General features: G+C 39.6%; 54 protein-coding genes and 2 pseudogenes (2 of these 56 running past the window's edge). 21 read left to right on the top strand and 35 right to left on the bottom strand.

The genetic code is table 11. The features are described from left to right. The 8 genes from kam1_RS02985 to kam1_RS02950 all read right to left on the bottom strand — a co-directional run. Positions 1-692: the 5' portion of an efflux RND transporter periplasmic adaptor subunit gene (locus kam1_RS02985; RefSeq protein WP_143958235.1), read on the bottom strand. The gene continues 214 nt to the left of window position 1, outside the view; the window shows 692 of its 906 coding nt (coding positions 1-692); its start codon is at positions 690-692; its stop codon lies beyond the left edge, outside the window. A 92-nt stretch (positions 693-784) separates the two neighbouring features. After that, a complete protein-coding gene (locus kam1_RS02980) occupies positions 785-2,914 on the bottom strand; it encodes an efflux RND transporter periplasmic adaptor subunit (protein ID WP_143958234.1) in 2,130 nt (709 codons plus the stop codon). Positions 2,915-2,953: 39 nt separating this feature from the next. After that, the gene (locus kam1_RS02975; RefSeq protein WP_039721363.1) at positions 2,954-3,265 is read right to left on the bottom strand and encodes a PqqD family protein; all 312 of its coding nucleotides are present in this window, start codon (positions 3,263-3,265) and stop codon (positions 2,954-2,956) included. Positions 3,266-3,310: 45 nt separating this feature from the next. After that, positions 3,311-4,297, bottom strand: coding sequence for a radical SAM/SPASM domain-containing protein (locus kam1_RS02970; protein ID WP_052250455.1), 987 nt, complete (start codon positions 4,295-4,297; stop codon positions 3,311-3,313). Continuing rightward, on the bottom strand, positions 4,297-5,163 hold the full coding sequence (locus tag kam1_RS02965) for a hypothetical protein (RefSeq protein WP_039721181.1): 867 nt from the start codon (positions 5,161-5,163) through the stop codon (positions 4,297-4,299). Before kam1_RS02965 ends, kam1_RS02970 begins: the two co-directional genes overlap by 1 nt. Before the next feature lie 51 nt (positions 5,164-5,214). Further along, positions 5,215-5,406 (bottom strand): hypothetical protein, encoded by a 192-nt coding sequence (locus tag kam1_RS02960; protein WP_039721182.1) that lies wholly within the window; start codon positions 5,404-5,406, stop codon positions 5,215-5,217. A 56-nt stretch (positions 5,407-5,462) separates the two neighbouring features. Further along, positions 5,463-5,858: a hypothetical protein gene (locus kam1_RS02955; RefSeq protein WP_039721183.1), complete on the bottom strand. Its 396-nt coding sequence runs from the start codon at positions 5,856-5,858 to the stop codon at positions 5,463-5,465. Between the two features lie 117 nt (positions 5,859-5,975). Continuing rightward, complete coding sequence (locus kam1_RS02950; protein ID WP_039721184.1) at positions 5,976-6,308, bottom strand: hypothetical protein; 333 nt, start codon at positions 6,306-6,308, stop codon at positions 5,976-5,978. 162 nt (positions 6,309-6,470) lie between these two features. On the opposite strand from kam1_RS02950, the gene kam1_RS02945 reads away from it, so the two are divergent. Then, complete coding sequence (locus kam1_RS02945; protein ID WP_143958233.1) at positions 6,471-7,703, top strand: nucleotidyltransferase family protein; 1,233 nt, start codon at positions 6,471-6,473, stop codon at positions 7,701-7,703. A gap of 279 nt (positions 7,704-7,982) precedes the next feature. Here the strand turns inward: kam1_RS02945 and kam1_RS10990 are convergent, their stop codons facing one another. From kam1_RS10990 to hyfB, 7 genes are read right to left on the bottom strand one after another with little or no spacing between them, the layout of a single operon-like run. Continuing rightward, positions 7,983-8,105, bottom strand: a complete 123-nt coding sequence (locus kam1_RS10990; RefSeq protein ID WP_268747063.1) for a hypothetical protein — start codon at positions 8,103-8,105, stop codon at positions 7,983-7,985. 54 nt (positions 8,106-8,159) lie between these two features. Next, positions 8,160-8,636 carry an NADH-quinone oxidoreductase subunit B family protein gene (locus tag kam1_RS02940; RefSeq protein ID WP_370657537.1) on the bottom strand — a complete coding sequence of 159 codons (477 nt, stop codon included), beginning with the start codon at positions 8,634-8,636 and terminating at the stop codon, positions 8,160-8,162. Between the two features lie 49 nt (positions 8,637-8,685). Then, the gene (locus kam1_RS02935; RefSeq protein ID WP_039721187.1) at positions 8,686-10,212 is read right to left on the bottom strand and encodes a hydrogenase large subunit; all 1,527 of its coding nucleotides are present in this window, start codon (positions 10,210-10,212) and stop codon (positions 8,686-8,688) included. Between the two features lie 4 nt (positions 10,213-10,216). Beyond that, a complete protein-coding gene (locus kam1_RS02930; RefSeq protein WP_143958232.1) occupies positions 10,217-11,647 on the bottom strand; it encodes a hydrogenase 4 subunit F in 1,431 nt (476 codons plus the stop codon). Between the two features lies 1 nt (position 11,648). After that, positions 11,649-12,311: a hydrogenase-4 component E gene (locus tag kam1_RS02925; RefSeq protein WP_039721188.1), complete on the bottom strand. Its 663-nt coding sequence runs from the start codon at positions 12,309-12,311 to the stop codon at positions 11,649-11,651. Continuing rightward, a complete protein-coding gene (locus kam1_RS02920) occupies positions 12,308-13,258 on the bottom strand; it encodes a respiratory chain complex I subunit 1 family protein (RefSeq protein WP_039721189.1) in 951 nt (316 codons plus the stop codon). The genes kam1_RS02925 and kam1_RS02920 overlap by 4 nt, the downstream gene beginning before the upstream one ends. Then, positions 13,255-15,255, bottom strand: coding sequence for a hydrogenase 4 subunit B (gene hyfB, locus kam1_RS02915; RefSeq protein WP_039721190.1), 2,001 nt, complete (start codon positions 15,253-15,255; stop codon positions 13,255-13,257). The genes kam1_RS02920 and hyfB overlap by 4 nt, the downstream gene beginning before the upstream one ends. A 360-nt stretch (positions 15,256-15,615) precedes the next feature. Between hyfB and kam1_RS02910 the strand changes: the two genes are divergently transcribed. Beyond that, a complete protein-coding gene (locus kam1_RS02910; RefSeq protein WP_039721191.1) occupies positions 15,616-16,287 on the top strand; it encodes a gamma-glutamyl-gamma-aminobutyrate hydrolase family protein in 672 nt (223 codons plus the stop codon). A gap of 14 nt (positions 16,288-16,301) precedes the next feature. Here kam1_RS02910 and kam1_RS02905 read toward each other — a convergent pair whose 3' ends face one another. Further along, positions 16,302-17,438, bottom strand: a complete 1,137-nt coding sequence (locus tag kam1_RS02905; protein WP_039721192.1) for an alkene reductase — start codon at positions 17,436-17,438, stop codon at positions 16,302-16,304. A gap of 454 nt (positions 17,439-17,892) precedes the next feature. Between kam1_RS02905 and kam1_RS02900 the strand changes: the two are divergent. Further along, a pseudogene (locus tag kam1_RS02900) lies at positions 17,893-19,091 on the top strand (cation:proton antiporter). Between the two features lie 420 nt (positions 19,092-19,511). On the opposite strand, the gene lhgO reads toward kam1_RS02900, so the two are convergent. From lhgO to kam1_RS02870, 6 genes and pseudogenes are all read right to left on the bottom strand, one after another. Next, positions 19,512-20,708, bottom strand: a complete 1,197-nt coding sequence (lhgO, locus tag kam1_RS02895) for an L-2-hydroxyglutarate oxidase (RefSeq protein ID WP_039721194.1) — start codon at positions 20,706-20,708, stop codon at positions 19,512-19,514. A 214-nt stretch (positions 20,709-20,922) separates the two neighbouring features. Then, a complete protein-coding gene (locus kam1_RS02890; protein ID WP_039721195.1) occupies positions 20,923-21,855 on the bottom strand; it encodes an NAD-dependent epimerase/dehydratase family protein in 933 nt (310 codons plus the stop codon). Further along, positions 21,852-22,397 carry a dTDP-4-dehydrorhamnose 3,5-epimerase gene (rfbC, locus tag kam1_RS02885; RefSeq protein ID WP_039721196.1) on the bottom strand — a complete coding sequence of 182 codons (546 nt, stop codon included), beginning with the start codon at positions 22,395-22,397 and terminating at the stop codon, positions 21,852-21,854. Before rfbC ends, kam1_RS02890 begins: the two co-directional genes overlap by 4 nt. A 10-nt stretch (positions 22,398-22,407) precedes the next feature. After that, positions 22,408-23,403 carry an NAD-dependent epimerase/dehydratase family protein gene (locus kam1_RS02880; RefSeq protein WP_039721197.1) on the bottom strand — a complete coding sequence of 332 codons (996 nt, stop codon included), beginning with the start codon at positions 23,401-23,403 and terminating at the stop codon, positions 22,408-22,410. Between the two features lie 6 nt (positions 23,404-23,409). Continuing rightward, a pseudogene (locus kam1_RS02875) lies at positions 23,410-24,206 on the bottom strand (sugar phosphate nucleotidyltransferase). Positions 24,207-24,649: 443 nt separating this feature from the next. Beyond that, the gene (locus kam1_RS02870; protein WP_039721199.1) at positions 24,650-27,121 is read right to left on the bottom strand and encodes a glycosyltransferase; all 2,472 of its coding nucleotides are present in this window, start codon (positions 27,119-27,121) and stop codon (positions 24,650-24,652) included. A gap of 338 nt (positions 27,122-27,459) precedes the next feature. Here kam1_RS02870 and kam1_RS02865 point away from each other — a divergent pair, with 338 nt between their 5' ends. Together kam1_RS02865 and rpsU are read left to right on the top strand one after the other, a co-directional pair. After that, a complete protein-coding gene (locus tag kam1_RS02865) occupies positions 27,460-28,455 on the top strand; it encodes a zinc-dependent alcohol dehydrogenase family protein (RefSeq protein ID WP_039721200.1) in 996 nt (331 codons plus the stop codon). A 438-nt stretch (positions 28,456-28,893) separates the two neighbouring features. Further along, positions 28,894-29,079, top strand: coding sequence for a 30S ribosomal protein S21 (rpsU, locus tag kam1_RS02860; RefSeq protein WP_009060067.1), 186 nt, complete (start codon positions 28,894-28,896; stop codon positions 29,077-29,079). A gap of 79 nt (positions 29,080-29,158) precedes the next feature. Here rpsU and kam1_RS02855 read toward each other — a convergent pair whose 3' ends face one another. Genes kam1_RS02855 through kam1_RS02840 form a run of 4 tightly spaced genes read right to left on the bottom strand, consistent with a single transcriptional unit; the run spans position 29,159 to position 32,423 of the window. Next, positions 29,159-30,085, bottom strand: coding sequence for an OmpA family protein (locus kam1_RS02855; protein WP_143958231.1), 927 nt, complete (start codon positions 30,083-30,085; stop codon positions 29,159-29,161). Between the two features lie 54 nt (positions 30,086-30,139). Then, the gene (locus tag kam1_RS02850) at positions 30,140-31,174 is read right to left on the bottom strand and encodes a S1C family serine protease (RefSeq protein ID WP_235277033.1); all 1,035 of its coding nucleotides are present in this window, start codon (positions 31,172-31,174) and stop codon (positions 30,140-30,142) included. Positions 31,175-31,234: 60 nt separating this feature from the next. After that, positions 31,235-31,789 carry a hypothetical protein gene (locus kam1_RS02845; RefSeq protein ID WP_039721202.1) on the bottom strand — a complete coding sequence of 185 codons (555 nt, stop codon included), beginning with the start codon at positions 31,787-31,789 and terminating at the stop codon, positions 31,235-31,237. A 19-nt stretch (positions 31,790-31,808) separates the two neighbouring features. After that, a complete protein-coding gene (locus tag kam1_RS02840; RefSeq protein WP_009060063.1) occupies positions 31,809-32,423 on the bottom strand; it encodes an RNA polymerase sigma factor in 615 nt (204 codons plus the stop codon). A 172-nt stretch (positions 32,424-32,595) separates the two neighbouring features. Here kam1_RS02840 and kam1_RS02835 point away from each other — a divergent pair, with 172 nt between their 5' ends. Beyond that, positions 32,596-33,654 carry a tetratricopeptide repeat protein gene (locus tag kam1_RS02835; RefSeq protein WP_039721203.1) on the top strand — a complete coding sequence of 353 codons (1,059 nt, stop codon included), beginning with the start codon at positions 32,596-32,598 and terminating at the stop codon, positions 33,652-33,654. Here kam1_RS02835 and lpxB read toward each other — a convergent pair. The 3 genes from lpxB to kam1_RS02820 are packed head-to-tail and all read right to left on the bottom strand — an operon-like array spanning position 33,637 to position 36,607. After that, a complete protein-coding gene (gene lpxB, locus kam1_RS02830) occupies positions 33,637-34,821 on the bottom strand; it encodes a lipid-A-disaccharide synthase (RefSeq protein ID WP_039721204.1) in 1,185 nt (394 codons plus the stop codon). The two genes, kam1_RS02835 and lpxB, sit on opposite strands and share 18 nt — an antisense overlap. A 7-nt stretch (positions 34,822-34,828) precedes the next feature. Beyond that, positions 34,829-35,755 (bottom strand): Gfo/Idh/MocA family protein, encoded by a 927-nt coding sequence (locus kam1_RS02825; protein WP_039721205.1) that lies wholly within the window; start codon positions 35,753-35,755, stop codon positions 34,829-34,831. 9 nt (positions 35,756-35,764) lie between these two features. After that, entirely contained in the window at positions 35,765-36,607 is an 843-nt protein-coding gene (locus kam1_RS02820; RefSeq protein WP_052250470.1) for an LpxI family protein, read from the bottom strand. Between the two features lie 176 nt (positions 36,608-36,783). On the opposite strand from kam1_RS02820, the gene nusA reads away from it, so the two are divergent. From nusA to kam1_RS02795, 5 genes are all read left to right on the top strand, one after another. Continuing rightward, on the top strand, positions 36,784-38,040 hold the full coding sequence (nusA, locus tag kam1_RS02815; protein WP_143958230.1) for a transcription termination factor NusA: 1,257 nt from the start codon (positions 36,784-36,786) through the stop codon (positions 38,038-38,040). Between the two features lie 148 nt (positions 38,041-38,188). After that, positions 38,189-40,162 (top strand): translation initiation factor IF-2, encoded by a 1,974-nt coding sequence (gene infB / locus kam1_RS02810; protein ID WP_244946140.1) that lies wholly within the window; start codon positions 38,189-38,191, stop codon positions 40,160-40,162. A gap of 30 nt (positions 40,163-40,192) precedes the next feature. After that, positions 40,193-40,546, top strand: a complete 354-nt coding sequence (gene rbfA / locus kam1_RS02805; RefSeq protein WP_039721208.1) for a 30S ribosome-binding factor RbfA — start codon at positions 40,193-40,195, stop codon at positions 40,544-40,546. A gap of 56 nt (positions 40,547-40,602) precedes the next feature. Then, a complete protein-coding gene (locus kam1_RS02800; protein WP_039721209.1) occupies positions 40,603-41,520 on the top strand; it encodes an ABC transporter permease in 918 nt (305 codons plus the stop codon). Next, positions 41,484-42,389, top strand: a complete 906-nt coding sequence (locus kam1_RS02795) for an ABC transporter permease (protein WP_143958229.1) — start codon at positions 41,484-41,486, stop codon at positions 42,387-42,389. Before kam1_RS02800 ends, kam1_RS02795 begins: the two co-directional genes overlap by 37 nt. 3 nt (positions 42,390-42,392) lie before the next feature. Here the strand turns inward: kam1_RS02795 and galE are convergent, their stop codons facing one another. The 3 genes from galE to coaE all read right to left on the bottom strand — a co-directional run bounded on the left by galE (position 42,393) and on the right by coaE (position 46,042). Continuing rightward, positions 42,393-43,358 carry a UDP-glucose 4-epimerase GalE gene (gene galE, locus kam1_RS02790; protein WP_039721211.1) on the bottom strand — a complete coding sequence of 322 codons (966 nt, stop codon included), beginning with the start codon at positions 43,356-43,358 and terminating at the stop codon, positions 42,393-42,395. Between the two features lie 472 nt (positions 43,359-43,830). After that, positions 43,831-45,231: a transcription termination factor Rho gene (gene rho, locus kam1_RS02785; protein WP_052250472.1), complete on the bottom strand. Its 1,401-nt coding sequence runs from the start codon at positions 45,229-45,231 to the stop codon at positions 43,831-43,833. 199 nt (positions 45,232-45,430) lie between these two features. Continuing rightward, the gene (gene coaE, locus kam1_RS02780; RefSeq protein ID WP_039721212.1) at positions 45,431-46,042 is read right to left on the bottom strand and encodes a dephospho-CoA kinase; all 612 of its coding nucleotides are present in this window, start codon (positions 46,040-46,042) and stop codon (positions 45,431-45,433) included. Between the two features lie 155 nt (positions 46,043-46,197). Between coaE and hpnC the strand changes: the two genes are divergently transcribed. Beyond that, positions 46,198-47,085, top strand: coding sequence for a squalene synthase HpnC (hpnC, locus tag kam1_RS02775; RefSeq protein WP_143958227.1), 888 nt, complete (start codon positions 46,198-46,200; stop codon positions 47,083-47,085). A gap of 92 nt (positions 47,086-47,177) precedes the next feature. Here the strand turns inward: hpnC and kam1_RS02770 are convergent, their stop codons facing one another. Then, positions 47,178-47,954: a histidinol-phosphatase HisJ family protein gene (locus tag kam1_RS02770; RefSeq protein WP_039721214.1), complete on the bottom strand. Its 777-nt coding sequence runs from the start codon at positions 47,952-47,954 to the stop codon at positions 47,178-47,180. Between the two features lie 10 nt (positions 47,955-47,964). Beyond that, the gene (locus tag kam1_RS02765; protein ID WP_039721371.1) at positions 47,965-48,444 is read right to left on the bottom strand and encodes a DUF192 domain-containing protein; all 480 of its coding nucleotides are present in this window, start codon (positions 48,442-48,444) and stop codon (positions 47,965-47,967) included. A gap of 132 nt (positions 48,445-48,576) precedes the next feature. Between kam1_RS02765 and kam1_RS02760 the strand changes: the two genes are divergently transcribed. Next, positions 48,577-48,915, top strand: a complete 339-nt coding sequence (locus kam1_RS02760; RefSeq protein ID WP_235277045.1) for a hypothetical protein — start codon at positions 48,577-48,579, stop codon at positions 48,913-48,915. A 2-nt stretch (positions 48,916-48,917) separates the two neighbouring features. On the opposite strand, the gene kam1_RS02755 is transcribed toward kam1_RS02760, so the two are convergent. After that, the gene (locus kam1_RS02755) at positions 48,918-49,553 is read right to left on the bottom strand and encodes a superoxide dismutase (RefSeq protein WP_039721215.1); all 636 of its coding nucleotides are present in this window, start codon (positions 49,551-49,553) and stop codon (positions 48,918-48,920) included. 213 nt (positions 49,554-49,766) lie between these two features. Here kam1_RS02755 and kam1_RS02750 point away from each other — a divergent pair, with 213 nt between their 5' ends. The 8 genes from kam1_RS02750 to fabF form a co-directional block, all read left to right on the top strand. After that, complete coding sequence (locus kam1_RS02750; protein WP_143958226.1) at positions 49,767-52,226, top strand: FtsK/SpoIIIE family DNA translocase; 2,460 nt, start codon at positions 49,767-49,769, stop codon at positions 52,224-52,226. A gap of 19 nt (positions 52,227-52,245) precedes the next feature. Then, positions 52,246-53,334, top strand: a complete 1,089-nt coding sequence (locus kam1_RS02745; protein WP_244946139.1) for a helix-turn-helix domain-containing protein — start codon at positions 52,246-52,248, stop codon at positions 53,332-53,334. Between the two features lie 45 nt (positions 53,335-53,379). Continuing rightward, positions 53,380-54,717, top strand: a complete 1,338-nt coding sequence (rimO, locus tag kam1_RS02740; RefSeq protein ID WP_143958224.1) for a 30S ribosomal protein S12 methylthiotransferase RimO — start codon at positions 53,380-53,382, stop codon at positions 54,715-54,717. Between the two features lie 34 nt (positions 54,718-54,751). Then, complete coding sequence (nth, locus tag kam1_RS02735) at positions 54,752-55,429, top strand: endonuclease III (protein ID WP_039721217.1); 678 nt, start codon at positions 54,752-54,754, stop codon at positions 55,427-55,429. Positions 55,430-55,493: 64 nt separating this feature from the next. Further along, a complete protein-coding gene (locus tag kam1_RS02730) occupies positions 55,494-56,414 on the top strand; it encodes an ACP S-malonyltransferase (protein WP_039721218.1) in 921 nt (306 codons plus the stop codon). Then, positions 56,404-57,144 (top strand): 3-oxoacyl-ACP reductase family protein, encoded by a 741-nt coding sequence (locus kam1_RS02725; RefSeq protein ID WP_143958223.1) that lies wholly within the window; start codon positions 56,404-56,406, stop codon positions 57,142-57,144. Before kam1_RS02730 ends, kam1_RS02725 begins: the two co-directional genes overlap by 11 nt. 51 nt (positions 57,145-57,195) lie before the next feature. Continuing rightward, entirely contained in the window at positions 57,196-57,465 is a 270-nt protein-coding gene (locus tag kam1_RS02720; RefSeq protein WP_009060986.1) for an acyl carrier protein, read from the top strand. A gap of 31 nt (positions 57,466-57,496) precedes the next feature. Next, positions 57,497-57,671 carry the 5' end (the start) of a beta-ketoacyl-ACP synthase II gene (gene fabF, locus kam1_RS02715; RefSeq protein WP_143958222.1) on the top strand. Its footprint extends 1,070 nt past the window's final position, so 175 of the gene's 1,245 nt are visible here — the first part of the coding sequence; the start codon lies at positions 57,497-57,499; its stop codon lies off the right edge, out of view.

Genomic DNA, 57,671 nt, shown 5'->3' with positions numbered 1-57,671 from the left:
CCATCAACCAATTCAACGGAAAGTTTGTCTTTGGGATGCAATTTTCCAAAGTGTTTTGAATCGCAATAAATTACCATTTGAAGTTCCGAAACATCAATCACTCGAGCCACCGGTTCCAATCTTTCCACAGACTCTCCCTCATTCCTTAATTTTTTAAAAAATACACCCTCTATAGGAGAGCGGACCATTTTGGATTCTAGCCGATTCTGAGCAGTTATTAATAAAGCCTTGGCTTCTTTTAATTTATTTTGAGCCATTTGATATTGATATTTAGCCTCCTCATATTGTTTAGGACTAACGATTTCTTCTTTGTACAACCCTTCAATTCTTTTAAATTCCACTTCTGCCTTTTCAACTTCAGCTTCATGCACTCCTATTTCTGCCTCAGCTCTTGCAATCTCTGCTTTTTCATCCTCACTGTTTAACTGGGCTATGATGTCTCCTTTTTTGACACATGCTCCTTCTTCAAAAAAAAACTTTTCGAGGATCCCAGAAGCCTTAGCACTCAGTCTTAGATCTGCAATGGGAAGTAGTACGGCTCGGTAGGAACCTTTTTCTTCCAGTAGAGGCTCTAGGGAGGATTCAGATTGAGTAGCATCAAGATTGTCTTTAATAAACAATTCTTCTCCTTTTAAGGCCATTTTCCACCAAAGCAAAAAACGAACCCAAAAGACAGAGAAAATACACTCCATTTTCTCATTATGTTTTTCATTAAATCTTTCTTTTCTATAAAGAAACAATTTTATATCGATCTATTTTTTCTCCCCAGATACAATCTGAGATTCTACCAAAAAAACACATGAAGCCTGAGAAACCCAATGACATCACGAAAAGCTATATAGGCCAATGGCCTAAGCCCCACATAAACCTTCGCCTGACCACGTAATCCTTTCTTCAAAAGTAGCGGATCGATGTTTTTCTCTTCCCATGGAATGATCAAAGAAAATTCATATTTTTTTCCTTCGGTCTCTACTCCACTAATAAACTGGGAAAGAGATCTTAAAAGAAGTCTATAACTTTTAGATGGATCAGCAGCAAGTCGAAAAGACACCACAAGCGGCTCTTTTTGTCTTTCAATCACCCGGCCTAGATATATAAAATCTTGTTCTCTTAAAGCAATCTTAACTTTCCAATACCTCGGATCAGCAAGTTGGACTAGAACTTCTCCGACTTGCGGGATATCCCCTCTCCGAGACATTAAATTACTGGGCCCCATGACAACTCCGTCGATTGGAGCTCGAATAGAACTATTATGAAAGTCATTATACAAACTCTTTAGGACCGCTTGGGATTTTAAGGCATTCAGTCTGGATAGCTGCATTGCTGTTTCCTGTTTCAAATTTTGAGCAAGGTCAGCTTCAGCCATATTTTTTTTATAATCCTGTTCTACTTCTTTTATCTTAAGAAGAATATTTGTCGGATCCAGCTGAATAAGCAGTGTCCCTTTCTTCACATAGTCTCCAATTTGAACGTGGATCGATTCGATTTTTGCTGAGACCAGGGCAGGAACTGACATTTCAAAAGAAGGAATTAACACCGCATTCCCCTTTATTTTCATTGGTAGAGGGAAAAAAGCTACAATGAGGATCAATACAAGCAAAGATGAATAAAAGACCAAAGGATTTAAAAGAGGATGAGTCCTTGTCGTTTTGGAGAAAATCCAAAATTTTTTCTGGTTGAAATAGGCTCTGGCAACGCTTTTGCCTCCAACAATCGCAATCTTTTGTAAGAGATTAAATAGATCTAGACTTGGAATGATCTTTTCCTTCCCTTCCCAGGAAATAAACCCATAAACTCTTTGTTGCTGATCCATCAAAGGAAAAGCAGCTAGCCAATTCATAGGAATATTCTGAAAATAACGCATTATAGCCAAAGGCCTCTCCTTTGTTGCAGATTCCCGCATAGCAAAACCGATCCGTAGCGGGCTACTTTCTTTTTTTTCGACCGTATTAATCTTCTGATCTTCTATTGCTTGTTCTTCATCAAAAAACATAGCAAAAACCGATTTTTTCGGTTTCGGCGGTAGGTCTTGGAAATGATGAGGATTGGCAGCTCTGAAAAGGGCTATTCCAGCCTCTTTTAATAGAAGTGCTTGATCTGACTGCTTATGGATTTTCGAAAGAGAACTGACCGCTTTGAGTTCAAACACATTGGCCTTTGCAAAATCCTGAGTGGTTAAAAAAGAAAAACCTTTGTTTGTTAAAGGAACAGTAAAGAGACAGGTTCGATCGCAACCAGCAATTTCCCGCACATAATTAACAACTAAAAACTCTATTCTTTCTGTATCGTTTTCCACTGCCAAGTCTTCTAGACACTTCAGATAGAGTCCATCGGAAGTATTGGAAAAAGAAGCCTGGGAATTTTGAAAAAGAAGTTTTCCAGCAAAAGCAAGCGCCTTTAAGCAATTTCCAAGGGTGCTACTAAGCGAAGAAAGCCATCTATATTTTTGGTCAAGTGTTTCTGTCTCTTCTAACCAGTAATGGACGACTCCCCAAGAAGTATCTCCAAAAAACAGTGGGAAAAAAAGATGATGTAGACCAGTCGTATTGTAACCTTGAAGTGTTTCATGCTGTGGATGATTGGAGTCTATGGCCGATGGAGTCTTTGCTAAATAACAGGAATGCTTTTCTAAAAAGGTTTTGTTGAACCACTGGATAAAAAAAACTCTCATTTCGTAATCAGTTTCCCATTGATTTGGCTCTTGAGAAGAAGACCAGACTATTTCCCAACGACCTCCAATAAACCGACCGATTCGCATCCCCTTTATGCCGATATTTAAAATAGAATATTGACTAACAATTACAAACAGGTCTTCTGGTTTTGAAAAAGAGCCAGAGAACAATAGAAGTCTTTCAAAAAAGGTATCTGGAGGGAGTGAAAAAAAAGAAAGCAATATATTTTTTTCACTTTCCATTATTTCACGCAGTAAAATAATCTCTATGCTAAGAAATGATTAAGCCAAAGGATCCTTTTGTTGGCCTTGGTCTATGACCAAAAGGTTCTTTTCTATAAGCGCTTTGATTAAACAATCTATGTCGTTTTGAATTTGAAAAGGATTCCCTTCGAAATGCTCAAGCACCCATTTTTTTAAGGCATTGACATCTCCACCATAGTCGATCAGTTTTTTCCATACAACTGTGCCATAGACATCTAGCCTATAATAATTCCAATCTACTGTATTGAGAAGAATCAATTCATTTTCTATTTGTTCATAACTAATCCACTCTGGGATCTTCACTTTTTTACATGAGCTAGCAACATCCATAAGCAACCTCGTTTTTAAGACCCGCAAGAGGGGCATTCTTTTTTGTTAGCTTGGTTGAATTTTTTCCATCATTCTTGAAGCCACTAAAAAGCTTTTGCCATCCTTTCCCACAAAATATTCCCGCAGCTTTTCCACTAATTGTGGCTCATTTAAAATATCCATACACAGATCGCAAATGCTTGAATAACGTGCTCTTTCAGGAACATTGATCAAAGGAAACCTATCTTTTAGAATCCTGAATAGTCCGTAAGGCCCAAGCAGAGCAATGATTTCTAAGATTGGATCCTCTTTTGCTTTCGACAAAATTTCTCTTAAAGATGTTTTTCTAGCATCTCCCAGTACCAAAGGCGAATAATGGCTAGCATAATGGGAAGGACCACAACAAGCAAACACCCTACCATCATATTCAACCACAGGTGATAAGATCACCACGCATACGCCTGTCGGAGGCGAATATTCCCAGAAAAAGTCTTCTTCTGGAAGGGCATTGGCCCTTCCCAGCTTTATAAGAGGAACCTTTTCTAGGTGATATTGGACTTCCCCTAAGTCCGGTAGAAATGGATCCTTTTCATTGTAGGAAAGAGGGGTAATGACGCTTCGAATGACTAATGGAATCTGCCACTGCCAAGCAGCTTTCGCGACTGCTTGTAATTTCCATCCGTTTTTAAAAGCTAAATGATATTGATCCCAACTGATACAAAGCCTGTCTAAGCCTGCTTTTTTAACCGCTTCGATGACCGAGAAAGCATGTTTTTCGGTTCGAACCCATCCACATCCTGTTACTGCGGTCACTTTAAAACCAAATTCTTTGGCTTTAAGGATACATCGGATTAATATTTCGCTATTCAAAAAAGCTTCACCACCCGTAAAACTCACCACTGGAGTTAGTCCAACTGCCTCTTCCAGAACAGAAAAAACAAAGGACTCCTCAAGCATCCCCTCTGCTTGGGGTGATGAATCGGTAATACAATGCGCACAAGCCAGTGGGCATTTTTTCCTAAGCATTATTCCTAAGACCGAATAAGTTATCATTATCGTCTTTTGCCATTAAAGGTTAAGGACAAGATCATATTACAAACCTGGGGTAATTTTTCTATTCTTCCTTTTGGCAGAAAAACACGAAAGGTATGCATTTGTGGTAGCCATTGCAATATTTTCCTAGCATGAATCTTTACATCTGGAAAATAAACACTGTTAGAAAAAAGATTTTGGAAAGCTTTGCCTGGTTCAACTTTTTCAATAAAAGGTTCTTCTTTTTCTGTCCACCTCAGAAAAAAAATGGTGCGCAGAGGGAGTATCTTCTCTGATAGCTTTCTTACTGGCTTTCCAATATCTTCTTCTTTTCGATAGTTCCTCAAATAGGGATGAGAAGGTACCACTAATGGTTCTTCTGCTTCCAAAACAAAACCAACTCGATCATCTGCAATTAGGTTATATCCCAAGTCTAAAAAGGAGGAAAGTAAGGTGGACTTCCCTCCTCCAGAACCGGCAACCAAACCCACGGCTTGTGAATCCACCTCAAACGCTCCACCATGAAGAAAAAGAAGACGGCCTATCAGCTGAGCAAAATGGGGTAAAACTAGTTGATAAAGGTAATATCGGAATTTATCTTCTATAAAATGGATACACTCTAAAGTGATTTGAGTTGATTGAAGAGTAAATAAAAAATGTTCCCCAATGACAAACCTCTCTGGGTTTTTTAAAAGCTTGACTGGCCCTATGGAAACAGATAGGTCTTTAGGATCAAATTCAGGAAACGCCTTTACTAAAGAAACGGTTAATGGAAAGATTCCCCAAAGTAATGGACCGGCGGAAGGAAACTCTAGAAAAGCACTGGACAATCCAATGCCATAGCCTACTGCTTTTCCCAACAATCTAGTATTTCCACCAGTCTCCATCACGAATTTCTCATTTGGCAATCGCCTCAAAGACTTGAAAACATGCTGCCCTTATAAGCCAACTGTCGCCAATGCAGTTGCTGATAAAAGTTGAGCTCTTGGATCTGGAAATTGATTCAAAAAATGGCTTAAATTTCCCAATGGAGAGAATTGGGGATTCTTCCACATAAATTTGATCTTTTCTTTGAGCTTTGCCTCAAAGATCTCCAGATTGATTAATGCTATATTATGGGCTTCTTCCATATCCTTTTCCTCTTATTCAATTTTCTGTTTTTATAAACGGCAACCTAACAGAACATTTAAATAATCGATAGCACGGTTATTAAAAGCGGACTGAGCAAATCGTTCGTCAGTCCAGTCACCACATTCAAAACCCCGTTAACGGTACCAAGCAAAGGTTGGAGATCCTTAGCTAAATTCAGCTCTCCAATTTGAAGAGCAGCTTGTGGTCCTCCAACAGTTAGATGCAGATATATCGGCAACTGACTTGTGCCTGGATCGCTAAAGGGAGTAGCAACCTGGCTATGATTTACTGGGGCAAGATTAAAATTGTTAGGTTGCGTCGAAAATTCTCCAGACATATTTAAATTCATCAAGTGGTGAGGAAGCGCAACTGCTGCAAAAAGCTCTCGCGCTTCCAGTACTTCTACTTCAAAAAGTTTTGCCTCCTCACAGTGAGTTATATTCTCTTTCATTTTTTCTTGTTTCCTCCTCTATATCTTTCTCCGACTCCCTCTTTAAGCACTTCATCCAACTATCGCATACTGGGCTTCCCTTATCCGAAATAGAGAAGCCCAGTACTTTGTTGTTTTTTAAACAATTGCTAAAACTGAACCAAGCAATCCAGTAACTGTTCCCAATAATGGACTAACAACTTCACCTACCAATCCCACCACAGGAGTTGTTACTGTCGAAACCGTTGTCAGTAATCCTGATAAATTGGGCTGATTGACGTGTAGGGATAGATCGGCTGGAAGATTGAGATTGATAATATGTTGTCCATTGGTTGGATTATTCACCTGTAAAGAAAGGTCCAAGGGCAAATTCAAGTTGATTAAATGATGAGGCACAGCAGCCGCTGCAAAAAGCTCTCGCGACTCCAAAGTTTCCATCTCAAATTGACTAAAATCTAACTCTGTATTCATTTAATTACCTCCTGTGTTAAGTTTGCAATTCCTTTAAAAAAGATTAAGAGAGATTAAGAAAGATTTAATTTCTAAGACAAGCAAATTTAATATGCCAAAGTTCCGAAAGAAAATACAGTATATATATTAATAATCGTATAGTAGATATGCCTATCTTATATAATGAAAACTAAAAAAAAGAAAGAAAACAATTTTATCTTATTAACTCCTGAACAAAAAGCACTGCTTCTTTTAAGCAATAAAATACTTGATGATTTACAGAAAACAGAACTTTTAGAAATTTTTTCAAGACAAAACTTTGACTGGCATCAATTTTTCGAACTTTCCTTCCAGCATTCTTTATGGCCTATTGTTTATAATAAGCTTAAAAATAACTTTCCTTTTCTTCTTCCCCAAGATATCGACTTAAAATTCCATCTACTGAATAAACACACTGCAAAAAGGAATATCTTTCTTTTGGATGAGTTTCAAAAAATACTGTCTATGTTCCATGATCATGGGATCCAAGTAATACCCTTGAAAGGATTGGAACTTTCTCAAAGACTCTACGAAGATTTTTTTTCAAAGACCATTACCGATATCGACCTGTTAGTCCCAATCCCAGCTATCCAAAAAGCTATCTTTCTACTTCATTCCAAACTAGGATACCATTCATACAACCATTCTCCCTATAAGCTTTCTTCGCTCTTTTTTTGGGAGAAAGATCTAACTTTATTAAAAAAAAAATTTGAAGAGGATCAGGCCCCATCAATTTGTGAGCTCCATTGGGCTCCCTGTTTTAATAGGGTATTGGACAAAAAATTTTTGGAATCAACATGGAAAGAATCTTCCATGTCTGCTTTTGAGGATATTCCCCTTCAAAGGATGCCTAAAGAAAATGAACTTCTTTTTTTATTGACTCATGGAAGCAAGCATCGATGGGAAAAAATGAGTTATCTTTTAGATCTGCATCAATTCATTTTGTGGGCAAACTTTTCACAACAAGATTGGGAAAGAATGATTGAAAAAGCCTTTTGTTTTGGTTGGAACCGATTCTGCTTATTGGGTCTTGCATTATCAAAAAATTACTATAAAAGTCCTATCCCTGAACCCGTTTTTGATATTTTAGAAAAAAGTTGGATAACAAGAGAAGAAATTTTTTCTGTCTCAAAAAGATCCTCTTCTTTCCCCCTACCCCGTCATTTCACGCTTCTCGAGCTCTTTGATTCCAAAAAACATAAATTCTTCTTCATCCTCAAATCTCTTCGTTTTCCCTCCTCAGAGATTGTAAAAACTTATCGATTGCCTTTCTTTTTATCTTTCCTCTACATCCCCCTTTCAGCTTTTGTTGCGATTCGTGGATGGATCCAGAAAAATTGTAGTTCTTTGAGAGAATTCATAAGAAGGATCCAATGACCCAAAATAAATTTGACGCTTCCTATTAACATAAACTTTCGCTTTTTCCATTCCTCAGAATAGATATTTTACCAATCTTTAGCAGCCGAGTAGTTTTTCCTGCAACCGAGAATTTAGGGTTCGCCCCTAATAGCTATTAGAACAATAACTATTTTTTTAAATCGTAGTCAGCTTGACTTTTTTTTTCTGCCTTCCTGACGGCTAAGTAACGGTTTTACGCTTAGACAAGTTGCACTAGAGAACCATGCAAACACGTTCCATTAAGCTACAGCAGCCAATTTAGCATTTGCCTTCTGTGCGGATTGGCAGAGCCTTCGAATCAATGCAAAACCACAACAAATCAATCAGTTGCAATGCTCCAGCATCAGTATAACTAGCTTCCTCGCTTGCGATCGGATTCATCAGCTTTAAAAAGTGCTTGCGGTTGAAAGCAAGACTAATGCTAACCCTCAAAATTCATCTTTCCAATAATAAAATTAATCCACGAAGAAGATCAATCGGTGAGGGAGGACAACCATAAATCCAGAGATCCACCGGTACAATATCACTTACTCCACCGCTCATGACGGCATAGCTCTGCTTAAAGACTCCACAGCCTGCAGCACAATCTCCAACCGCTACTACCCATTTAGGAATTGGAGTACAATCGTATGTTCTTTTTAAGGCTTCACTCATGTTCTTGGTCACAGGACCAGTAACTAGTAGTAGATCGGCATGCCTAGGTGAAGCCACAAACCGGATTCCAAACCTTTCAATATCATAAAAAGGATTGTTTAAAGCATGGATTTCTAATTCACAGCCATTGCAAGAACCCGCATCCACTTCCCTTATAGCCAGGCTTCTTCCAAGTTTTTTTCTACAGGCTCCTTGCAAAGCTTCTGAAAGTTTAATTAGTTCGCTTTCTTTTTCAGACTCAATTTTTTCTGTTAACATTCTTGGCCAAATATTTTTAAAAAAGTAGCTTTTCATTGGGTCTTCTTCCTTATAGATCATGTCCTGAATAGGAACAGTTGAAGGATTTATTACAAAGCGGAAAATCCGCGACAATTGCTCCAACGATAACCTTTTCAAGTAGCGGCCATTGAAACCAAGACGGATCCCTTGGGTGACAACGGATGATCTTTCCTTTTTCAATCTCTATCCATAGCAATATATCCCCACGAAAACTTTCTACGACAGCAAGTCCCTGTCCGCTTACTTTTGGTTCTTTCATCACTGAGAGGGTGTTGCCAAAAGGCAAATTATTTAAAATCTGTTCGATCAAAAAGCTACTCTGTTCAATTTCCAAGATCCGAATCCACACCCTCGCATTGACATCCCCTGCCTCTAACAAAGGGGATTCAAAAGAAAGTTTATCATAGGGAGGATACGCAAAGCATTTTCGGGCGTCAAAGTTTCTTCCAGAAGCTCTCCCAATAAACCCACCAGCTCCAAAGAGCTTGGCAGATCGAGCATTCAATATGCCTGTGCCTACCGTTCTATCTTGTAAAGAGTTTTTTGAATCATAAAAATATTTTATAGAACAAAGTTCCTCTCTAATTTCTTTCAGAAGCAGATAGAGCTTTTCTTTTCCTTCCTTACTCAAATCTACGGTAAGCCCTCCCGGTACAATTCTTCCCATCATCAATCGGTGTCCAAAAAAGTCTTTTGAAAACCGCAAAATCTTTTCTCGCAAAACAGCGCACCTACTCAAAATCCTTGGGAAAGCCGCATCATTACAGATTGCTCCAATATCCCCGAAGTGATTGGCCATCCTTTCCATTTCAGCCATCAACGCTCTTAACCAAACAGCCCTTGGAGGAGGAGTAATTCCAATGGCTTCTTCAACAGCAAGAGCATAAGCATAGGAATAAGCAACGGTCGCATCACCAGAAATTCTAGCTGCAATTTCAGCCCCCCCTTCGATGGAAGCCTCAAAGAAAAGTTTTTCAATACCTTTATGGGTATAGCCTAATCGTTCTTCCATACGCACAACGATCTCCCCTCCCATGGTGAATCGAAAATGACCAGGTTCAATGATACCAGCATGGACAGGGCCTACAGGTATCTGGTGGAGATTTTCGCCTTCGGACAGAAAAAAAGGATAGGGTTTTTGTTCCTCGGGAGGAAGAATGTTCCCTAGAGGAAAACGCAGTTGCCATTTTCCATGATCAAGCCATGGGCGATTGTCGAAGGAGCCTTCAGGGATTAATCCAAAAAGATCATAAATTGTTCTTTCTAACCTGGCAGCCGAGGGCACTTCTATAGCTACCGAGGGGAATTTTCCAAGCGGCGTCTCCAGTTCTATCACTTGCAGCTTTGACTGAGACTCATCGAGAAGAACCATATTGACTTTTCGAGGCGAACCCCAAAGGCCAAATAGAGTCCATTTTCCACTAGCTACCTCTTTGGAAAGCTCAATCCAACGTTCTTTACTGACTTTTTCCAAAGACCAACATTTCTTTCTCTTTCCAGCCTCAATCTCTACAGCTTCTTCAGTGGAATGCGGAGAAAGTTCTAGTTTTTTCATAATCTCATTTTAAAAGTAAAGAAGTATGTTTAAACCATTCCACCACATGCGGAGGAATGTAGATTCCAGCAGCAAGGATAAGAAGGAAATGACTCAACATAGGCAGATATAAGGAAGGAACAACAGCAGAAGTCCCTTTTGGCTCTCCAAAAGCCACTTGAACAAGTTTGAGCAAGAGTGCTCCAAAGGCAATGATCAAACCGCAGGCAAGCAGGGCTGCGAGTAGTGGCGCTTTAGCAAAAGCTGAACTGAGGACTAAAAATTCACTCATAAACACCCCCATTGGTGGAAGACCGGCTATGGCAAGCACTCCAAATACAAGCCCCCAGCCCAGAACAGGATGGCTTGCTGTTAAGCCCGATAAATCAGCTATCTTCTGTGTTCTTTTAATCTGAGAGATATAACCAATTGCAAAGAAAATCGCTGACTTAGTCAAGCTATGCATGCTCATATGCAAAAGCCCAGCAAAGTTGGCAAGCGCTCCACCAATCCCAAAGGCAAAGGCAATAATTCCCATATGTTCAATCGACGAGTAAGCAAAAAGCCGTTTGATATCCCTTCGTTTGTAAAGCATAAGGGCAGCGAACAGTACGGAAGCAAGCCCCAAAGACATCAAAAGTGGACCTGCCTGCAAGGCATGTGGATTGGCAGCAAGAAGCATTTTAAACCGCAGGATCGCATATAGAGCCACATTAAGGAGCAACCCTGAAAGTACAGCAGAAATAGGGGTTGGACCCTCTGCATGCGCATCAGGCAACCAGGCGTGTAATGGAAACAGTCCAGCTTTTGTTCCATAACCCAGAAGAATGAAAACAAAGGCAATGTTCACAAGAGAAGTATCAAGGTTAGATGCATGGGAAAGGAGATTTGTCCATGCCATCGCCGACAATCCTTCTCCAATTGCTGGACGAGCAGAAATATAGAAAAGAAAAGTTCCAAAGAGAGCCAGAGCTATACCCACTCCACCAAGGATGAAATATTTCCATGAAGCTTCAAGTGCTTCAGCTGTTCGGTAAATACCAACCATAAGAACCGTCGAAAGTGTAGCGATTTCAATAGAAACCCACATCAGTCCTATGTTGTTGGAACAAAGCGCCAGATTCATCCCAAAAAGAAGTGACTGATACATCGCATGATAAAATCTCAAAGAAACTGCGGATATATGCCCTGTCTTTATTTCATGCGCAATGTATTTTTGACTAAACAAAGCGGTCGTGAAACCAACAAAGTTTGTCAGGAGGATAAAAACGATGTTGAGTTCATCTACAACAAAAAACAATCCAGCTGACTCTCTTTTGACAAGCAAAAGAAGGGAGCTAGCAAAAGAGAGAAAAGAAAAGAGAGTGTTTAAAAAGGATGAGATCCTATAGCTTCTGATCAGAGACAGCAGAAGTATTCCAATGAATGGAAAGATAAGAACAGCTTTCAGGTACATTTTACCGTTCACCTCCTGACTTTTCGAGTCCACGGATATCAACGACATCGAATCTTTCTCTAATTCGGAAGAGAAAGATACCGATTACGATCAAAGCGATTAGAACAGAAAAAGCCACACTGATTTCAACAACAAGTGGCATTCCTTTAGCTCCAACGGCCGCTAAAATCAAACCATTCTCCATGGACATAAACCCAACAACCTGGCTTATAGCATTACGTCTACCAACCATCATCAAAAGACCGATCAAAACCACCGCTAGCGCAAATGAAAGATCTTCTCGGGTCATTGGATCGGTACCCCCGCTGGCTTTCATCATGACAGTAATCGATAAGGCGGTAAGGAAAAACCCAGCAATCACAGAAATCCCCGAACCCACGACCTTTTCTATCTCCCTATGAATCGCTAGCTTGACAATCAACCATCTCAGAGTCAAAGGGATAGCTATCGCTTTGAACACCAAAGCTATAACCGCCGTAGCATAGAGATGTGGTGCATGCTGAACAAATCCTTGCCAGGCAGAAGCCGCTGCAAGAACTAAAGCATGCACGGTATAGACGTTCAGAAGACTAAACATTCTGTCTTGATAAAGAAGAACAAAGCTGACTAGGAGCATTGAGCCAGCTAACATATGGCTGATATCAAAATTAAGGTTATGATTCATAAGCTTCGTGATACAAAAAGGAGTACGGTAGCAAGAAGCGCCAACATAAAAGCAGCTCCAAGAAAGTTTGGGATTTTGAAAAGCCGCATCTTTGCCACCAAGATTTCAAAAAATCCTAGCATTAGGGCCCCTAAGCCAATTTTGGCAATATAGGTAAAAAGCCCAATAAAAAAGCTAGAAATCCCACCTACCATGGTTGCCATGCCAAAAGGGAAAAAAACTGCGGCAATTAGAGAAAGATAAAGAACGATTTTAAGTTGACTGGCAGCTTCTAACAAAGCTAGGTATTTGCCAGAATACTCGAGGATCATGGCTTCATGAATCATTGTCAGTTCCAGGTGAGTGGCAGGATTATCCACAGGAATCCTCCCATTTTCAGCAATAGCAACCAGGACTAAAGAAGCCAGAGCAAGCCACAAGGAGACTCTTAAACCTGCTTGTCCAGAAATCATAAAAGTAGAAATTGCAGAGAGATCCGTTGATTTCGCCACCAAAGCTATGGTGAAAATGATCATGATCATGGCAGGTTCAGCAAGTGAAGCAATCAAAGACTCTCTGCTAGATCCTAATCCTCCAAAACTTGTCCCCGTATCTAAGGCCGCAAGGGAAAGGAAAAACCTAGCTGTACCCAAGAGGGCTATAATCGCAATAAGATCGGCTGTTCTACTGAAAAGTAGATTGGTAGAAAAAGTAGGCACAAGGGAGGCTGCTAGCCAGCTGAATGTAAAGACCACATAGGGAGTAGCTTTAAATAACCATGAAGCAGAGTCAGGAAGGGTCACTTCCTTACGAAACAATTTCATGAGGTCGTAGTAGGGCTGCAAAAGCGAAGGACCTTTTTTCAGAAGGAACCGCGCTTTCGTCTTTCTTATTATGCCAATCACAAGCGGACTGACAGCAAGAAGAAAGAACGCATCAAAACATTGAAAAACCAAATTTTTAATCATAACAAAAATGCTAAACAACCTAAAAGACTCACCAGGGTTAAAAATACTAAAACCAGATACCTCCTAACGGTAAGAAACTGGAGAAAATTGATTTTTTCACTAATGCTATCAATAGCCATAGCTACGGGTTTGTAGAAATATTCCCATATCTGATCACGCAGTTTGACAATCATTTTAGCAGCCTTTGGATACCAAGGCTCGCTACAAATAACCTTTTCTTTGGTGGCAAACAGAAAAGGACCAAACACTTTTCGGATAGGTTGTGCAAAACTAGTCGCGGTATATTGACAATCAGGACTTTTCTCTGGATACCCACAGTCCCAAATTGATGTTCTTCGGAACTGATTAGAAGCCAGCCATTTGAGACTAGTCATGATGAAAAAGAAGAAAATCCCAAGCAGAAGCACTAGAACAAACCCATTATAAGCATTTTGGTCAACCGCAAGGGATAAAGGCATGAAGAAGGATTTAGCAGAAAAAGGAAAGTAATGGGTCCCTGCAATGGCTGTAATAACGGGCCCAAGCAAATGAATTACTATTCTAGGAAAGATACCAAAAATAATGCAGAGAAAAGCCAGAGAATACATTGCTAATACTGACCAACGGTCTGTTTCACAGGCTGCCCTTGATTGCATCGATCTCGGACGGCCTAAAAAGGTTATCCCATAAACTTTAACAAAACATGATGCTGCTAGCGCTGCTGACAGAGTAAGAAATGCTCCGACAGATGGAACAAGGAACTTCATTCCCCAGGAAGGAAGTTGGGGGCTCTGCAGAATCGATTGCATGAGAAGCCATTCAGAAACAAAACCATTTAGTGGAGGAAGCGCGCTGATGGCCACACTGCCAATTAAAAAAGTCAAGGCGGTATGAGGCATGTTCAAAATCAAGCCTCCCAATTTTTCCATGTCTCTTTGATCCGTAGCAGTCTGGATTGCTCCAGAGCCTAAAAAGAGCAGATTTTTGAAAATCGAATGGTTCAGTGCATGAAAAAGAGCCCCTGTCAGTGCCAAGGCCGAAGCAGCAGTCATACCATAAGTTTTAAAAGCCATGGATAGCCCAATTCCTATAAAGACAATGCCGATATTTTCGATCGTATGATAGGCAAGTAGTCTTTTTATATCGTGCTGCATCAGGGCATAAAGGACTCCTACCACTGTGGAAATTCCAGCAATGATCAGGATCAGGATGCTCCACCATTTTACTTGGAATGGAAGCAGATCAAATACAATTCGGATAAACCCATAAACGGCCACTTTCGTCATCACTCCGCTCATGAGAGCTGACACATGGCTTGGGGCTGCAGGATGAGCTTTCGGCAACCAAACATGAAGAGGTACAAGGCCCGCTTTCGATCCTGCTCCCAATAAAGCAAGTAAAAAGATAAGGGAAGCTAGTTTTCCATCCATACTTACCTTACCCATCTGATCAAAACAGTAGGATTTAGAAGGAGCAGCAATGAGACTCAAGGCAAAAAGCAAAGCAAATGTTCCAAGAGAAGCCATCAAAATATAAATAAAGCCTGCCTCAGCTGTTTCTTTATTCCGATGAGAAGACATGACCAACGCCCACGAAGATAAAGACATCAATTCCCAGAAAAAAAGGAAACTAAAGGCATCAGCTGCAAGGAGGACCATATTCATCGAACCCAAGAAAATAATGTAAAAAGGAAGGACTCTTGACTGTTCGGATGCATGAGAACCATACCCGATGCCATAGAGTGAAGAGATGAAGGATCCTAGATTAACAATCAAAAGGAAAAAGCTAGATAACGCATCGATTTTAAAGTGGGCACCCGATGTTGGTAAACCAAGAGGAAAACTTATGGATTGACTGGATTGACCAGAGAGAAGAAAAGAAAGAGAACATAGTAAGCCTAGCCCTGAATAACAAGCACTTAGTAAATAGATAAATCTATAATTGTTCTTTGCAAGAACGATAAAAGGAATGTAAAAAATAAAAATAAAAAGTAATCCCTTAAGGAGATATTCGTTCATTTTTGACTAGAGGCTCGATTTTAACTCAATGGACTGCTACAAAGAATCCTTTCGCCTTTGAACAGAGAGCATGCAGCTAGAATAAAAGGTAGAATAAAGAAAAGAAGCTAGTGTATACATTTTTAGGGAAATTAGATCAATTATGAAAACATTTCAATAAAAAATAAACTGATATTACAAACATTACTTAATACAGCTAACAATTATTAACAATGTTTATAATTTAATTATAGTAACATATCATTTTATATTATTAATTTTAAATTATTTATTATTTAAATTTTTCCCTCCAAATGATGATCTTCATTTGATATTCGAAAAAAATTTGCTGGCTTATAGTGGCTAGATTTTATTTTACGAGTGATTAAAAAAGTTTATTGTTGGATCCGAGATAAGGATAAACAATACTTTGAGAAGCTCAATCAACTAGCTAGCACATATTCTATCCGACTTCTCAATATTAGGGAACATAGACAAGAAGTTGCTTCAGAGCTTTATCCAATACCTTCTCCTAAAGAGTACGATGGACTGCTATTGACGGGAGGAGAGGATATCTCAAGAGAATATCAAGAACAGTATAGCAATATAGATGGGGAAGATCCTTCTCAAATAATATCTCCCAATTTCCAACGGGATGAATGGGAGTTTGCTTTACTCGAGCAAGCCTTGAACAAAGGCAAACCAATCCTTTGCATTTGCCGTGGAATCCAGCTGCTTAATATATTTCTAGGTGGAAGTCTTTCTCTGAACATTCCTGGCCATAATGACCCCATGTTTCATGACCAAAACCTGCAAGAGCTGACAGTCGAAAAAAATGCTACTTTCCAATTTCAAGCTGTCAATAGTTCACATCACCAGGCTATAAAGAGGATTGCTGAAGGACTCTCGATAGAAGCCCGAGCAAAATATGATGGAATTATCGAACAGGTAAGGCTTAAGTCTTATCCTTTTTGTATTGGTGTCCAATACCATCCGGAAAGAGATTTAGTCTACTACAGGCCAATTTTTCAAGCTTTCTTCAAAGCTCTCTAAAAAGCAAATGGTAACTAGAGAACAGTCCCGTTTCCCCTCTTGTTTTGTTCTTCGAGAGTCGGATAATCTGTGTACCCTTTTTCTCCTCCTCCATAAAATGTGGAAGGATCTGGTACATTCAATACAGCTCCACGCCGAAACCGTTCCGGCAAATCAGGATTAGCAATAAACAGTCGGCCAAAAGCAATAGCATCGGCAATTCCTGAAGCAATGGTCGATTCAGCTCGCTCAGCCGTATAACCACTACAAAAAACTAATACATTTGGGAAAAATTCACGAAAAGCCTTCCGTTCATCATCGGTTAGAGATTGGCCTCCAGCCCAATCTGGCTCAACAATATGAAGATAGGCAATAGAACGCTTCCCAAGTTCAGAGGCAACATACAAATTTGTCTCCATGCTCCCTTCTACTGTCATATCGCAAAAAACTCCTTTCGGGGAAAGACGCACCCCTACCCGTTTTTTTCCTATAGCCTCACAAACCGCATCGACCACTTCGAGCACGAAACGTGCCCTATTCTGAACAGATCCTCCATATTGATCTTTTCTTTGGTTTGCTCGAATATCGAGGAATTGATTGGGCAGGTACCCGTTAGCACAATGGATTTCGACTAAATCAAACCCAGCTCTCATGGCTCGTTTTGCAGCAGCTGCATACTCGCCAATGATCCGATGAATTTCTGGAATCGAAAGTTCTCTTGGAACATCCGGGTCTACCTGAGCCGGGGTACCATCGGGCAATAAAACAAAACATTTAGAATTTTTTGCCTGAATGGGCGAAGGAGCAACGGGAGGTTTTCCTCCTTCCTGAAGTAGATGATGAGAGATTCTCCCGACATGCCAAAGTTGTAAGGCGATTTTTCCTCCTGCCTTATGAACCGCTTCTACAACACGACGCCACCCCTCCTCCTGAGCATCCGTGTAGATACCAGGAGTCCATATGTATCCTTGCCCTTCTTTACTGATCTGCGTGGCTTCAGTAATAATGAGTCCCGCAGACGCCCGTTGAGCATAATATTTTGCCATTAATTCTGTAGGAACATCCCCAGGTTGCCCTGCCCGACATCGAGTCATTGGAGCCATCCAGATCCGATTTGCTACGATAATCTCTCCAACAACCAACGGTTTGAATAAGTGCTGTAATGTATTCATAAGAATATCTTTTCTTTTTGATAGACATGTTAAGAAATCTGGAAGCAGCAAAGGTCTCAGGAAAAAGTAACATCAACTATTACCTCAAAGTCTTTACTTATTCCTGTTCAAAAGAAATAAAGCTACTGTTCTGCTTCTTTGCAGATGATCTTGGAGAAGGATCTACCACCAAATCTCCAGAGTTTACACTAGTAAAAATTTCGCAGCTGACCGATTCTTCAGGTTAATCGCCCTTTTTCGTACCGATTCATGCTCAAATACATAGGTATTATGGATAAGTGAGTTTCACTCTTTTGTCAATAGTTCAAGCCCTTTTCCCACGTTTTAGACTTTCATAGGTTAGAAATAAAACATTTTCTCCTTCTTTGCCCTACTTTTGAGGGTCAATTCCAGAAAAGCCTATTGGTAAGAAGCAACTTCTCTGTAAAGAGTGCCTTTTCTTTTTTTAGCAGCTATGAATATTTTGGAAAACCCATGGTTTTTTATTTCCCTCTGGATGGGCGGGGCTTTTTCTGCCGCACTCTTTGCCATCCGATTGAAAATCCCTGTTGCTCTGGCTGAAATTCTTATGGGAGCTGTTCTAAGTCATTTTTTAGGTCTTTCGAATCCAACAGAATGGATGAATTTTTTGTCTAAGCTAGGAGCTACGATGCTCTGTTTTATTGCTGGTACAGAGATCGAACCAGAATATTTCAAAGAATCCTGGAAAAAAAGCATGTTTTCAGGATTAAGCTCCTTTTTGTTTCCCTTCTTCGCCATTGCTCTTTTTGCCCACTACTTATTGCATTGGAAAATAGCTCAATGTCTTATTGCTGGTATTGCTCTTGGGACCACTTCCATTGCCATCATATATACTTCTCTTGTTGAAAGAGGCATAGAAAACAGCTCATTAGGCAAGACTCTTTTATCCAGTTGTTTTATTACGGATTTCGGTTCAGTTTTAGCTCTCGGGATTTTTTTTACACATTGGGATCTTTCCTCAATTATTTTCGGAATAATTGCTCTCATAATCCTATGGCTTTTCCCAAAATTGCTTAGATTCCTTCTTGCTTTTCTTAAGAAAAGTCCGGTTAGTGAACCAGAAATAAAATTTGTCTTTTTCATGCTCAGTCTTCTAGGATTTTTGGCCACAATGGCTAAAACCGAACCGGTACTTCCGGCTTTTGTGTTGGGCATTCTTTCGGCTAATAGTTTCTCAACAGACAGGTTGTTACGCAGAAGACTCAGAGCAGTCGCTTACAGTATCCTAACTCCATTTTTTTTATGAAAAGCGGCTTTCACATTTCTCTTCATGCTTTGATTTTTGGTTTCTTCCCCATCCTCCTCCTCACCCTGATTAAAACATGTTTCAAGCTGTTCGGCCTATTCCCTTATCTAATACTTGAAAAGCATTCGATTAAAGAAAGTCTTTATGGGTCACTGCTTGCAACCGGTGGATTGACCTTTGGGCTGATTGCTGCGCACTATGGGATCCAGAATAAAATATTGGATAGAGAAGAATATTCCATTATTACCATTGCAACTCTTGTTAGCACCCTTATACCTATGTTATTAGCCGGCCTGATTGTTCCCAAAGCCATAGTTATCGCAGAAAAGAAAAAGGAAGAAGTTCTCCTTAAAAAAGAAATCGGCGAATACGAAGAAGAAGGCTAAAATTGTATTCATTTTCTCCTCAGAGGCCAGTCAACAGGGAGGTGCTTAGGATAGCAAGTGGTTCAGAACGTAAAGCGCTGGCATTCCTTTTTGAAAATCGTTGTTCAGCCTTAGCTTTCTCTTCCATAATGTATTGAAAACGTATCGAAAGATTCAGCGCTTAGTCTAGAAAATATCCGAAAGGTCTAAGCGATCCAGATTCCAGGCTACCAATAAATCTGGTCTCCAATCTCGTTCATTTTCCTAATAGGAACACCTATCACCGCTGAGTTGATGCATGCAAAGTTTTCCTTAAAAGCGAAGGCTTTCCCAATGAGTTAGGTGAACGGGGCTAATTGGTTAGTTTAAAAATTCAGACCAGAGGAAATGTGGATACCTCCTTTCTCATCTTATCTCCTAGGAATAGTTTCTGCTATTATCTTAGGCATCAATTCTATTTAGGATTTCATCAGCGATCGCCAATGAGGCTGTTGCTCCAGGACTAGGAGCATTAAGAAGATGAAGCACTCCTTCATCTTTAACAAACAAAAAATCATTGACAAGTTTCCCATCGGGGAAGAGGGCTTGAGCCCGAATTCCAACAGCTCCTGCAATCAAATCTTGTTCTTGAATTTCTGGTACCAACTTTTGGATTGCCTTGCAAAAAAGGCTTTTCCTTTTTGATCTTTTCCACTCTTCCCATGCTGCAAGAGGATATCTTTTTAAAAAATTCCATAATCCTCGATAAGACAATATCTCATAGGTATCCCTCCAATCGAAGCTGCCTTTAGAGTAACCCTCCCTTGAAAAAGCAAGAACGGCATTGGGCCCTGCTTCAACTTTTCCATTAATCATTCGGGTCAGATGAACCCCCAAAAAAGGAAAACGAGGATCAGGAACTGGATAGATCAAATTTTTAACAAGGTATTTCCTATGCTCTTTGATTTCGAAATATTCTCCTCTAAAAGGAACAATTCGAATGGGACAATGCCCCATTGCTAACCGGCATATTCTGTCGCAATAAAGCCCAGCACAATTGACTAGAAAAGAAGTCAAAAAATTTTCTCCCACAGTCCTGACATTCCACAGCGTACCTTTTTTCTTAATGTCAACCACCTTGGCTCTCCGAAAAATTTTCCCTCCCATGAGTTCTATTTTATTAGCAAGTACTTGACAAACTTGCCTATAATCCACAATTCCTTCTTCTGGAACGTAAATTGAAGCAATTCCGCTGACAAATGGTTCAATTTTTTTCATCTCTTTGGAATCTAGAATTTGTAATCCAACAAGACCATTCGCATCCCCTTGTTTTTTTAGTCGATGAAGTTCAGAGAGTTCCGCTTCTTCTTTAGCAACGACCAATTTTCCACAAATTTCATGAGCAATCCTATTTTCCCGACAAAAAGAGACCATCTGTCTGATGCCATCGACAGCGAGTTTGGCTTTCAGACTCCCAACCGCGTAATAAAGTCCAGCATGGAGCACCCCACTATTATGACTGCTTTGGTGTTGTCCTACTTCTTTTTCTTTTTCTAGAATTATCAGGGAAGAAACTTTTTTAGATCTCAGAAGCTTATAGCCTAAAGCCAAGCCAATGATACCCCCACCAATAATGATTATTGGGCTGTCATTTTTCATTCGATATATCTTTTATTGTGTAGCAAAAAGAAATCAAACCGTCGTCCATTCAAAAACCCCATCGTTTGTTGCTATTCAAAGAAAACAATAGTTCAGTTTTACTTCCTCAAAATTAATCTTCTAGCTTTTTCCACCACAAGAGCCATTAAGTCGCCACTAGAGTTTCCATTCGTGTCAAACCGCTCTTTTGACATGGATTTCTTTTAAGATTAACTCAGTAATTCTCAACAGCATAGGTAATATAATCATCCCAAAATCGTTTCTCAGACCACTCTGGAACGTCGAAAAGAGCTGGTTGAAAATTGACTCGCATGTAAGGTTCAGCATACGTCTTTTGTTCCTTAAGTTCTACTGGGCAATGCCAGCCAGTTCGGTTGCTGACTTCTCGAGAAACCCTAAGGGCAAAAGCTCCTTGGGATTCTATAAAATAACTGGGATTTGCCTTACAAAATTTTTGCTTTGCTGCATGCATCTTTTCGACAAACCGGCAATAACAATGGGCAAGAAGATCGCAAGGAATATTATCACGGATATAGTTAGGGGTTTGGACAACAGCCGTTTGTTTCCTTTTCCAGTTTTCGATCAGATAAAAAGTAAACCTTTTTTCTTCAAAGATCCCAAATGGGTTAGGAATAACGAATTTTCCTAAAGTAAGCCCATAAACCGTAGCATAATAATTAAAGACTTCTGCAGTTAAGCCCTTAGAAAGTCCGTAAGGCGAGAAAGCTCTTAAAGGGCTATCGCCTATGCCTTCATTTGGTTCAAAGACCGAGCCGGTAAGAATAATAGTACTTATGCCCTGCTCCCTACAAAGACTAAAGACTTCCTGGATGTGCTTCGTATTGTTTTCCAAGGCAAAAAGCCAATCAAAATTTTCACTTTTGTAGTCTTTAACATATGCTCCATGATGACAAAGAACATCGAATGTTTTGGTTTTTAAAAGGCTCCGTCCTTTTTCTGAACCAAAAGGGGCTTCCTCTACAAAATCCATGTGCAAAGAAAGAGAATCTATTCTTTTTTTCCTTATCCCCTCATAATCGTTTCGTTTTTTGGTGAGCACACCAACGACCTCATGTCCTCTTTCCAAAAGGATTTTGCAAAACCAAAATCCTGTGAAAGAACTTCCTCCCGTAAACAAAATTTTCATTGGAGGGCTCTATGCCTATCGAAGTCAGGATAACTTTTGTCTTTTTCTGAAATAACTAGAGGCTCAAAAGGCCATGGAATATTTAAAGCTGGATCATTATACCGAATTCCCCTTTCATATTCAGGAGCATAAAATTCTCCCACCAAATAAAAAGCTTCTGTATTATCCATTAATGTCAAAAATCCATGCGCAAAGCCTTTAGGAACAAACAGCATCCGTCTATTTTCCTCATTGAGCTCACAGGAATAATGACAGAGAAAAGTTTTAGACTCAGGACGCAAATCAACAATAACATCCCATAAAGCCCCACGAATACACCGGATGACTTTGGTTTCAGCCTTCGGAAAGATTTGATAATGCAGACCTCGCAGGGTCCCTCTTTTTAAACTGAAAGAGGTATTGATTTGCACAATCGTTGGATCTAGACCATGGCTTATATACTCGTTTTTGCAAAAAAACCGTGCAAAAAAACCTCTTGGATCTTCCTTTTTTTCAAGATCAATCAAATAAGCCCCATCTAAAGGAAGTGGAATAAATTTCATAGGAACGAACTTATTTCATCAACTTCTTTTTTAGCCTTCGTAACCGGACAAATCGATCAGACTCAAAATCCTCCCTGGAAAATTTCTTTTTCACCATCGATTCATAGAGTTCTTCTAAGCCCCTATCCAGAGAATAATCAAGCTTAAAATCAGGCAGTATTTTGGAGAGTTTATTAAAAGATACTCTATAATTTCTTGGGTCAGCTCCAACCTCACCCGTATACACCACTTCGGCTTGTGGCACTAACTGCTTTACCTTATCAACAATCTGTCTGACCTGATAATTCTCTTCGTTCCCTCCAATATTAATCGCTTGATTATGAATTTTCTCTCTTGGAGCCTGGATAAGAGCAATAAACGCACGCGCAATATCTTTACAATGAACGAGAGGTCTCCATGGGGTTCCATCGCTCAAAACCCTAATCTGCTTCAAGGCTAAAGCACAGGCAAGCAGATTATTGGCCACAAGATCGATCCTTAGCATCGGAGAATAACCAAAAGCCGTTGCGTTTCTTAAGAACACAGGGGAGAAAGAGGCGTCTGCCAGTTGTGATATCTCTTTTTCAGCTTCCACTTTCGATTGTGCATAAGCCGATACGGGGTTAAAAGGAGCTGTTTCATCCAAATCTAAAGAACCGGCTTTCCCATAAACTGAACAACTCCCTGCATATAGAAATAACGGGATACCAGCTTTTTTAGCTTTTTTAGCTAAAGCAACTGACCCATCCCGGTTTATCCGATAGGTAAGTTGCTCATCTAGTTCTCCCATGGGATCGTTGGATATAGCAGCCAGATGGCAGATGACATCAATGCCTTCAAGCTTTCTTTCGTCAATCGACAAAAAATCCATCTCCCATTGTTCATCAGCTGGCATGACAGCATCCCAATGGCAGCCTTCAAAAAATCCAACATCACACCCTATAACTTTAAAGCCATATTCTTTACATAGGGAAACCAGATGCGCCCCAATATAGCCTTTATTACCAGTGATTAGAACTTTTTTCATATGAGCTTATTTTTTAGTCAACCAGGGAGTATTGCCTTCCTCGACCATTTTAACAAGAATGTCTCTATCCCTCTGTGTATCCATGCACGCCCAAAACCCTTTGTGCTTATAGACTTTCAGTTCTCCATCTCTAGCTAAATTAAAAAGGGGAGCTCGCTCAAGGATACAGTTTTCATCCTCGGATAAATAAGAAAGAAATTCTCTTCTGAAAAAGAAATAACCTCCATTAATCCAATCATTTTCGAAATCAGGTTTTTCTCGAAAACAAACAACCTGATCACCCTCCACTTCCAGTTCTCCAAACCTGGACGGAGGATTGACTCCAAGAATGGTACCAATTTTTTGTGGTTAAGATGAAAGTAAAATTCATCAGCAAGATTCACATCCGTCAACCCATCTCCATAAGTCACACCAAAATGTTCAGATTCACCCACATACTTTTTTGCTGCTTGAGCAATCCGACTTCCTGTCATTGACTTTTCACCCGTGTAAGCCATGGTAACTTCCCAATCAATCTGCTCAATGCTTTCGTGGATTACTGTCTTATTGTTCTTTAAATTGATTGTGCAATCATTGTTGAAAGAAAAAAAGTTGTGGAAATAACTTTTGATCATTTCAGATTTATATCCCAAACAAAGGATAAACCTTCTAAAGCCAAACTTAGAATAACTTTGCAAAATATGCCAAAGGATAGGATGCTTGCCAATGGTTACCATGGGTTTTGGTTTAAACTCCGTTTCTTCCCTCAATCGTGTCCCCATTCCTCCACACAATACAAAAATAGGAATTTGGCTTAAGTTCATCGAAAAATTCTAAAGCGTGTATTATTTCTTAAAATGCTTTTTCTTTGCAACCATTTTTTTTCTTAGCTGCTTTTCCTTTCCATTGGCAGCATTCCTATATCAACGTTTTTTTCTGCTCCTGATCCCTCAGAGAACCACTCGATCTTGTTCAGGCGGAAAGAACACTAATTTCTTGCTTCCTAAAGGATAGTTTCCTCTCAAGCTTACATCTAGATCCATAGCCTTCTTCCTAATAGAGCTTTAAGCACAAAACTCGTAGCCAAATTCTTTAAATTAATTATCAGTGCACTGATGCTGTTCATGATGGCATGTTCCCCAAGTTAGATAGGACTAATGACTCGTCTTTTGAAAAAGTTCCTCTCAAGCTACTCCATATAGTCGGGGAAACTTCCTGCAGGCATTTTACCGATGTCACCATTCCTTGACAACATACCTCGCCTTCTTTATTGATTTCTAGGAAATGTCAATAAGGATAGAAGATTTTCTTCGAACCGCTTAGGATCACAATCGAGTTTGACCTTGTTGAGCGCGCTCTCTCTTATCTTTTTCCATAAGGAGGCATCTTGATAAAGTTTTTCACAACAAGCAGCAAAATCTTCTGGAGAATCAGCAGCAAGCAGTTCTTCTCCTGGGGTCCATGCGAGTTGCTTAGCTAAAAGCATGCTTGCCACAACCGGCAAGCCATAGGAAGCGGCTTCATGCACTTTCATTGGAATTCCAGCAGCATAACGGGTGGGAGCAATAAAAACTCGGCATTTTTCGAAAAAGGGTTGAATATCTTCCACAAGGCCCAAGAACTTTATTCCCAAAGGGCTAAGTTGTTCTACAAAGTCTTCTGAAACCTGGCCTATAGCTAGCACCTCAAAGTTAGAGTGGATTTTCTTTTTTAAATGCGGAAGCACATAGTGGGAAAACCATGATAATCCATCGGTATTAGGACCTTCCTCGCCCATATACCCAACAAAAAGAAAGCCCGATCTTTGTTCAAAGCTACTCTCAGTAGGTTTGCAATGAATCGAATGGCCAAGAACATGTACATCGAAACCCTTTTGGAGAAAATATTGGGCTTCTTCTTTCGATACTGCAACAACCCTATGGGCATATTGAGCTAATAGAAGCTCTTTATCGATTAATTCTTTTTTTTCTTTTTCCTTCAGTGTCAAACCTTCAAGGCTTTTCTTCAAAATTTCTCTTCTTGCAACAATCGCTTCGGCATCGTAGAGAACTTTGGTTTTGCTAAAAAAATCAGGTCTTTTTTTAATAAGCTTAGCCACATGCAGAAAGTTGTGGATACGACTCACAAAAATGAAATCATAATAATCCTTTCTTTCCTGCAAAAAATCTTCAAGTCGTTTTGGGCCCCATCCAATCATGAGCTCAATTTTTTCCATAAAAGCCATTTCCAAATGTTTCTTAGAATACTCTTGGGAGAGCATGGGATAAAAGGTTACAAAATATCCCAACTGCTCGAGAAGCTGCAATATTGTAATTGCCCTTGGAAAGCCTTTTCCCATCATGAAATGAGGAACACAATCATCCAGAACCAAAATCCTGCCTTTAAAACTGCTGCTTTTTTTCTCCTTCTCTGCTAAATAAACTGATTGATGTCGCTTGTCTCGGGCTTTCAAAACATCGCCATCATCTCTGTGCATCAATTGCAATTGTTGCTTCCATTTTTCTAAGAATTTCCACCGGTTTTTTTCTATCATCGCTTTGACAGTTTCAAGTGGGCGGCTTCCAAATTCATAATGAAAAACCAAGGCTGCCGGCTGGTACAGAACTTTATAACCCATAGCCCAAAGACTCAGACAAAGATCGCTATCTTCATAATAGGCGGGAGCATACTGTGGATCATAGCCGCCAAGTTTTTCCCATAATTCTCTACGCACTAGCAGGCAAGCCGCTGAACAATAATCTACCTCTCGTACAAAGTTATACTCAGACTTCATTGGATCTGGATCATTCCTTCCGTAGGCAAGAGCACTCCCATCAGCCCAAACAATAGACCCTGCTTCCTGTAGAGTACCATCTGGCCTAACAAGCTTACAGCCCACAGCAGCACAGCGCGGATAGGATTCCATAGTTCTAATCATTTGCTCTACGCTTTGTGGGCTAAGAATAATATCATTGTTCAATAGGAGGAGATATGGAGCTTTAGCCAATAACGCGGCTTTATTCACGCTGAGCAGATACTCCAGATCAGTATCATTCCTAAAAGTTTTGATGCCTTCGGTTTTGGCCAAAAGCAGGGGCGTCTCATCTGTTGAAGCATTATCAGCAACGATCAATTCGTAAGGTAATCCTACGTATGCTAGAATGGATTGAAAGCATTGATAGAGCAATTCGGCTCTATTCCTAGTAGAGATAACAATGCTCAAAAGAGGGCTTGAACAAACAGGGAATCTAAGAGTTGTCTTAGGGTTGTTCAAAAAAAGCAATAGGGAATGCTTGAGCCATTGAGAATTTTGAGTGATTGGACTTACAGAAGGAGTTTCAGGTTTAGGGAAAGAAGAAAAAACATCAATTTTTTTTTCGATTCTTTTCTTCCTCCAACGTTTAGATTTGAACACGACGACAAGGTGTCGACTTAACTCTATCCATAAGCCCGAAGAAAGGAGCGCGAATATTTGAACAAACTTAATACCTCTACTAAGATCACAAAACCGTTCAAATCCACACATCGGATCCACCGAAAGATCAGCCGAGGCATATTTTTTTTGGATATCGGTCCTTTCCATGGGGTGACAAAAAAACACGTCTTTTTTGCTTTGTACCTTAATTTGTTTGGCCGCTTTCCCCTCAGCATCAAAAAACCAACCACAGACATAAAACTTTGAGTTTTTTAAGTAAATAAAAGGCCGAGCGGGTTTTTCAATAAAATAGTGGACCCCTTGAGAACGTACGGGAAAAATCATTCAACTTGACCCTTATAAGCAAAATGAAGAGGAGGGTCAACCGCATTTTTAAATTCTTTTTTAACCAAGGAAGTCCCTCAAAATAAAGATATTTTCCTGCTGTTGGAGTCATGGAATCCACCCTCTTCAAGCAAGAAAAAATTTCAACAAACTCTATACTTCCACAAGTCCAAATAATATTGGTGGGGGCCTTTCTTTTTCTACCTCTTTTAATCACCCAAAAAATAGAAGAAAAAGAAGATAAAAAAGGCTGCAATGGGAAAAAGGTCAGCAATCAAAAGTAGTTGATAAGCTAAAGAAACTGATTAAAGAGTAGCCTATTGAGTTGATTACTAAAAATGAAAGCAATGGTCTTAGAAAAACCAAAAGCTCCTTTGATCTTAAAGGATATTCCAATACCCGATCCAGGTCCTGGAGAAATACTCTTGGAGGTCCTTATTTGTGGGATTTGTCGGACAGACCTACACGTAGTGGATGGAGAGTTGCCAAATCCAAAACCTAACCTAGTTCCAGGACATGAAGTTGTTGGCATCGTCAGGAAGTTGGGACCCGGTGCCAAAAGGTTTTCTTTAGGTCAAAGAGTTGGCGTTCCTTGGCTAGGGAAGACATGCGGGCAATGCAAGTTTTGCATCTCTGGAAAAGAAAATCTTTGTGATCATCCCGAATTTACTGGCTATACACTTGATGGTGGCTATGCAGAATGGATAAAAGCAGACGAGAGGTTCTGCTATCCAATCCCAACTCTTTATACTGACAAAGAAGCAGCTCCTTTGCTTTGCGCCGGTTTAATTGGTTTTCGTTCCTATAGACATTTAGAAAATTCAAAACGCATTGGTTTCTATGGATTTGGTGCTGCGGCCCATATCCTTATTCAGATCGCTAATTATCAAGGAAAAGCCGTTTACTCTTTTTCACGGCCTGGAGATAAAGACAGCCAACAATTCGCTCGTTCTCTGGGAGCCGTATGGTCAGGTGATTCCACTTCTTCTCCTCCCGTTCTGCTTGAAGGCGCCATTATCTTTGCTCCCGTTGGATCCCTAATTCCACAAGCCCTTCAAGCCGTAGAAAAAGGGGGGAAAGTAGTCTGCGCAGGGATCTATATGACTGATATCCCATCTTTTCCATACAAAATTTTATGGGGAGAACGCCAAATAGTTTCTGTGGCTAACCTCACAAGACAAGATGGTGAAGAATTTTTTAAAATCGCATCCAAATTTAAGATTCAAACCCATGTCGAAGTCTTTCCTTTAAATGAAGCCAATGAAGCTCTTGAACGACTTAGAAAGGGAAAAGTTCAAGGGGCCCTTGCCTTAATTCCTAACAAGGAATGCTAAAAAACGCGTTTAAAATTTTCTTGTTATATTCTCCCACTCTAAAAATCTCTAGATGAGAAAGGCTTGGGAGGCCTCATACTTGACGCCTCGGCATTTGTTTCTATCAAATTTTTGTGATCAAAAAGAAAAAAAGTTATATTCCTTTGGATACCCATCCCATAAACAGGCCAATGCTTTAAGGGCTACCTATCCATACGATCATGTCCTAATAGAATGAGATATGTTTTCGCTTCTGCCTTCCAGAGCCTAACCCCAATCACCAGTTCGAATAATAACTCATTGTTTAAGATCTAAATCCACAAAAATTATCATAAAAAAACTTGCTTTTTCTTTTTTATCTGTCATTTAGTAAATCCTATTTTTTGAGACTCTAATATCAAATCTGAATGTTGAATATGTTTTCATTTGCGTTAATGTGTTAATTACTGAAAGGAAAATATGACTGAAGTAAAAGTAAAAAAAGGAGAATCTATCGATAAGGCTTTACGACGACTAAAAAGAAAGCTTGATAGAGAAGGGACACTTCGAGAAGCAAGATTAAGAAAAGCCTTCGAAAAACCTTGCAATCGTAGAAGAAGGAAAGCAAAAGAAGCTCGATTAAAAATTTATTCTTCCTTTTATTAATTCCTAGCTTTCGTTCCTGATCATCAACCAATACCGTTAGTTTGCTTAAAGCCTTGCCTCTACTTATATGATTCCCAATCTAATGGTGAGGCTGCAACTGCTTAGTTTTTTCTAAATTAATCAAGGAAGGGTTTACAGTAGCGCGAAAATCTGCATTAGGAGATGCTGGATAGACAGTAATTTCAACCCTTCTATTTTTTTCCTTTCCCTCTAACATACTGTTATCAGCTATCGGATTGGTTTCTCCTCCAGCAGCAAGAGAAAATATACCTTCAGGCAGTTGTCCAATCTGGATTAATGCCCTGATAACGGCAGCCGAACGAATGGCAGAAATTTCCCAATTAGTAGGATATACATCTTGTACTTCCTGAGCAGGTGGATCATTATCCGTAAAAGAACAAACTTCTATTTTTGAATCCTGAGAGTTAACCAAAAAAGGCTTTGTTACAGAGAGAAATTTGGATAAAAGAACTTTTCCTTGTGTACTTAACTTTATGCCTCCATAGGCAAATAAGGCACTCTTAGCAAACCGGACAACCACTCCATTTTTTTGGAGCATCACTGTGGATTCCCCTTTTTGTATTTCTTCTGAAAAGGCTGCTTTTAACCTATTTTCAAGTTCTTTGGTTAAAGAAGAATTATCTTTAGTCGAACCACTAGCTTCCTCCATTTTTTTTGATTCGACTGCTTTGAGTGATTGAGTGGTTTTCTCAAGAAGCTCTTCTTGGCTTTTCAATAGGCTGCCTGTCTGGGATAATTCGGCTTGAAGTTGATCAACAACCGCCCGCTGCTTTTGGTTTTCTTGTTTGAGAAGTTCATCCTCCTCTTTTAGTACTCGAATGGTCTTTTCCAGAGAAATGTATTGGCTATAAAAGTATACCGCTGTAGCACCTAAAAAAACACTTAATGAGACCCAAAAAAAAACAGCTCCCAAGCCCCCTGCCGGCAAAACCGACTGTTTTTTCTTTTGGACTTTGACAGGTACTACGGCCGGTTTTTGATCCATTTTTTTAAAATAACTTTTTTATTAAATAACAACAAGAAAAGAAAAAAATCTTCTTTAATGTGTATTATTTGTCTTTTCCACAGGTGCAGTCATTGGAGAAGTGCTTACGGGTAGGCTTTGTGACCAATTCTTTTTAAGTTCGTCCGGATTGTTTGGTAAAATCGTAGAACCCGAAGGGGTGTCAATCGGCCTTTCTCCAACTAAAAACTCGAACTGTATTGGCTTCCCATCTCTTAATACCTTTACGGGTATTTTTTGTCCCACAGAAACAAAGAACGATGCATCCATTACATCCGACAGGCTGGTAATCTTTTTCCCATTGATTGAGACAACAATATCCCCTTCCCTTAACCCGCTACCAGATACAGGAGTATTAGGGAAAAGACGTGCAACTACCACTTTTCCTGAAGTCTCCTCTCTTCCTATTTTGGTAACAGCCACTCCTACCCACCCATAACGTACCTTCCCATAGCGAATAGTATCATCAACAACTTTTCTTATTGCTTTGCTTGGCAAAGCATAACTCCATTCTTCTTCTTTTAAACTCATCGTTATCATTCCAACAACCAACCCCTTGGAATTGATTAAGGGTCCACCAATCTGGCCTGGATTCACCTTTGTATTAATCCTATAATGGGTCGTGGGGAAAAAATGGTTTAAATATTCGCAATCTTTCCCTACCACCAATCCAAAGGAAGGGCAAGCGGGAAGATTATACGGATAGCCTATGCCTACAACAGGGGTCCCCGTAGGGATCTCTTGACCATAAGCAAGCTTTAGAAAAGGAAAGGGTTTTGGACCCTCTTCAACTTGAAGAACAGCTACGCCACTTCGCTCGTCAATCCCTATAACTTTGGCTAAATGCCATTGAGCGTTATAATCAACATAAAACAGCGAATCGGTTAGCTGGCTATCGGGTGCTGTAACCAATACTCCTTCGGAACTTATAAAAAAACCTGAACAGAAACTTTCTCCGCCATTTCTATGCTCTATTCTAACACGGACAACAGCGTTTTTATTCTCCTCAAAAATCTTGTTAACTTCTCTTCCTATAGTATCAAAGAGACTTTCAGCTCCTATCAATGGCAATCTTCCCAAAACGAGGAAGAAAAAAAAAGGCAAGCCGATGAGGCCTCCACAATAGAACCTTTAAAAAGCAACCATCGCTTCATAATGAGTTAACGCATCACGAATCACATAATGTGGATCTTTAGAATTGGGGAAATTGGGAGCAAGTTTGGTAGATTCCACTTCAAGATCCTGTTTGGATGGTAGGGAAATAGGAGGAGTAGAAGGAGAAAGGGCTTGAGAAAGTTGGCTTTTTTCTACTCTTTCAATTTTTGGAGACTCATACTTTGTAATCAAAGAATTTGGTATCTCCTTACTGTGGTTTTTAAGTAGATTGAAACTCACAATGCCTAGAAAAAATACAAAAAGGAAACTTCCTGCGACCGCTGTTTGGAACATTCTGTAACGGTCACAAACAAGAAATACTCTTTGGAGTTTTTCTATAAACATTTCTGAAAAACTCTTTTCTTTGATCATTTCTACACGGAGCCTTCTATGAAGATTTTGATGCATTTGTTCAAAATATTCAGGAGTGGCAAGCTTTTCTGTCTGTTTTTCTAAGTGTGTTTTTATCCATTTTTTCATTTCTACATCCACAGTTCGAAGACATTTTCTCTCCATATCAAAGCCTCCCATTCTACATCTTCCGCATTTTTTAACTTATGAAGCTGTTGTCATTTTTCAATAGCTTTTGCAGTTGCTTATGTGCATAGAACAATCTAGAGCGAATTGTTCCTTCCGAACATCCCATAATTTTAGCTATTTCCGAATGGCTGAGCTCCTCTAAATCAAAAAGGACAACAACGGCTCGATGCTTTTCGGAAAGCTTAGATAAGGCATCATTCAAAACCTTGTTCAGTTCCTTAATTTCCATTTGTCGTACCGCTTGCTCTGCTGAACGGTAATCGACAAATTCCTTTTCCATTTGCCCCTCCTCATCGTCTGGAAAATAAGGATAGGGTTGCGGGTTGAATTTCGATTTCCTTTTAAAACTTATAGCGGTATTTATGGCGATACGATAGATCCATGTATAAAAAGAAGCTCCAATTCGAAACCCTCCAATGTTTTTGTAGGCTTTGATAAAAGTTTCCATTAAAACGTCGTTTGTATCTTCATGGTGCAGCAGCACACCATAAATCACCCTATATAATCTTTTTTGATAGCGTTCGACTAAAATATCGAAAGCATCCAATTCTCCCGATTTCATTCTGAGAATGAGCTCCTGATCGGTTGGAGACTGATCGAGTACTTCTGGAATAGCTTTTTTCATTCTTTTTATATCAAAAAGAGTTGTTGTTTTACCTTAAAGCAGCTAATAAGAAAAAATCAAGTAATATTAACTTCAATAAATTCATATTTTTGCTAAAAAGTCCAGTTGTATTACTATAGAAACAACAGAAAAGAAAAAAAGATGCTTGTCATCTTTCTAATTTTTAGGAATAATGCCTGATCAATTCATGCAACTAGACAAAGTCTCTTCAAAAGAACGGGTTTCTAATAAACACCTCTCTCCTCCTATCTATTCTTGGGCAATTAAGCTTGTCGTGCTTGTCGTATTCTTTCAAATGTTCTCCCTCCTTTCCATATTCTGGTTAAGACATTATGTTTTCAATCAAGTTTCAAAAAAAGATCGCCTGACCGCTGCAAACAATTCTTTTAAATTGCCCTCTTTTCTTTCCCCTAAGCCTCCAGCCTTACCAACAATTCACTCCAAAGAATTGAAAAAGGATGCTTCTTTTTTAGCAGAAGAAAATAAAGAAGAAAAACTCGATGCTTATATTAAAGATGCCGAACGGTTTGAAAGAGAAGGCGAATTGAGTCTAGCTCGCGATGCCCTAAACAATGCCGAAGAAGTAGATCCGCTCAATTGCGATGTGCTTGTCAGACAAGCCCAGCTAGCTGAACGTCAGAAAGATGGACAAAGAGCCTATACCTATTGGAGTAAAATTGCTGAGCTTGATCGCAAATCTAGCTCTTCTAGCCCTCTTTATAAAACAGCTCGTCAAAAAGTAGCTGCCTTTAGAAGTCAGTCTAAAAAAGACAGTGCCTCCCCACCTCTTATCCACTCGGCTCTAAAAGGAATTCAAGGAATGGGCAAAACGTTAAGTCTTGAAAAAATACGGGTTGAGAAAAGTAATCTTTCTAATACGCCTTGGGGACAAGAAGTCACTCTGCGGGTGCCCATTTTTCTTTCCGATCCTTCCATTCGCATTGATCCCAAACAAATCCGTTACCAAATTTATATTTATGATGAGATAGACAAAGGCATTATTTTACAATCAAATGCCAAAATTACCAGCTCCTTTGAGAACCCTCTTCCTACTTGGACGATACACCAAACAGAAATCCTTCGGATTAATTACAAATTAGAACGCCCCGTTCAAAATCAGAGATTTTATGGGTACATTATTCGGATTTTTTATTGTGGACAGCTTCAGGATCAAATTGCTGATCCACCCGAACTGCTCACCCGCCTTCCAGGTTTAACTCCTAAGATGTAATGGCTGTTCTTTCTTCTCCTCGTTAAGCAGATCAACAATTAGATTACAGGTTTTTTGGCTTGCTCCAGTTGAACCGAGGGAATCAATAACTTCTTTCATTCTTTTTTTCATCCAAGTCCTTTGTTCTTCGTCTTCCATCAGGCGCAAAGCTACAGGGACTATTTTGTCTGGCTGTGCATCATCTTGGACGAATTCTGGCACAATCTGCTCGGAAGCAAGCACATTGACAATACTCAAGAATGGGACTTTAACAAGCCTTTTACCCACTTGATACGTCAAAGGATTGGTTTTATAGATAACTATCTGAGGGACCCCAAGGATAGCACATTCCAAAGATACTGATCCAGAGGCTAAAATAGCTAATCGGCATCTGGAGATATGAGAAAGTGGATACCCTATCTGAATCTTCAACCATTCCGGAAGATGTTTTTCTCCTAGATGCGCCAATCCCAGTTCGACGAGTTCTTCGTTGGGTGCAATCCATAAAAATTCATAATCGGGGTTCTTCATAACCATCTTCCATGCCACTTGGTAAAGAATGGGCAAATGCCTGATAATTTCCATTCTCCGACTTCCTGGTAACAGGGATATTTTGTGAGAACTAAATTGAGAATTTGGCAATGGATTAGGAAGAAGTCGATCCAACAAGGGATGTCCCACCCATTCTACTCGCAGGTTGGGGGCATTTTTCTCAAACCATGGCTTCTCAAATGGAAAAATTACCACCATAAGATCAAAGAGCTTATCGAAGCGTGCTGCTCTTTGGCTATTCCATGCCCAGACTTGAGGGCTTATATAATAAACAATCTTAGTAGTAGGTAATTCTTTGCGAAGTTTGGAGGCAAACCGAAGATTAAAGCCAGGATAATCTATTAAAATCACGCAATCAGGTTTTTCTACAATGGCACAATGCAAAAGCTCTTTAAAAATCCTTCGAATTTCAGCTAAATTTTTGATGACTTCTACAAGTCCCACAACAGCCAATTTAGAAAGTTCATAAAGTTGTATCTGTCCAGCAGCCGCCATCCGTGATCCTCCCACTCCTAAAAAAATGGCTTCTGGAAAAGACTTTCGGAGTGCTTCAATCAGCAGAGCTCCGTAAAGATCTCCACTTGTTTCTCCAGCAACCAACAAAAACTTTTTTTTGGACGGTTTTATTTGCATCATTGTTGTGTCAATTCATTTTATTCGAGCGAATGATCTCTGTGATTTCTACTGCTAATTTGAGGGCTTCAACCGCCTCTTTTCCGCCTACGAGAGGAGAATCTTTGGAATAGATACAGTCAATAAAAGATCGCAATTCAAAGAATAAAGGCTCTCCTTTCTCAATAGGCATGGGTAAACATTCGATGCCATGGTCTCGCTTTCGATAGATTTCGCCTTTTTGCTCAAGATAGTTTAACGAAATGTAAGCGTCGTCTTGAAAAATCCTAATTTTTCGCATTTTTTCAGGGCTTATCCGACTAGTGGTTATGTTCGCAATAGCCCCATTTTTAAATTTGATTCTTGCATTGGCAATATCTTCTGTAAGGCTTAAAACAGAAACTCCCACCGCATCAACTGACTGAACATCGGAACGCACTAGATGCAATATTGCCTCCAAGTCATGGATCATTAGATCCAGTACGACTCCTAGCTCGGTATTTCTTCCTGGATAGGGACAGAGCCTGTGGCATTCAATAAAGCGTGGCTGACTCAAATATCCTTCGAGAACTCTAAAAGCAGGATTATATCTTTCCACATGGCCTACCTGTAAAATGACCTTATTTCTTTTGGCAATTTCCACAAGCAATTTCGCCTCTTCTAGGCTATCCGTAATCGGTTTTTCAATTAGCACATGGACGCCAGCTTCTAAACATTTTGAACCAATAGTGAAATGAGTAGAAGTCGGAGTGGCTATCGAAACTGCGTCCACTTCTTTTAGTAGTTCCTCTAGAGACTCAAAGACTCTTCCACCAATGGTTTCTGCAATTCTTCCTGCAACATCCTTTTTAATGTCAAAACATCCCACATAATGGACTCCATCCATCTGGGCATAGATCCGAGCGTGGTGTTTGCCAATATGTCCTATACCAATGACGCCAAGTTTAATCGGGCTCATAAATTGATCCTATGGAAATCCGATCAGGCTTGTTTTAGTCTGATCGGCTAAACTTACCACCTTTTCCTTCTCCAAAATAAGCGTCTTTGCTGATTCGCATACAATGGTACCAATGCCAAACCGTTGAGCTGACTCAATCGTCTTGATCCCTATAACAGGAACATCAAACCTAAAATCTTGATTAGGCTTACTAACTTTCACTAGCATGGCACTTCCTCTTCCCAATTCTCCGCCTCTTTTCATGGCTTCATCGGTTCCTTCAAATGCCTCCACCGATAGCACTGTTCCATTTTTAACCACAACCGATTGACCTATATCAAGCCTTGCGACTTCTTTGGCGATTCTAAACCCAAACTCAACATCCTCCCAATATCTTTTTTTAATGTGAGGCCCTCCAAATTGTCCCGAAGGGGCTAACTGGTCTTCTAAAAAAGTAGTGGCATTTAAAAGAATGACCCCATTTTTTTCAAGCTCTTGAGCAATGGCACCAAAAATTGTATGAGCATTTCTTTCCTTTAGTTTTGCTAAAAGCAAAATAGCTCGCAGATCAGGTCTTAATTCAAAAAGATGAGATGGAGCTACCCCTCCGGCCATGATGGCTGTTTTGACTTCATTTTTTTTGAAAAATTGAATCAATTTAGAAAGCTGACCAACCCGAATCCATTCCACTGCAGTCGAAAGAGTCTCCATCTGATGATCTGTTTCGGACACAAAACAGACTGAGAAAATCTTCTCTACCCCAGATCTTCTTGCTCCTTTTGCCACAAGCAATGGATACACACCCCGACCAGCAATAATGCCAAGTCGATCAGCCGATTCAAGAATTGATTTTTTTTGATTCTTAGTAGTCACCCCTATATATTTTTTTTTTAAAATAAGAATCTTTTATAGAAAGAGAAAGAAAGAAAATCAAATCTTGACCATAGAGAACGACAAGAGTAAATTATTGCACCACTGATTTTTTTGATTTTAAGAGTGGAAACTGTGTTAAAGTTTCCACTTTTTTCTTTAAAATTAAGGAGAAAGCCATGAATCAGGAAGTCCTAGCTATCATGGAATACATGGAAAAGGAAAAGGGGATCAATAGGCAGGTGTTCATCGAAGCGATGCAGTCAGCTTTATTGGCGGCCGCAAAAAAAAGCATCGGACCTGCCAGGGATCTTAGGGTAGAGATCCATCCTAAAACTGGACGAATCAATGTTCTAGCCAAACTCGAAGTTGTTGAAAAAGTCCAGAACAGCCATGATCAAATTTCCATCAAAAGAGCAAAAGAAATCGATCCAAATGTCAAGCTTGGAGATCTGATTGAAGTGGAAGTGACTCCGAAAGATTTTGGCAGAATTGCCGCTCAAGTTTTTAAACAGACTATAAATCAAGCCCTCAAAGGCATAGAAAGAAAAATGGTTCTGTCAGAATTTAAAGATCGCATTAACAATATTGTTAGCGGCACCATCCGAAGAATAGAGAGATCTGATGTTATAATAGACTTGGGAAGATATGAAGGCATAATGCCTGCTAAAGAAAGAGTGCCTACAGAAGAGTACGTTGTTGGGGAAAGAATAAAGGCTTATGTACTTTCTGTAGAAGACACTCCACATGGCCCTATGATTATTCTGTCTCGAAGCCATCCTAATTTCATATTACGCCTTCTTGAATTAGAGGTCAGTGAAGTAGCAGATAAAATTGTCGAAGTAAAAGCCATTGCAAGAGAACCTGGATTTCGCACAAAAATTGCCGTTTGGACAAACAATCCTAAAATTGATCCTGTCGGTTCCTGTGTCGGTGTCCGTGGGGCACGTGTAAAAAATATTGTCAGAGAGTTGCATAGCGAAAAGATTGATTTATTCAAATGGTCACCCAATGTAGAAGAACTAACTATTGAAGCCTTGAAACCCGCAAAAGTAAAGAAAGTGGAAGTGGATCAAGAACACCGCCGAGTAAAAGTAACAGTGGATGAAGAAAATTATTCCATAGCGCTAGGCAGAAAAGGGAAAAATATCTGGCTTGCATCCAAAATTGTCGGGTGGGATATAGACGTTGTCAAAGAACCATCTGCAACCGTGGATAATTTTACACAAAAGCTTACCAAAGCCGCTGAAGAGATGGCCTCTACGCTTTCTATTGATCAAAGCGTGGCTGAACAAATAGTAAGAGCAGGTTTTATTAATCCTGAAGCTGTGGCTGAAAGTGAAGAAGAAGATCTTATGTCTGCTCTTCCTGAGCTGGATCCGCAGTTGATCCATCGCTTAAAAGAAGCGGCTCACTTGGCAGGAAAAACAAATTGAAATCATAAACTAAAGAAAATTTAATAATATATACATGAATTCGAAAAAATGTTCTCCAACAAATGAAATAAAATCGTTTGCTAGCAATTCGCCTAATAGACTTTCTTTAGACAAAACTAAGAAGTCTACCAAGGAGGCTGATTTTTCATTGACTACGAAAGAAAAAAAACCTAAAGCTGCTGTCGCCACTGCTTTGGATTCAGAAGAGATAAAAGAAAAAACCAAAAAAGAAGAAAAAAAAGATTCTTCTCTATCCACTCTACCTTCTCTAGAGAAAGAAAATAATAAAGCCATTCCAGTTCTAGAAGGATCGAAGCCAGCCGTCCCCAAGGAAGGGGAAAAACGAGTGATTGCTATCAAAGGGCCAGTTTCAGTAAAAGAATTAGCTGCTTTGATCGGAATCAAACCTTTCCAGCTTATCCACCATTTGATGGAAATGAACATATTCGCTTCTATGACCCAATTACTAGACGAAGGGGTCATTCAGGGGGTATGTCAGAGACTTGGAATAACCATACAGACTGACAAAAAGGAACGGCATGCACCAGTGCATACAGCACCCTTAGGAAAGCCAAAGGCTCAAGCCCCTCCTCCTCAACCCCTATCTAATATTAAATCAAGAGCACCTGTAGTAACTTTCATGGGGCATGTGGATCATGGGAAAACTTCGCTCCTTGATGCCATAAGACAAACAAAAGTTGCAGCAGGAGAAGCTGGTGGAATAACACAACATATTGGTGCTTATACAGTGGTTAAAGATGGACGATCCATAACATTTATTGACACTCCTGGTCATGAAGCCTTTACAGCTATGCGAGCCCGCGGAGCTTCGATCACTGATATTGTGGTTCTAGTTGTAGCCGCCGATGATGGAGTCATGCCTCAAACTATAGAAGCCATTAATCATGCCCGCAATGCCAAAGTGCCTATAATCGTTGCTATAAACAAAATAGACCTGCCAGGAGCTAATCCTCTACGGGTAAAATCTCAACTCCAAGAAATCGGTCTTGTTCCCGAGGAATATGGGGGAGATACCATCTTTTGTGAAGTCTCAGCTATCAAAAAAATTGGTATCGACAACCTCCTCGATATGATTTTGCTTCAAGCTGAAATCCTTGAATTAAAAGCCAATTATGAAGGCAATGCCAAAGCTAGGGTTATCGAATCGCAGATAGAAAAAGGCAGAGGACCAACGGCCACAGTGATTGTCCAATCAGGGCGTCTCAAAGTCGGAGACATTGTGCTTTGTGGGATTTATTATGGGAAAGTTCGAGCCCTTATTGATGATACTGGGAAGAACATCAAAGAGGCTTTTCCTTCTATGCCCGTCAAGGTTCTGGGTCTCAACGGAGCCCCTCTACCTGGAGAAGAATTAGTCGTTGAAAAAGATGAAAAGAAGGTAAAAGAAATAGTTCAAGAAAGAATCGAAGCCCTTAAGAAAGACCGGGAAGCTTCTCTTACACCTAAAGTCACTCTCGAAAACATCTTCCAGGCAATTGAAGAAGGCCAAAAAAAGACTTTGAATATTGTTCTTAAAGCCGATGTTCAAGGCTCACTGGAAGCTCTCATTGACCAATTGAAAAAAATCTCCAGTCAAAAAGTCGATTTAGACATCATTCATTCTGGTGTGGGTTCCATCTCAGAATCTGATATCCTTCTTGCAAAGGCTGCCGGTGGACTTGTCATCGGATTTAATACAAAAACTGACTCTGCTGCGGCTGCGTTGGCAAAGAGAGAAGGGGTTCAAATTAAGCTTTTCAGTGTTATTTATGAACTAGTTGACCAAGTCAAAGAAGCAATGTCTGGTCTTTTAGAACCTGAACTACGAGAGTCTATTATTGGTACAGCTGTGGTCAAGAAAGTCTTCGAATTGTCTAAATATAAAGTTGCAGGGTGTATGGTCCAATCTGGACGGATTATACGAGGTGGATTAGCTAGAGTTTTACGAGGTAAACAGCCCATATATGATGGTGAGGTGCTTTCGTTGAAACGCTTTCAAGATGAAGTATCAGAAGTGAGGATGGGGTTTGAATGTGGTATTCGTCTAGGAAATTTCAATGATTATGAGCCTGATGATATTATTCAATGTTATCAATTGGAAAAGGTACCACAAAGTTTATAATTCTATATTAGAGCCATTAATATTGATCCAATGACAACCAGAGCGATTAGGGTTTCGGAAGTCATTCGTCGGGAGTTATCTTGGTGCTTTCAACGAGAAGTAGAACTCGAAGGCTTAGTGTTAACTATTTCTGCTGTAGAAACTTCTGCTGATCTTAAAGAAGCTTCCATTTTTATTAGCCTTTTTGACGCCTCCATCCCTGATGAAAACTTGCTTATGATTTTAAATAGGCACCGAAACGAATGGCAACAGTGGATTGGGAAGAGATTGCAAAGCAAATTTACACCACGGTTGACTTTTAAAATCGACAATTCATTAGATAGAGGAGACCGAGTATTACGTATCATTGAAGAACTTGACAAAGAAACAAAGACAGACTCATAGTTCTAGGTGTTGAATCAAAAAGATTCTGTGGTCTCCAATTGAAAAGTTCTCCATCAATGTTTTTATATTTTATCAGACGAATTCTCTCTTCTCTTTTTGTACTTTTTGGAATTATTTCTCTAACCTTTTTTCTTGTCAGACTCGCTCCAGGCAACCCCTTTAGTGCCGAAAGGAATATTTCTCCTGCTATTCTTCGAAATCTTGAAGCCCGTTATAAACTCAGTGGATCACTACTCGAACAGTACAAAAATTACCTCTTAAACCTTTGTCATGGCGACTTAATGCTTTCTACCCGATATCGCAATCGCTCAGTAAACGAAATCATTGGTCAAACGCTACCTGTTTCGATCACCCTTGGAGGCTGCTCCTTTGTTTTAGCCCTTGCCTTTGGTATTAGCAGTGGTTGTTTAAGTGCCTTTTTTTGGAATAAACCTTTTGACAAGATTACTCAAGGTATCACTCTAATGGGAATTTCAATTCCAAGTTTTGTGCTCGCTCCTATTTGCGTGCTGGTTTTTGCAATCCTTTTAAGACTCCTTCCCCCCGCTGGCTGGGGATCAATAGAAAAAATCATCCTCCCTTCTTTCTGCCTTGGTATCCCTTATGGGTGTGTAGTTTCTCGATTAACTAGAAGTGCCATGCTCGAAGTACTTCATTCCGACTATATACGGACTGCTAAAGCCAAAGGATTGAACGAATCATCCATTCTCTTCGTACATGGCTTAAAGGCAGCAGCTAGTCCCATTATTGCCTACAGTGGGCCTTTAGCTGCTAATTTGCTAACAGGATCGATGGTTATCGAACAGATTTTTGGGATCAGTGGTATGGGTTCCTTTTTTGTAGATGGAGTACTCAATAGAGATGTTTTTCTAGTAAGTGGCGTCACACTTGTATATTCTCTTTTACTCATCTTGTTTAATCTCCTGGCCGATATGCTATGCCTCCTGTTCGACAAAAGAATTGTTTTGGAATAAAAAAAAGGAAAGATGGGTTTCCCTTTACGACATTCTTTTTATTTTTTTTATTGGTCCTTTTGTCTCTGATCGGTCCTTGGTTTTATCCTCAATCCCTCTATAAAACTACGAACGAAATCTTACTCCCGCCTAGTCTTCAACACATATTCGGAACTGATATCCATGGACGGGATCTGTTTATCAGAATCCTTTTCGGAGCAAGAATTTCGTTCGGAGTGGGCTTCAGTGGTTCTTTGATTAGTCTTCTTATAGGGGTTACTTATGGATCCATTGCGGCCTATGCTGGTGGAAAAATTGACAGGATGATGATGCAGCTTGTCGATCTTCTTTATTCCTTACCTGTGTTGGTTTTTGTCATCGTACTCATTGCCATATTTGAAAATCCTCTACGCACTTTTCTGTTCCATAGCCACTTGGAATCACTGCTTCCTTACTCGCGTATTATCCTGCTTCTAGTAGGACTGGGTTTTGTCGAATGGCTCACAATGGCAAGGGTTGTTCGAAGTCGTGTATTGATCTTAAAAGAATCTCTTTTTGTACAAGCCGCAAAGGTGCTAGGACAAAACAGTTTTAAAATACTTCTTAAACATATTCTTCCCAATATCGCAGGCCTTGTGATTGTTTATCTGACGTTGACCATTCCAACAGTCATTCTGGAAGAATCTTTTCTGAGTTTTTTAGGACTAGGAGTTGAACCTCCTTCCTCTAGTCTAGGAAGTCTTTTATCTGATGGGGCAAATGCCATCAATCCCGTCAAGATATCTTGGTGGCTTCTTTTCTTTCCAGGACTATACCTAAGTCTTACCCTTTGGTCATTGAATGTTTTTGGCGAATGGTTAAGAGATAAACTTGATCCTAAAACAAGATAAGGATTAGTCGTAGCCTCGAGGATGGGATTTATGCCATGCCCAAGCACTTTGAATGATTGCATTTAGATCATAGTTTGGCTTCCAGCCAAACGTCTCAAAAGCTTTTCTGAAATTGGCCACAAGAATGGGAGGATCACCAACACGACGAGAACAGACGACAGCAGGAATAGGCATTGCCGTAATCGCCCGAGCAGCTTCTATAACCTCCAGCACAGAGTAGCCTTTTGCACTACCTAAATTGTACACTCCTTCAAAATGGCTTTCCAAAGCTTTAATGTGCGCATCAACCAGATCTACTACATGAATATAATCCCTAACCGCAGAGCCATCGGCAGTCGAATAGTCAACACCATAGATCTCTACCTTCGATAATGTGCCCAAAGCCACCTGTAAAATTCTAGGGATCAAATGGGTTTCCTTCCTGTGATGTTCTCCATGGGAAAGAGTTGCTCCAGCTGCGTTAAAATACCTAAAAATAACAGGCCTGATCCCATGAATCTTCCTGTACCATTCAAGAATTTTTTCAAATAGCAATTTGGATTCCCCATATGGATTTTCTGGATTTGCTGGAAAATTTTCGTCAATAGGCACTTTTGTTACCGAGCCATAGATTGAACAAGTGGAAGAAAAGACTATTCTCTTTAATCCACACTCTACCATAGCATCTAAAAGATTGATTCCATAAGTCACGTTATTTTGAAAATATAAGGAAGGATTGCTCATCGATTCTGCAACTAAGGCCTTGGCAGCAAAATGGATCACCGCTTGAGGCTTTTCATTCATGAATATAGATAAAAGCAAATTCCGATCAGCAATATCCCCTTTGATAAATAAGGCTCTTGATTCTACGGCTTTGATATGTCCCTCTGATAGATTATCAAGGACAATGACTTGATAGCCACGATCTATCAATCTCTCCACACAGATACTACCGATATATCCTGCACCGCCTGTGACAAGGACCTTCAAGGATATGTCCCTCCCCTTTTTTCAAAATACAAAGTGTAGTAGCTTAACGAAAAAAATTTTTGTTAAGAATAGCTTCAATCAATTGATTTTTTATCCTTCTGTTGCAAGACAAGAACGACTATCGGATAGATATATTTGTTTTCTTTTCTTCACTCAAAACTCAATAAATGCTTTTTTAAGCTGATTTCACAAGCTATCAAAGCGAATCCTTGAGCCATAGGATACACTAATATACTAGAGCTTAGCAAAACTGATGTTCTTTTTACTAATACTTACTTTGAAAAATACGCTAACAAAAAGACGTTTTATGTAACTCGAACTAGCAACAACAAAACATCAAAGACAGATCTAAAAGCATAATGGTTTGCAATTGTTTGATTTAGCAAAGGGCACTGGTGCATTGTTTCTAAACAGGCATGCACTCATTCCTATCAACCTTATTGCGGAAAAGAAAAAAAAGGCAGCTGACAGCTTAATCCTTAAGATTCATCGAAAGGAGAAATTCAACGTTATTTTTAGTTTTTTTCAGTCTTTCGAGTAATAATTCCATAGCTTCTATTGGAGGGACCGATGATAAGGCTCTGCGAAGCACATGAATCCTGACAAGCTCATCTGGATGATAGAGGAGTTCTTCTCTACGGGTACCAGATTTAGGAATGTTGATCGCTGGATAAATCCTTTTATCGACAAGGGCTCTATCCAGATGTAATTCCATATTTCCGGTTCCTTTGAATTCTTCGAAAATAACATCGTCCATCTTTGAGCCTGTATCAATCAGTGCGGTGGCAATAATGGTAACGCTCCCGCCTTCCTCAAGATTTCTTGCTGTTGCAAAAAATCGCCTAGGCTTTTGAAGCGCATTGGCATCGACTCCACCCGTTAAAATTTTGCCACTATGCGGTTGGAGCGTATTATAGGCCCGAGCAAGTCTTGTCAAAGAATCCAAAAGAATCACCACATCAATCTTATTTTCGGCCATTCTTTTCGCCCTTTCTATAACCATTTCGGCCACCTGTACGTGTCTATCGGGAGTTTCATCAAAAGTAGAGCTGATAACCTCTCCTTTTACCGATCTTTCCATGTCAGTTACTTCTTCAGGCCGTTCATCAACAAGCAGGACAATAAGATGGGCTTCCGGATGATTTTCAGTAATGGCATTGGCTATTTTTTGAATTAAAACAGTTTTACCTGTTCTTGGAGGAGCCACAATTAAGCCTCTTTGACCAAACCCAATGGGAGTGATCAGATCCATGACTCGCATGGAAAGATCTCCACTTTTACCCTCCAAAAAGATTCTTCTATTCGGGAAAATGGGGGTTAAATTGTCAAAAATGATTCTACCACGAATCTTTTCGGGTTCCTCATTCTCAATTTTTTCAACTTGGAGCAGGGAAAAATACCGTTCTTTTTCCTTAGGCGGTCGAATAGGTCCAGAAACCAAATTGCCTTTCTTCAACCCATATTTTCGGATTAAAGCAGGAGAAACATACACATCCTCTTGACAAGGGAAATAGTTGTATGCCTCAGATCTTAAAAATCCATATCCTTCGGGTAATATCTCCAAAACCCCTCCACCGTAAATCGCCCCATTTCTTTGAGCATTGCGCCGCAAGATTTCAAAAATTACCTCATGCTTTCTCATTAACCCAGGGTTTTCAATTTGGTATTCTGCAGCTTTAATCTGCAGCTCTGAAAAGGATAACTGTTGAAGCTTACTCAGATCCAATGTAGGACCTAAGCTTACAGATTCCTCCATTCCGTTATTTTTCGTTTGAGTGATTGTCTCTTGGACAGATTTTTTAATTTCCATATGTTCTTCTTTTTGTTCGGAATATTCTTGAATGTTCTTTCCTTCTTCATTTTCAGCCTTCATGGAAGAAGGCGTATCGTTGTTAGAATCAAAAGTTTCTTGCGCTTTCATCGGCTCACCCTCTGAATGATTTTTTTTTGATGCTCTCATTTTAAATTATTGTAACAACACTGAATTAAACAATCCTCAGGTTTACATTGTTGGTTGTATAGGGTTTTTAGATTCCTTGACCCGCTTTAATCGAAAATTTCACAAAAGAAAATTATGAACAACCTGCATTATAAGATCGAAGCTGGTCCAAAAACATACGACCCTGGTCATGAAGCAAATGAATGGAACCATCATTCCAAAAAACAAAGTCACTATTTTCCATTTTTTTTTCCAAAGGCCATTGACTTTCAATCCTCATTCTTATTTCCCGTGAAATCAATCCTCTATCCAAAAGTCTTTTGAACTGTACCGATGGAGAACAGCCAACACACAAGACCTTATCAAATTCTTTTTCGAGCTTTTCCTCGAACAAAAGTGGTATAACAACAATTATACGTTTCCTCGGATTGCTTTTTTTGGCTTCAATAACTTTATTCTTCCACTGTTGGCGTATTGAAGGATGCGTTAATCTATTTAATGTTTCCAACAACTTCGGATTCTGAAAAACCAGTTGACCTAATAACCTACGATTTATTGTATTATCATTATTTAAGATTTCTTTCCCAAACTCGTCAACTACTTTTTTCCAATTTTCTCTCCCCGGCTGAAGAAGCTCTTGTGCGATTCGATCCGTATCGATAATTTCAAAACCTTCTTTCATAAGCCAATTAGACAAAGTTGTTTTTCCACAGCCTATACCTCCTGTCAGACCAAAATAATTCATAAGTAGATGCCTAAAAAGGCTATTTTAGGATTTTTGATTGTTAATCAAACATAAAAATACCTATTTGTTAGCTGAAAGTATCGATGTTTATTCAAAAAACGATTGTTTTTGAGTTATTTTTTTTATTAAAAAGCAATGTAATAAAGAAATTTTTCATGAATCTTACCGAAGCCTATTCCTATTGTAAACAGATTGCTTCCCACTACGAAAACTTTCCAGTTGGTCTTCTTGTTGCTAAAAATCTTGCACCTCATGTCCATGCTATCTATGCCTTTTCACGAATCGCCGATGATTACGCCGATGAAGGATACTCATTAAAAGAGAAAGAAAGAGAGGATGAGCAAAAAAGAAAAAAAAGGCTGGATAGTTTAGATACATGGCGTGCCTATCTTCTTGACCCCAAGCTTTGCGCAAAAAATCCTGTGTTCTTAGCTCTCCACGATACCATTGAAAAATTTCAACTGCCTTTAAACCTTTTTACAGATCTTCTGGATGCCTTCAAACAAGACGTCCTAAAAGATCGATATGAAAATTTTGAAGAAGTATTGAATTATTGCAAAAAAAGCGCCAATCCAATTGGAAGACTCGTTCTTTACCTTCACCGTCAAACGACCGATTTACAACTACTGAGCTCAGATTATATATGTACCGCTCTTCAGCTCGCCAATTTTTGGCAGGACATCTCCATAGACCTTAAAAAAAATAGAATCTATTTACCTAAAGACGAAATGGAACAATACAAGGTTAGCGAAGCCGAACTATTTGCTAGGCATTTTAGTTCAAATTTTAGAGAATTGCTCTCTTTTCAAGTCAAGCGTACTGAGGAGCTTTTTGATAAAGGGAAGGTTTTGATCGATACCCTTAGATGGCCCTTAAAGCTAGAAATTGCATTAACCTGGTATGGCGGAAAAACCATTCTTGATAAGATTAAGAAAATAAACTACAACACTTTAGCTTTCAGGCCAAAGTTAGGCTATAAGGATATCCCCTCGCTCCTTTTTAAATCGCTACGGATGATTTGTAGGAAAAGAGCAAATCGATAAGTTCCCTTTTTCTAAGAACTTAGTTTATCTCTGTTTGAATAGAGGCTCAGAGGGATGCATCTTTCCAAGGTGTGAGAGCAAAGCCTTATCCACTAGCTCACTGCCACCATTTGTCTAGAATGGGATCGAAAAACAGCAAATTCTCTAATCCCCAGTTTATGCATCAACGGTAAAAGTTCCGAGAACCCCTTTCCTACTTCTACCCATGAATGCGCATCTGAACCAATAGAAATAGGAATTTTCATTTCCACAGCCTTAAAAAGAATCTCTTCGTCCGGATATTGCTCTTTTACAGGTTTTCTCCAACCTGCTGTATTAATCTCTAAACATAGATTTTTTTCTTTGATTTTTTCCAAAACTGGTTTGAAATAATCTACTATTTTCCCTTTAGGCCTATAATTAAAAATTTTAATCAAATCCAAATGCGCCACCGAATCAATAAAACCTTCATCAATTAATTGCAGTAAATTTTTTACATAATCTCGATAAATATCATCGATAGGTCTCTTCGAAAAACCTTCTTCAAAACCATTTCTGTCGAAAGGCCAATCACCTATAAAGTGCACAGATCCAAGAACAAAATCGAGTTTTTCCCAATTTTCTTTTACCCAAATCAAGCCTGAATGCCCGCTGACTGGATCGTTGTCCCTTTCTATCCCTAAGCGAACATTAAGAGTTGGGAATTTCTGTTTCCATTGGTAGAAAATTTTAAAATCAATCCCTTCTCTATACCTATCATGATCGGTAAAACAAAAATCTACTATGCCTTTTTGGAGACAAGATTCTGCCCAAGGATCAAGAAGTTTAAAGGTATAGGGTTGTAATTTATGACCTTGGGGATGCATATGATAATCAGCAAATATTTTCATAAATAAATAGTTAATTGTTCAAAAGAAGAAGCAGTTTCTCCCAAGTTGTATCCTTCGGAGTTAATTGATCACCCGGTAAAAGCTTGTGTCTTTGAAACCATCCTTCGTTTACTTCTAATGCGAATTTGACAAATGAGGATTGACTAGGAACAGGCGTCAGATCAAAAGGTTTCATCGAATAGATTTCCAGAATCTTTCCCCTATTATCCATATACGCTATAGATAAAGGTATACGAGTATTCTTCATCCAAAAAACAGCTTTTTGTTCAAACGGTAAAACAAAAAGCATGCCTTGATTTTCAGGTAGGCTTTCTCGATACATCAACCCTCGAGCAAGGTCTTTTGGTTTCCATACAACTTCTACCAAAAGATGCTGTTCTGGCAATTTCCCTACCAAATCAATAGATCCAACTTTTTCCTCTCCTCTGAGCCAAAAAAGTAAAAGAAAAGAACCAACTGTAAAAAGAAGCGCAAACCGATTGCAGATCATTCTTTTTCCATGCTTCAAAAATTTAAAAAAAGCGTTCCTTGAGCTTTTTTGTTGTTTTCGTCTGTTTTCCATCGTACAACTAGAGCCTCTTTTAGATGGCTATTCAAATCCAAAAAACAAAAACTTGCCCATTTGTCTTATTGGAATGGCACCTTTTTTATTTTACATTCCCTCATGGCTTCGACGCTGACGCTTATTCTTACTGTCTCCAGACAGAGTCAAAAATATGAGGAATTTCTTCAAAAACTCTTTTTCTATAAAGATAAGGGACATCAAATCTATATTTTCTGTCTGGACGAAGGGGTCAGAGAGATAAAATCCCTTCTCGCTACTTCAAAAGATTTACACATCTTTGCCTGCGCCTATGCCATTCAATCAAGAAATCTCTCACCGATTGAATCGGTTTGTTATGGAGGCTTAGGGCTCTTAGCTGATCTTATCGTACATAGCGATAAGACTGAATCATTTTAAGCCTATGGGCAAAAGGAAAGGCTTTTTGCTAATGCCTGCGAATAGAACTCTTCGACAGCCTTCCAATTAACTACATTCCAAAATGCTTTGAGCCACTCCCCTCTCCGGAATTGATACTTGAGATAATACGCATGCTCCCACACATCACAGCCAAAAAATGGCTGGTTCCCATCAGAAAGAGGATTATCTTGATTGGGTGTAGAGAGGATCTCCAGCTTACCCTCTTTATTCACAACTAACCATACCCAACCACTTCCAAACCGAGCAAGACCTGCAGCCTCAAATTTTTCCTGAAAAGCTTCGAAGCTCCCAAACTGAGATAGAATGTCTTCGTAGAGTTTTCCGGTAGGTTTGCCTCCAGCATTTGGAGCCATTATTCTCCAAAAAAAACTGTGATTGACATGGCCCCCTCCATTATTCCTTACAGCTGTTCTTATATTTTGGGGAATAGAATCTAAGGACATAAGTAATTCTTCAGGCCTCTTACTCTGAAGGTCAGGATAATCGGCTAAGGCTTTATTCAAGTTCTGTACATAAGCTTTATGATGTCCATTATAATGACAATCCATGGTCATGGTATTAATATGAGGTTCCAAAGCATCCAAAGCATAAGGTAAAGGTGGTATTTGATAAGCCATTGTGAATCTCCTTTTTAAGTTGAAGAATTTTCTCCTAAGGAATACTAATTATAATAACGAATTTATAGTAAGGTTTTTGATTAATAAAAAAAATGTTCTTCAACAAGAAGAAAAATGAATTCTTTTTTTTAATTATTTTTTGATATTGTAAACTGACAAGGATGGTGTTGGTTTTAAGCATCATCGATACCTCTTGATCTTAAAACTAAGATTATGTTTACGGAACGCAATTCTATATTGTTTGAAATCTTTAGTATTGCTTGTTTTGGAGCAGCCATTCTACTCATCCTAAGTTTGGCTTCTTTTCATGCAACGGATATAGCTTTTAATCAATGGCCACCTAAATCAGCAACATCCAATGCGGTAGGTCCATTAGGAGCCTACACGGCTTTTTTTCTCTTCACGTTTTTTGGTTTTGGGGCTTACACTGTGCCAGTTCTTTTGATTACTGCCGGAATAGCCCTAGGTATCCATGCTAAAATCTGCTGGTGGAAAAAAATCCCATTAAGTTTTTTGCTACTTTCCTCCATTGCCGCCCTTTTGGAATTGCAACCGCTGCTTGGTAAAATTGCAGAGCAAAATCGGGAAATTTTTACTCCTGGTGGCCTCATTGGGGATATAATTAAGCGCTTCTTACTCGTTCGCTTCTTAGGCGAACCAGGAAGTTTGGTCTTGCTTATTATATTGCTGATCCTTTTCTTTGTGCTTTTGTATGAAACAGAGCCGGTAAGAAGTTTGATTAGACTGGCCGTTTATCTGAAAGAAAAAATAGAAGCACATCAAGAAACCATTCTGCAGCAAAAAGGACTATCTGGTCAGTTAGAACTCGCGCATAAAAAGCTAAGCAAAGAAGAGAAAGAAATAGAAAAAGTTTTGAAAAAACAGTCGCCTTCTCCTTTATCTGTCGAAAGCCTATTTCGAAAAAAAAACGATACCTCTGGGATTTCTGGAATAATTGGCAACTCCAAGGACTTGGACAATAATCCCATACTGCAACAGAAGCCTTCTCTTTTTAAAAAAATGAATTTATTTGGTAACAAAGAAAAAGAGAAAGAAAACCAAAACACCTCATCCTCAAATTCCTTTGAATCCGCTAAGCACGATTCAAAGAACGATCCCCTTATTCCCTCCCCATCTCTTGAAGCAAAAGAAAAGTCTTTTTCTACTCTCCTCAAAAACCCTTCCAGGGAGAGCTCGAAACCAGAAAAACTCTCTGCTGAGTCCTCTACCTATGCCTCTCCCCCAATTTCTCTGCTTCGGCAAAATCCGTATCTTGGAAAAGTTACTGTACCAGAATCTGAGCTACGGAATCAGGCTCAACTTCTCATTGAAACTCTTGCGAGCTTTGGTATCGAAGTGAGCCCTGGAGCGATCACTTATGGACCTACGGTTACACGCTTTGAACTGTATCCAGCTGCAGGCGTGAGAGTTGATAGAATCAAAAGCCTTCAAAGAGACATCGCTCGCTCTATGCGGGCAGAAAGAGTCAATATTTTGGCACCGATCCCAGGGAAAGATAGTGTGGGAGTGGAATTACCCAATGCAAAGAAAATTCCAGTTTTTCTAAGAGATATCCTAGAAAGTCCAGATTGGAATAATTCCAAAGCAAAGATTCCCTTAGCTCTGGGTAAAAATGTCTATGGAGAAGCTCTTATTGCTGATCTTTTCGAGATGCCTCATCTTCTTATTGCTGGAGCCACTGGCTCAGGCAAATCGGTATGCCTTAATTCGATATTGCTGAGTTTACTTTACAAGTTTGGTCCATCCGATCTTCGACTCATTCTTGTCGATCCAAAACAAGTAGAACTTCAAGCCTATAATGGAATCGCCCATTTAATTGTGCCAGTGATCGTTGATTCTAAAAAAGTTCTTAACGGATTAAAGTGGCTCATTCAAGAAATGGAAAGGCGTTATGGCTTACTGGCAGAAGCTGGAACTAGAAATATCATTGCTTACAATTCAAAGTTGGATCGCATGTCTTCGACTACTAAAGAAGAAGAAAAAAAAGAAAAACTTCCCTGGATTGTGGTCGTGATTGATGAACTGGCTGATCTGATGCAGACGACCCCTGCTGAAGTCGAAGTGGCAATAGCACGACTTTCTGCAAAAGCTAGAGCCGCTGGTATCCATCTTATCGTTGCCACCCAAACTCCACGAAGAGAAGTGATCACAGGGGTCATCAAAGCCAATATACCCTCGCGGATCGCCTTTCAAGTTGCCAGTTCTCTTGATTCTCGAGTGATTCTTGATGAAAACGGAGCTGAGAATCTTATCGGAAAAGGAGATTTCCTACTTCTGCCTCCAGCCACTTCTAAAATGATCCGAGGTCAAGGAGCGTATGTCTCTGAAGAAGAAGTCTATGAGGTAGTCGAACATATAAAGAGCCTCTATCCTTCTTCGACTATCCCTCAAGTTCAAAACGCTATCGATAACGAAACCAAAGAATTGGAAATCTCCGAGAGCGATCGAGAACTAATCCAAAAATGTCTTGAAATTATTTGGCAAGAAAAAAGAGCCAGCACCTCCCTCCTTCAAAGAAGACTTCGGCTAGGATATAATAGAGCTGCTTGGGTGATGGACCTTTTAGAAGAAAAAGGAATTGTTGGTCCGGAAAATGGGGCTAAGCCAAGAGAAATTCTTGTCGATTTAAATGGCCCCATTCCCCAATTTTAGTAAGGAGAAAGAAGAATTTATGGAACAGGGAATGAAACAAACAATAGGCCAAAGGCTCCGAGCCGCTCGCGAGGCCCAAGGCCTTTCGTTACAAACAGTTTCAAAAATAACAAAAATTCTTCCAGAACAACTTGAAGCCTTGGAACAAGATCAATATGACAAAATACCTGCTTCGGCTCAAGTTCGTGGCTTCGTAAGAATCTACGCAAAAACCTTAGGCATGGATGAGAGGCCACTTTTGAATGAACTAGATAATATTTTTGGTTCTAAAGAAGAAGAAACTACCTCTCTATTAATGACTCTTCCGGTAAAATATGTGGAGACACCCCTACAAAAAGAACCTTTCTTTACGCCACAACGGATCGCCTTTTTCTTTGCTTTTCTTCTTTTTCTTCTAATGTGCGGAATTGGAGTATACAGAATTTATCAAGTCACTTCTTTTCGACATGGTCCAGGCAAAATTGCTTCTACTGAAGAGATGGTTCGAAAAAGTCCAGAACTTAAACCTCCTATCCTTGAACCTGTTAGGAAAGAACAACCAACCCAAGAAACTCCAATCGATCTTTCCAAAGTTGACAATGAAACTGTAAAAAGAGCGACTCCTATTCATCCTATTCCAATTGGAGAATCTCCCTCTTCTTCTTCTTCTCCTCCTCCTCCAGCCATTCCACCTACCAAAGAAAATGGCTCTTCAACTGATAATGTTAAGATTATGAGAGCCTTGCCCGTTAGCCCGGAACCTATTCCTAACATAGAAGATCAACCTAGAAGGAAAGACGGGACAATAGAGACAAATCCAGACGCAGCAGATGATGAGGAGGAAAGTGCCGATGAGCCAGCTGTTTCTTTTGCAGAAAAAAATTATAAACTAGTTGTCCAGGCCAGAAAAGATTCTTGGATTTTCATTCAAGTCATCGAAGGAGGAAAACCCAGGCAGGTTTTCTCAGGGGTTCTGCACGGAGGGGAACGAAAAGAATTTATTGGTCCAAGATTCCAAATTCGTGCTTCCAATATATCTCAAGTTGAATTTATACTCGATGGGAAAAGCGTATCTATTGCTTCAGCGGGGGATTCAACCCAAGACATCATTATTCCAACCACTCCATAAGGCTAATTTTTTTTACAAAACTTTTAAAAGATCCATTGATTTTCCATGAACTCGACTCTTTCAGGCATAAGCATTGCGATGATCTCCTTGGGCTGCTCTAAAAATCTTGTGGATTCAGAAGTAATGCTTGGCAAACTTCTGGATGCTGGAGCTTCCTTGACAGCTTCTCCACACCGAGCAGATATCCTATTAATTAATACCTGCGGGTTTATTTTGCCGGCAAAAAAAGAATCTATCGAGACCATTCTAGCCGCTATCCATCGAAGAGAGACAGGAGCAACAAAACAGAAAATTGTGGTGACAGGCTGCCTTTTCCAGCGGTACGGAAAGGAACTGTCTTCTTTGCTTCCTGAAGTTGACCTTTTCCTTGGGCTTGATGAAATTCCGAATATTGATTCTCATTTAAAAGAGTTAATTGATCGCAACGCTCCCCTTTCTGATTCCATTCCACTTTCTCAGTCACCAAAGTTCATACCAGATTTCGATCATCCAAGACTCAAACTCACTCCTCCCCATTTTAGCTATTTAAAGATAGCGGAAGGATGTAATCATCCATGTACTTTTTGCATCATCCCAAAAATTAGAGGTCGCTACCGGAGTCGTTCGATCGATTCAGTACTGAAGGAAGCCTCTATCATGGTGGAAAGAGGAACAAAAGAAATCATCTTGGTTTCTCAGGATACGACCTTCTACGGAATCGATCAATCCACTCAGAAAGTTTCTCTATTGGTGGATCTTTTAAGTGGTTTAGAAGCGATCCCTGGTGATTTCTGGATTCGCCTTTTATATACCCATCCTGCTCATTGGACGGAAGCACTCATAGAAAAGTTCAGCTCCTCCAAAAAAATAGCAAAGTATATTGATATTCCCATTCAACACATTTCTGATCCAGTACTCGGAAGGATGCAACGCAAAACATCAGAAGCCTATCTTCGAGAGCTGCTATACGAAATCAGGAAGAAAGTAAAGGATGCTGCCATCAGAACCACCCTTATAGTTGGCTTTCCTGGAGAATCTGAAGAAGATTATCAAAAACTATGTGATTTTATTTGCGAGTTCAAATTTGACAGGCTTGGTGTCTTCCCTTACTCTCCTGAGGAAGGGACAAAAGCTGAAAAAATGAGTGATCACATTGCCGAAAAAGTAAAAAAAAGACGCGCAAAAAAAATTATGGAATTACAAAAAGAGATCGTTAGAGAAAAAAATAGGGTAATAATCGGAAAGAGATTAAAGGTATTGATTGATCGCCCAGGTTTAGCTAGAAGCCAATGGGATGCTCCCGAAGTGGATCCGCTAATACATGTGCCTTTGAGCTTGCTTCCTGGTCAATTTGCAGAGGTCAATATTGTAGATTTCAAAGATTATGACCTGATCGCTCAATGAGGCCTGAGATTTTTAATGAATGCAATAAAAGATTATGCCCCCAAAAACTAACCCTTCTCCCAATGCTGAGAAATTCAATGAAACAGAGAGAATAAAAAAGATTCTATCTATACTAAAAGAGACTTATCCAAATGCAAAGCCTGCTCTTTTCTTTCGAAATCCTTTAGAACTTCTCATTGCGACGATTCTTTCAGCACGCTGCACTGATGAACAAGTCAATTTGGTAACCGCCAAGCTTTTTCAAAAATACCATACTGCAGCCGACTATGCGGCCGCCCCTATTGAAGAGCTAGAAAATGCCATTCATAGTTTGGGATTCTATAAAACGAAAGCCAAAAATATAAAAAACGCTTGTCAGATTCTTGCTTCCCAATATAACGGCGAAGTACCTCCTCAAATGGAAAAACTGGTCAACTTGCCCGGTGTCGGGAGGAAAACGGCTAATGTGGTTTTAGGGAACGCCTTTGGAATCAATGAGGGCATAGTCGTCGATACGCATGTAAGTCGGGTGAGTTTTCGATTAGGATTGACTAAGGAAAAACAACCAGAAAAGATTGAAAAAGATTTAATGCGTTGCATTCCAAAGGAAAGTTGGACTGAATTCAGTAACCTCATAATTTGGCATGGTAGAAAAAGATGTAAAGCAAGAAATCCAGATTGTCCTCATTGTGAACTAAACGAGCTTTGTCCAAAAATAGGGGTAAAAAATTAATTTCAATTTCATTTCGAATAAGGTTTGACCAAAAATAAGAGTCGTCTATTTTTTTCATCTAACCATGCGGATAGGAATACTTTTCTGTGGACAAGGCGCTCAAAAAGTAGGAATGGGTAAAGATTTTTTTGATCGTTACTCAATTGTCCAGGACCTTTATTTAGAAGCTGACAAACAGCTTGGTTTCCCTTTGTCCACTATTTCTTTCTATGGACCTGAATCTGAGTTGACGAAAACCTACCACTGTCAACCTTCCCTCTTTGTTTTTGGATATGCGCTTTACACGATCTTGCGTAAAGAAATACCCAAACTGGAGCTCGTTGGCGCCTCTGGGCTATCCCTGGGCGAACTAACAGCTTATGCAACTTGTGGAGCTTTTGATTATAAAACGGCACTGAAACTTGTTGGAGAAAGAGCACGACTCATTCAGGAAGCTTCTCAAAAGTATCCAGGGACGATGGTTGCTTTGATTGGATCTACTAGGAAACTGGCTGAATCAATTGCCCAACTGTCAGGATGCCAGGTAGCTAATTATAATGCTGCTGACCAACAAGTGCTCAGTGGATCCCATAGCTCTATCGCAGAGGCCATAAAACTGGCTCGCGAAGCTAAAATTAAAAAAGTCATCCCTCTTGATGTCTCTGGCCCCTTTCATAGCCGGTATATGGAAGAAGCCTCAAGGGAATTTTTTGAACTTCTCACAAATCTCCCTCTACACATTCCTTCCGTTCCGGTTATAGCCAATGCCACCGCTTCCATTGCTCAAACAATTGCAGAACTTCGCCAGAGTCTAAGCAAACAAATTTGTAATCCGGTCCGTTGGGAAGAAAGTTTGCATTTTATGCTTAAATTAGACATAGAACTTTTTATCGAAATTTCACCTAGAAAAATATTTGGCAGTTTTTTAAAAAGGATAGATCCTGCAATCCGGTGTCTGACCATTTCGAATGTAGAAACGATAGATGAATTAAAAAATGAGCTTTAAAGATAAAGTTGCTTTAATTACCGGGGCTAGCCGAGGTATAGGCAAAGCCATTGCCATGGAATTAGCACATATGGGGACCTCTATTGCTTTTATTAGTAAAAACCCTATACATGTAGAACAAACAGAAAAAATGTTGCAAAATTTAGGCATTCGTACCAAAGGTTATGCTCTTGACATTTCGGAAATTTCACAGTTGAAGAAAACTATTGATGATATTTTGAAAGAATTTGGACAAATAGATTTCTTGGTTAATAATGCAGGGAAGACAGAGGATAGATTGCTTTTACGCATGAGTGAAGCAGATTGGGATAGTGTTATGGATACTAATTTAAAGGCCTCTTTTTTTATGATAAAATTTGTAGGAAAGCATTTTCTTTCAAGAAATTATGGCAAAATTATAAATATTAGTTCTATTTCTGGCTTGACAGGTATTCCTGGACAAGCCAATTATGCTGCATCCAAAGCTGGACTAATTGGGCTTACTAAAACTGTTGCCAAAGAATTGGGACCTAGAGGCATAACCTGCAATGCCATCTGTCCTGGTTTTATAGAAACCGACATGACTCAACATCTTTCTCTTGAAAGAAAAGAAAAAATACTCAAAGAAATTCCTTTAGGAAGATTTGGCAAAGCAGAAGAAGTTGCGAAGTTAGCAGTTTTCTTGCTTGGTCCTGGGGGAGATTATATTACCGGACAAAGTTTTATTATTGATGGAGGATTATTAGCATAAATGCTATTGGCTGATAGAAAAAATTTTTACATAAAGGAGATAAATCTCATTATGGAGGAAAATATGGCAGAAAAAAAATCGATCGAAGAAAGAGTGAAAAACATTATTGTAGAGCAGCTTGGAGTCAATCCCGAACAGGTAACTCCCAAAGCCAGATTTATAGAGGATTTGGGAGCAGATTCTCTCGATACCGTTGAACTGGTTATGGCCTTTGAAGAAGAATTCAATGTTGAAGTGCCGGACGAAGAAGCTGAAAAACTACAAACTGTAGGAGATGTCATTCGGTACATCGAAGAAAACCTAGAAGAAGAAGAAAGCTAAAAAGATTGAAAAGAAGCCAAAAGCACAGTGTATGAGCAAGAGGCGAGTGATCATAAGCGGGATGGGATTAGTCTCTCCAAATGGCAACAGCGTCCAAGAGTTCTGGACAAGCCTTATAAACGGAAAAAGTGGCATTGGAGTCATCACCGCTTTTGACACTCAAGCTTTTGATTGCAAGTTTGGCGGAGAAGTAAGAAACTTCAATC

The organism is Methylacidiphilum kamchatkense Kam1 (genome assembly GCF_007475525.1).
GTDB classification, from domain to species: domain Bacteria; phylum Verrucomicrobiota; class Verrucomicrobiia; order Methylacidiphilales; family Methylacidiphilaceae; genus Methylacidiphilum; species Methylacidiphilum kamchatkense.
The sequence above is the reverse complement of the archived record's forward strand: the minus strand, read 5'-3'. Positions and strand labels throughout refer to the sequence as shown.

Bases quoted from the DNA above. Each gene is read 5' to 3' on its own strand.
- kam1_RS02980 (WP_143958234.1), bottom strand. From the start codon at position 2,914: ATGGAAAGTGAAAAAAATATATTGCTTTCTTTTTTTTCACTCCCTCCA.
- kam1_RS02975 (WP_039721363.1), bottom strand. From the start codon at position 3,265: ATGGATGTTGCTAGCTCATGTAAAAAAGTGAAGATCCCAGAGTGGATT.
- kam1_RS02970 (WP_052250455.1), bottom strand. From the start codon at position 4,297: ATGATAACTTATTCGGTCTTAGGAATAATGCTTAGGAAAAAATGCCCA.
- kam1_RS02965 (WP_039721181.1), bottom strand. From the start codon at position 5,163: ATGGAGACTGGTGGAAATACTAGATTGTTGGGAAAAGCAGTAGGCTAT.
- kam1_RS02960 (WP_039721182.1), bottom strand. From the start codon at position 5,406: ATGGAAGAAGCCCATAATATAGCATTAATCAATCTGGAGATCTTTGAG.
- kam1_RS02955 (WP_039721183.1), bottom strand. From the start codon at position 5,858: ATGAAAGAGAATATAACTCACTGTGAGGAGGCAAAACTTTTTGAAGTA.
- kam1_RS02950 (WP_039721184.1), bottom strand. From the start codon at position 6,308: ATGAATACAGAGTTAGATTTTAGTCAATTTGAGATGGAAACTTTGGAG.
- kam1_RS02945 (WP_143958233.1), top strand. From the start codon at position 6,471: ATGAAAACTAAAAAAAAGAAAGAAAACAATTTTATCTTATTAACTCCT.
- kam1_RS10990 (WP_268747063.1), bottom strand. From the start codon at position 8,105: ATGAATCCGATCGCAAGCGAGGAAGCTAGTTATACTGATGCTGGAGCA.
- kam1_RS02940 (WP_370657537.1), bottom strand. From the start codon at position 8,636: ATGTTAACAGAAAAAATTGAGTCTGAAAAAGAAAGCGAACTAATTAAA.
- kam1_RS02935 (WP_039721187.1), bottom strand. From the start codon at position 10,212: ATGAAAAAACTAGAACTTTCTCCGCATTCCACTGAAGAAGCTGTAGAG.
- kam1_RS02930 (WP_143958232.1), bottom strand. From the start codon at position 11,647: ATGTACCTGAAAGCTGTTCTTATCTTTCCATTCATTGGAATACTTCTG.
- kam1_RS02925 (WP_039721188.1), bottom strand. From the start codon at position 12,311: ATGAATCATAACCTTAATTTTGATATCAGCCATATGTTAGCTGGCTCA.
- kam1_RS02920 (WP_039721189.1), bottom strand. From the start codon at position 13,258: ATGATTAAAAATTTGGTTTTTCAATGTTTTGATGCGTTCTTTCTTCTT.
- hyfB (WP_039721190.1), bottom strand. From the start codon at position 15,255: ATGAACGAATATCTCCTTAAGGGATTACTTTTTATTTTTATTTTTTAC.
- kam1_RS02905 (WP_039721192.1), bottom strand. From the start codon at position 17,438: ATGAATACATTACAGCACTTATTCAAACCGTTGGTTGTTGGAGAGATT.
- lhgO (WP_039721194.1), bottom strand. From the start codon at position 20,708: ATGAAAAATGACAGCCCAATAATCATTATTGGTGGGGGTATCATTGGC.
- kam1_RS02890 (WP_039721195.1), bottom strand. From the start codon at position 21,855: ATGAAAATTTTGTTTACGGGAGGAAGTTCTTTCACAGGATTTTGGTTT.
- rfbC (WP_039721196.1), bottom strand. From the start codon at position 22,397: ATGAAATTTATTCCACTTCCTTTAGATGGGGCTTATTTGATTGATCTT.
- kam1_RS02880 (WP_039721197.1), bottom strand. From the start codon at position 23,403: ATGAAAAAAGTTCTAATCACTGGTAATAAAGGCTATATTGGGGCGCAT.
- kam1_RS02870 (WP_039721199.1), bottom strand. From the start codon at position 27,121: ATGATTTTTCCCGTACGTTCTCAAGGGGTCCACTATTTTATTGAAAAA.
- kam1_RS02865 (WP_039721200.1), top strand. From the start codon at position 27,460: ATGAAAGCAATGGTCTTAGAAAAACCAAAAGCTCCTTTGATCTTAAAG.
- rpsU (WP_009060067.1), top strand. From the start codon at position 28,894: ATGACTGAAGTAAAAGTAAAAAAAGGAGAATCTATCGATAAGGCTTTA.
- kam1_RS02855 (WP_143958231.1), bottom strand. From the start codon at position 30,085: ATGGATCAAAAACCGGCCGTAGTACCTGTCAAAGTCCAAAAGAAAAAA.
- kam1_RS02845 (WP_039721202.1), bottom strand. From the start codon at position 31,789: ATGGGAGGCTTTGATATGGAGAGAAAATGTCTTCGAACTGTGGATGTA.
- kam1_RS02840 (WP_009060063.1), bottom strand. From the start codon at position 32,423: ATGAAAAAAGCTATTCCAGAAGTACTCGATCAGTCTCCAACCGATCAG.
- kam1_RS02835 (WP_039721203.1), top strand. From the start codon at position 32,596: ATGCCTGATCAATTCATGCAACTAGACAAAGTCTCTTCAAAAGAACGG.
- lpxB (WP_039721204.1), bottom strand. From the start codon at position 34,821: ATGATGCAAATAAAACCGTCCAAAAAAAAGTTTTTGTTGGTTGCTGGA.
- kam1_RS02825 (WP_039721205.1), bottom strand. From the start codon at position 35,755: ATGAGCCCGATTAAACTTGGCGTCATTGGTATAGGACATATTGGCAAA.
- nusA (WP_143958230.1), top strand. From the start codon at position 36,784: ATGAATCAGGAAGTCCTAGCTATCATGGAATACATGGAAAAGGAAAAG.
- rbfA (WP_039721208.1), top strand. From the start codon at position 40,193: ATGACAACCAGAGCGATTAGGGTTTCGGAAGTCATTCGTCGGGAGTTA.
- kam1_RS02800 (WP_039721209.1), top strand. From the start codon at position 40,603: ATGTTTTTATATTTTATCAGACGAATTCTCTCTTCTCTTTTTGTACTT.
- kam1_RS02795 (WP_143958229.1), top strand. From the start codon at position 41,484: ATGCCTCCTGTTCGACAAAAGAATTGTTTTGGAATAAAAAAAAGGAAA.
- rho (WP_052250472.1), bottom strand. From the start codon at position 45,231: ATGAAGGCTGAAAATGAAGAAGGAAAGAACATTCAAGAATATTCCGAA.
- coaE (WP_039721212.1), bottom strand. From the start codon at position 46,042: ATGAATTATTTTGGTCTGACAGGAGGTATAGGCTGTGGAAAAACAACT.
- hpnC (WP_143958227.1), top strand. From the start codon at position 46,198: ATGAATCTTACCGAAGCCTATTCCTATTGTAAACAGATTGCTTCCCAC.
- kam1_RS02770 (WP_039721214.1), bottom strand. From the start codon at position 47,954: ATGAAAATATTTGCTGATTATCATATGCATCCCCAAGGTCATAAATTA.
- kam1_RS02765 (WP_039721371.1), bottom strand. From the start codon at position 48,444: ATGATCTGCAATCGGTTTGCGCTTCTTTTTACAGTTGGTTCTTTTCTT.
- kam1_RS02755 (WP_039721215.1), bottom strand. From the start codon at position 49,553: ATGGCTTATCAAATACCACCTTTACCTTATGCTTTGGATGCTTTGGAA.
- kam1_RS02750 (WP_143958226.1), top strand. From the start codon at position 49,767: ATGTTTACGGAACGCAATTCTATATTGTTTGAAATCTTTAGTATTGCT.
- kam1_RS02745 (WP_244946139.1), top strand. From the start codon at position 52,246: ATGGAACAGGGAATGAAACAAACAATAGGCCAAAGGCTCCGAGCCGCT.
- rimO (WP_143958224.1), top strand. From the start codon at position 53,380: ATGAACTCGACTCTTTCAGGCATAAGCATTGCGATGATCTCCTTGGGC.
- nth (WP_039721217.1), top strand. From the start codon at position 54,752: ATGCCCCCAAAAACTAACCCTTCTCCCAATGCTGAGAAATTCAATGAA.
- kam1_RS02730 (WP_039721218.1), top strand. From the start codon at position 55,494: ATGCGGATAGGAATACTTTTCTGTGGACAAGGCGCTCAAAAAGTAGGA.
- kam1_RS02725 (WP_143958223.1), top strand. From the start codon at position 56,404: ATGAGCTTTAAAGATAAAGTTGCTTTAATTACCGGGGCTAGCCGAGGT.
- kam1_RS02720 (WP_009060986.1), top strand. From the start codon at position 57,196: ATGGAGGAAAATATGGCAGAAAAAAAATCGATCGAAGAAAGAGTGAAA.